The sequence below is a fragment of the Xanthomonas sp. SI genome (genome assembly GCF_014236855.1).
Lineage (GTDB): Bacteria > Pseudomonadota > Gammaproteobacteria > Xanthomonadales > Xanthomonadaceae > Xanthomonas_A.
Genome location: NZ_CP051261.1, coordinates 1,661,921 through 1,719,591, shown reverse-complemented (window position 1 = coordinate 1,719,591; position 57,671 = coordinate 1,661,921). Strand labels below are relative to the sequence as shown.

Annotated in this window: 26 protein-coding genes (2 of these 26 running past the window's edge); 8 read left to right on the top strand and 18 right to left on the bottom strand. The window is 66.5% G+C overall.

Annotated elements, in window-relative coordinates; all coding sequences use genetic code 11:
- The 7 genes from HEP75_RS07145 to HEP75_RS07110 form a co-directional block, all read right to left on the bottom strand.
- Window positions 1–20,968, bottom strand: the 5' portion of a protein-coding gene (locus tag HEP75_RS07145; RefSeq protein WP_185825941.1) for a non-ribosomal peptide synthase/polyketide synthase. It extends 1,217 nt beyond the left edge of the window; only the first 20,968 of its 22,185 coding nucleotides appear in the window; the start codon lies at window positions 20,966–20,968; the stop codon falls past the left edge of the window.
- Window positions 20,919–22,622 carry a cyclic peptide export ABC transporter gene (locus HEP75_RS07140; protein ID WP_185825940.1) on the bottom strand — a complete coding sequence of 568 codons (1,704 nt, stop codon included), beginning with the start codon at window positions 22,620–22,622 and terminating at the stop codon, window positions 20,919–20,921. Before HEP75_RS07140 ends, HEP75_RS07145 begins: the two co-directional genes overlap by 50 nt.
- Complete coding sequence (locus HEP75_RS07135; RefSeq protein WP_185825939.1) at window positions 22,619–25,078, bottom strand: penicillin acylase family protein; 2,460 nt, start codon at window positions 25,076–25,078, stop codon at window positions 22,619–22,621. Before HEP75_RS07135 ends, HEP75_RS07140 begins: the two co-directional genes overlap by 4 nt.
- Window positions 25,079–26,899: 1,821 nt before the next feature.
- The gene (locus HEP75_RS07130; protein WP_185815783.1) at window positions 26,900–27,238 is read right to left on the bottom strand and encodes a hypothetical protein; all 339 of its coding nucleotides are present in this window, start codon (window positions 27,236–27,238) and stop codon (window positions 26,900–26,902) included.
- A 315-nt stretch (window positions 27,239–27,553) separates the two neighbouring features.
- A complete protein-coding gene (locus HEP75_RS07120; RefSeq protein WP_185815782.1) occupies window positions 27,554–28,000 on the bottom strand; it encodes a hypothetical protein in 447 nt (148 codons plus the stop codon).
- A gap of 6 nt (window positions 28,001–28,006) precedes the next feature.
- Complete coding sequence (locus HEP75_RS07115; protein ID WP_185825938.1) at window positions 28,007–33,457, bottom strand: RHS repeat-associated core domain-containing protein; 5,451 nt, start codon at window positions 33,455–33,457, stop codon at window positions 28,007–28,009.
- Between the two features lie 27 nt (window positions 33,458–33,484).
- On the bottom strand, window positions 33,485–39,166 hold the full coding sequence (locus tag HEP75_RS07110) for an IPT/TIG domain-containing protein (protein ID WP_255424087.1): 5,682 nt from the start codon (window positions 39,164–39,166) through the stop codon (window positions 33,485–33,487).
- A 130-nt stretch (window positions 39,167–39,296) separates the two neighbouring features.
- On the opposite strand from HEP75_RS07110, the gene HEP75_RS07105 reads away from it, so the two are divergent.
- A complete protein-coding gene (locus HEP75_RS07105; RefSeq protein ID WP_185825936.1) occupies window positions 39,297–40,394 on the top strand; it encodes a cytochrome c peroxidase in 1,098 nt (365 codons plus the stop codon).
- A gap of 810 nt (window positions 40,395–41,204) precedes the next feature.
- Here HEP75_RS07105 and HEP75_RS07100 read toward each other — a convergent pair.
- Both HEP75_RS07100 and HEP75_RS07095 read right to left on the bottom strand, forming a co-directional pair.
- Window positions 41,205–41,480, bottom strand: a complete 276-nt coding sequence (locus tag HEP75_RS07100) for a hypothetical protein (RefSeq protein ID WP_185825935.1) — start codon at window positions 41,478–41,480, stop codon at window positions 41,205–41,207.
- A 104-nt stretch (window positions 41,481–41,584) separates the two neighbouring features.
- Window positions 41,585–42,115: a single-stranded DNA-binding protein gene (locus tag HEP75_RS07095; protein WP_185815777.1), complete on the bottom strand. Its 531-nt coding sequence runs from the start codon at window positions 42,113–42,115 to the stop codon at window positions 41,585–41,587.
- A gap of 192 nt (window positions 42,116–42,307) precedes the next feature.
- Between HEP75_RS07095 and HEP75_RS07090 the strand changes: the two genes are divergently transcribed.
- Window positions 42,308–43,306: a polyprenyl synthetase family protein gene (locus HEP75_RS07090; protein WP_185825934.1), complete on the top strand. Its 999-nt coding sequence runs from the start codon at window positions 42,308–42,310 to the stop codon at window positions 43,304–43,306.
- Between the two features lie 197 nt (window positions 43,307–43,503).
- Here the strand turns inward: HEP75_RS07090 and HEP75_RS07085 are convergent, their stop codons facing one another.
- From HEP75_RS07085 to HEP75_RS07065, 5 genes are all read right to left on the bottom strand, one after another.
- A complete protein-coding gene (locus tag HEP75_RS07085; RefSeq protein WP_185825933.1) occupies window positions 43,504–44,298 on the bottom strand; it encodes a dienelactone hydrolase family protein in 795 nt (264 codons plus the stop codon).
- Between the two features lie 214 nt (window positions 44,299–44,512).
- Window positions 44,513–45,937, bottom strand: coding sequence for a UDP-N-acetylmuramoyl-L-alanine--D-glutamate ligase (murD, locus tag HEP75_RS07080; protein WP_185825932.1), 1,425 nt, complete (start codon window positions 45,935–45,937; stop codon window positions 44,513–44,515).
- Entirely contained in the window at window positions 45,918–47,273 is a 1,356-nt protein-coding gene (gene murL, locus HEP75_RS07075) for a UDP-N-acetyl-alpha-D-muramoyl-L-alanyl-L-glutamate epimerase (RefSeq protein ID WP_185815773.1), read from the bottom strand. Before murL ends, murD begins: the two co-directional genes overlap by 20 nt.
- Complete coding sequence (locus HEP75_RS07070; protein ID WP_185815772.1) at window positions 47,270–47,728, bottom strand: hypothetical protein; 459 nt, start codon at window positions 47,726–47,728, stop codon at window positions 47,270–47,272. Before HEP75_RS07070 ends, murL begins: the two co-directional genes overlap by 4 nt.
- A complete protein-coding gene (locus HEP75_RS07065) occupies window positions 47,712–50,321 on the bottom strand; it encodes a bifunctional aspartate kinase/diaminopimelate decarboxylase (protein ID WP_185815771.1) in 2,610 nt (869 codons plus the stop codon). Before HEP75_RS07065 ends, HEP75_RS07070 begins: the two co-directional genes overlap by 17 nt.
- A 175-nt stretch (window positions 50,322–50,496) precedes the next feature.
- Here HEP75_RS07065 and HEP75_RS07060 point away from each other — a divergent pair, with 175 nt between their 5' ends.
- Entirely contained in the window at window positions 50,497–51,375 is an 879-nt protein-coding gene (locus HEP75_RS07060; RefSeq protein ID WP_185825931.1) for a PhzF family phenazine biosynthesis protein, read from the top strand.
- A gap of 126 nt (window positions 51,376–51,501) precedes the next feature.
- Here the strand turns inward: HEP75_RS07060 and HEP75_RS07055 are convergent, their stop codons facing one another.
- Both HEP75_RS07055 and HEP75_RS07050 read right to left on the bottom strand, forming a co-directional pair.
- Complete coding sequence (locus tag HEP75_RS07055; protein WP_185825930.1) at window positions 51,502–52,122, bottom strand: glycine zipper 2TM domain-containing protein; 621 nt, start codon at window positions 52,120–52,122, stop codon at window positions 51,502–51,504.
- A 249-nt stretch (window positions 52,123–52,371) separates the two neighbouring features.
- On the bottom strand, window positions 52,372–52,803 hold the full coding sequence (locus HEP75_RS07050; protein ID WP_185815768.1) for an OsmC family protein: 432 nt from the start codon (window positions 52,801–52,803) through the stop codon (window positions 52,372–52,374).
- Window positions 52,804–53,331: 528 nt separating this feature from the next.
- Between HEP75_RS07050 and HEP75_RS07045 the strand changes: the two genes are divergently transcribed.
- From HEP75_RS07045 to HEP75_RS07025, 5 genes are all read left to right on the top strand, one after another.
- A complete protein-coding gene (locus HEP75_RS07045; RefSeq protein ID WP_145708001.1) occupies window positions 53,332–53,730 on the top strand; it encodes an HU family DNA-binding protein in 399 nt (132 codons plus the stop codon).
- Between the two features lie 152 nt (window positions 53,731–53,882).
- On the top strand, window positions 53,883–54,581 hold the full coding sequence (locus HEP75_RS07040) for a tellurite resistance TerB family protein (RefSeq protein ID WP_185825929.1): 699 nt from the start codon (window positions 53,883–53,885) through the stop codon (window positions 54,579–54,581).
- A gap of 4 nt (window positions 54,582–54,585) precedes the next feature.
- Window positions 54,586–55,149, top strand: coding sequence for a M23 family metallopeptidase (locus HEP75_RS07035; protein WP_185825928.1), 564 nt, complete (start codon window positions 54,586–54,588; stop codon window positions 55,147–55,149).
- Window positions 55,150–55,433: 284 nt separating this feature from the next.
- Window positions 55,434–55,733, top strand: coding sequence for a DUF3861 family protein (locus HEP75_RS07030; protein ID WP_185815765.1), 300 nt, complete (start codon window positions 55,434–55,436; stop codon window positions 55,731–55,733).
- Between the two features lie 196 nt (window positions 55,734–55,929).
- A complete protein-coding gene (locus tag HEP75_RS07025; RefSeq protein ID WP_255423777.1) occupies window positions 55,930–56,448 on the top strand; it encodes a DUF1439 domain-containing protein in 519 nt (172 codons plus the stop codon).
- 369 nt (window positions 56,449–56,817) lie between these two features.
- On the opposite strand, the gene HEP75_RS07020 is transcribed toward HEP75_RS07025, so the two are convergent.
- Together HEP75_RS07020 and HEP75_RS07015 are read right to left on the bottom strand one after the other, a co-directional pair.
- Entirely contained in the window at window positions 56,818–57,363 is a 546-nt protein-coding gene (locus tag HEP75_RS07020; protein ID WP_185825927.1) for a type 1 glutamine amidotransferase domain-containing protein, read from the bottom strand.
- A 91-nt stretch (window positions 57,364–57,454) separates the two neighbouring features.
- Window positions 57,455–57,671: the final stretch of an SET domain-containing protein-lysine N-methyltransferase gene (locus HEP75_RS07015; protein ID WP_145701832.1), read on the bottom strand. Its footprint extends 251 nt past the window's final position; the window shows 217 of its 468 coding nt (coding positions 252–468); its start codon lies beyond the right edge, outside the window — the gene reads right to left on this strand; its stop codon occupies window positions 57,455–57,457.

Genomic DNA, 57,671 nt, shown 5'->3' with positions numbered 1-57,671 from the left:
TCAGGTCGAACGCCGGCGAGGTCGCCACCAGCGCACCGGCCAGATGCTCGGCGTAGTAGTTCCCTCGCGCGAAGGCGCAGTAGTCGGTCAGCCCGCGCTGCAGCACCTCCACGCCCTTGGGCACCCCGGTCGAACCGGAGGTGTACAGCACGTACGCGCTGTGCGTGGCCTCCAGCGCCACCGCCGGTGCCGCGTCCGGGTACGCCGACAGCCACGAGGCCTCCGCGGCCCCGTCCATGGCCAGGACCTGGACCGACGTGCCGGCCAACGCCGCCCCCGTTCCCAGCACCAGCGCCACCTCGGCATCCTCCAGGATCGCCTGCACCCGCGCCGGCGCCTGCTGCGCATCCACCGGCACATACGCCGCACCGCTCTTCATCACGCCCAGCAGCGCCACCAGCAGCGGCAACGACCGTTCCAGCGCCACCCCCACCCGCGCGCCCAGCCCCACGCCCTGCTCGGCCAGCGCCTGCGCCAGCCGGTTGGACGCCCGGTCCAGCTCGCGATAGGTCAACTGCGCCGCCCCGCAGCGTACCGCCACCGCCTCCGGTGTCGCCTGTGCCTGCGCCTGCAGTTGCCGGATCAACGGCTGTTCGCGGCCGCGCTCGCTGTGCGGGCCACGGCCCTGCGCCAGCAACTGCGCCTGCGCCGCTGCGTCCTGCCAGCAAAGGGCGGCCAACGGCGCGTCCGGCTGCACGACGATCTGCGCCAGCAATTGCGCATACGCCTGCGCCAGCCGGTCGATGCTCGCCGCCTCGAACAGGCGCGTCGCATAGCCCCAGACCAACCGCAGTCCCTCCCCCGTCTCCTGCACCGCCAGCTGCAGGTCGAACTTCGCCTGCTCATACCCCTCGCCCAGCGAGGACACTTCCAGCCCCGGCAGCGTCAAGGCCACCTGCTCGGTGTTGCGCATCGACAGCAACACCTGGAACAACGGCGCATGGCTCAGGCTGCGCACCGGCTTGAGCTCGTCCACCAGCATCTCGAACGGGATCTCCTGGTGCGTGTACGCCTCCAGCACCCGCTCCCGCGTCGTCTCCAGCAGCCCCTCGAACGTCTCCTCCCCGCTCAGCTGCGTGCGCAGCACCAGCGTGTTCACGAAGAACCCGATCAGCGGCTCCACGTCCGGGTGCACCCGCCCGGCGATCGGCGTGCCGATGACGATGTCCCGTTCCCCGCTCCAGCGGGCCAGCAACCATGCCAGCGCCGCCTCCAGCACCATGAACAGGCTCGCATCGTGCCGCTGCGCCAGCGCCTGCAGGCCCGCCAGCGTCGCCGCTGCGATCCCCTGCTCGATCCGCCCGCCGGCAAAGTCCTGCCGCGCCGGGCGCGGCCGGTCCAGCGGCAGCCCGTGCACCGCCGGCAGGCCCTGCAACCGCTCCCGCCAGTACCCCAGCGCCGCCTCCAGCGACGCCCCCTGCAACCGCTCCCGCTGCCACGCCGCATAGTCCGCGTACTGCACCGGCAGCGGCGCCAGCGCCGCCGCCTCCCCGCGCAGCGCACCCGCATACAGCGCCACGAACTCGCGCACCAGCACTCCCATCGACCAGCCGTCGCTGGCAATGTGGTGCAGCGTGAACAGCACCGCGTGCTCCTCGGCCTCCAGCCGCAGCACCCGGCACCGCAGCATCGGCTCGTGCGCCAGGTCGAACCCCTGACCCGCCTCCCGCTGCACCCAGGCCTGCACCGCCGCGTCCTGCGCCTCCGCCGGCAACGCGCTCAGGTCCTCGTGCGCCAACGGCACCTGCGCCTGCGCCTGCGCCTGGATCACCTGCCACGGCGTGCCGTCCACCTCCCGGTACACCGTGCGCAGCACCTCGTGCCGCGCCAGCAACCCCGCCAGCGCCTGGCCCAGCGCCGCCACCGACAGCCCGCCGCGCAGCCGCAGCGCCACCGGCATGTTGTACTGCGTGCTGCCGCCCTCCAGACGGTCGATGAACCACAGCCGCTGCTGCGCGAACGACAACGGCAGTGCATCCACGCGCGGCACCTTCGGGATCGGCGCATAGTCGCTGCGCGCCTGACGCTCCACGTACTGCGCCAAGCCCCGCAGCGTCGGCTGCTCGAACAGCGCCCGCACCGGCACCTGCTTGCCCAGCGCTCGCCCGATCTCGCTCACGATCCGCGTGGCCAGCAGCGAGTGACCGCCCAGTGCGAAGAAGTTGGCGGTGACGCCGATGTCCGCGTGCCCGAGGATGCCGCTCCAGATCTGCGCCAGCGCCCGTTCGGTCTCGGTCGACGGCGCTTCCTCCTCCTCCCCGCGCGCGTGCACCGGCTCCGGCAGCGCGCCCTTGTCCACCTTCCCGTTCACCGTCAGCGGCAGCGCCTCCAGCACCACGTACGCCGACGGCTGCATGTAGCCCGGCAGGGACGACGCCAGCGCCGCCTGCAGCTCGTCGATCCACGCCTCCGCCGCCTCTCCAGCGGCCGGCGTCACGTACGCCACCAGCCGCGCCTGCACCCCCTCCCCGCGCACCACCACCACCGCCTCGCGTACCGAACCCTCGGCATGCAGCCGGCTCTCGATCTCCCCCAGCTCGATCCGGAACCCGCGCAGCTTCACCTGGTCGTCCAGCCGTCCCAGGAACTCCAGCTGCCCGTCGTTGCGCCAGCGCACCCGGTCCCCGCTGCGGTACCAACGCTCGCCGTCCAACTGCACAAAGCGTTCGGCGGTGAGCTCGGGGTGGCGGTGATAGCCGCGGCCCACTCCCACTCCGCCGATATACAGCTCGCCGGGTACCCCGATCGGCTGCTGCGCACCGGCAGGCGACAGCACGCGGCACTCGACATTGACCAGATTGCGGCCGATCGTCGGCGCCTCGCCCAGGACTGCGCTCCAGGTCGCGTCCACGCAGCATTCCGTCGGGCCGTAGACGTTGATCGCCTTGCGCCCCGTACGCGATTGCCAGGCGACCAGTTCGCGCCACAGCCCGGAAGAAATCGCTTCGCCGCCGATCACCAGGTTCGGCAGGCAATCCTCCAGCCCCGCCGCCAGCCAGGACTCCAGCAACGACGGCGTGCAATCCATCAGGACCACCGGCTGCGATCGCAAGAGCGCGCGCAGCATCGCCGGATCGGTCTTCACGGCTTCCGGCACGATCAGCACGGAACCGCCCCACGCCAGCTGCATCAGCCCCTTGATCGAGCCATCGAAGGCATGCGAGCCGACCAAGGCCCAACAGCCGTGGAGAACGCCGTCGGCGATACCATCGGGTCCGAGATTCAGCGCCAGGTTCGACAGCGACCTGTGTTCGATCAGCACCCCCTTGGGGCGACCTGTGCTGCCCGAGGTATAGATCGCATAGGCCAGATCCGCCGTCGACTCGCCCGGAACCTCGGGAGCGGTCCGCGGCCAGCGCGAGATTTCCTGCGCATCCAGCATCCGCGCCGGCACGCCGAGCGCCGATAGACGCTCCGCCGTTGCCGCGTGCCCGAGCACGAACGGTGTTGCGCTGTCTCCAAGCACATACTGCAGATGCGCATCGGGATAGGCCGGATCCAGCGGCAGCCACGCCGCGCCGGCCTTCAGCACGCCGAGGATCGCCAGCGGCAGATCGATGCTTCGCTCCAGGCACAGGGCGACCAAGGCGCCGCGATCCACTCCGAGGTTACGGAGATCGTGCGCCAGCCGGCTGGAAGCCTCGTCCAGCTCGCGATACGTCAGGTGAGCCGGGCCACAGCGCACGGCGATCGCATCGGGCGTGGCTGTCGCCTGCCGCGCGAACAACCGATGGAACCCCGCATCGGGGAGAGGTCGCTGGTTCGCATTCCACTCCGCCAACATCGCGCGCTCGCTCTCTTCGATCAGCGGCAGCGTGGCCAACGGCGCGTCCGGCTGCACGACGATCTGCGCCAGCAATTGCGCATACGCCTGCGCCAGCCGGTCGATGCTCGCCGCCTCGAACAGGCGCGTCGCATAGCCCCAGACCAACCGCAGTCCCTCCCCCGTCTCCTGCACCGCCAGCTGCAGGTCGAACTTCGCCTGCTCATACCCCTCGCCCAGCGAGGACACTTCCAGCCCCGGCAGCGTCAAGGCCACCTGCTCGGTGTTGCGCATCGACAGCAACACCTGGAACAACGGCGCATGGCTCAGGCTGCGCACCGGCTTGAGCTCGTCCACCAGCATCTCGAACGGGATCTCCTGGTGCGTGTACGCCTCCAGCACCCGCTCCCGCGTCGTCTCCAGCAGCCCCTCGAACGTCTCCTCCCCGCTCAGCTGCGTGCGCAGCACCAGCGTGTTCACGAAGAACCCGATCAGCGGCTCCACGTCCGGGTGCACCCGCCCGGCGATCGGCGTGCCGATGACGATGTCCCGTTCCCCGCTCCAGCGGGCCAGCAACCATGCCAGCGCCGCCTCCAGCACCATGAACAGGCTCGCATCGTGCCGCTGCGCCAGCGCCTGCAGGCCCGCCAGCGTCGCCGCTGCGATCCCCTGCTCGATCCGCCCGCCGGCAAAGTCCTGCCGCGCCGGGCGCGGCCGGTCCAGCGGCAGCCCGTGCACCGCCGGCAGGCCCTGCAACCGCTCCCGCCAGTACCCCAGCGCCGCCTCCAGCGACGCCCCCTGCAACCGCTCCCGCTGCCACGCCGCATAGTCCGCGTACTGCACCGGCAGCGGCGCCAGCGCCGCCGCCTCCCCGCGCAGCGCACCCGCATACAGCGCCACGAACTCGCGCACCAGCACTCCCATCGACCAGCCGTCGCTGGCAATGTGGTGCAGCGTGAACAGCACCGCGTGCTCCTCGGCCTCCAGCCGCAGCACCCGGCACCGCAGCATCGGCTCGTGCGCCAGGTCGAACCCCTGACCCGCCTCCCGCTGCACCCAGGCCTGCACCGCCGCGTCCTGCGCCTCCGCCGGCAACGCGCTCAGGTCCTCGTGCGCCAACGGCACCTGCGCCTGCGCCTGCGCCTGGATCACCTGCCACGGCGTGCCGTCCACCTCCCGGTACACCGTGCGCAGCACCTCGTGCCGCGCCAGCAACCCCGCCAGCGCCTGGCCCAGCGCCGCCACCGACAGCCCGCCGCGCAGCCGCAGCGCCACCGGCATGTTGTACTGCGTGCTGCCGCCCTCCAGACGGTCGATGAACCACAGCCGCTGCTGCGCGAACGACAACGGCAGTGCATCCACGCGCGGCACCTTCGGGATCGGCGCATAGTCGCTGCGCGCCTGACGCTCCACGTACTGCGCCAAGCCCCGCAGCGTCGGCTGCTCGAACAGCGCCCGCACCGGCACCTGCTTGCCCAGCGCTCGCCCGATCTCGCTCACGATCCGCGTGGCCAGCAGCGAGTGACCGCCCAGTGCGAAGAAGTTGGCGGTGACGCCGATGTCCGCGTGCCCGAGGATGCCGCTCCAGATCTGCGCCAGCGCCCGTTCGGTCTCGGTCGACGGCGCTTCCTCCTCCTCCCCGCGCGCGTGCACCGGCTCCGGCAGCGCGCCCTTGTCCACCTTCCCGTTCACCGTCAGCGGCAGCGCCTCCAGCACCACGTACGCCGACGGCTGCATGTAGCCCGGCAGGGACGACGCCAGCGCCGCCTGCAGCTCGTCGATCCACGCCTCCGCCGCCTCTCCAGCGGCCGGCGTCACGTACGCCACCAGCCGCGCCTGCACCCCCTCCCCGCGCACCACCACCACCGCCTCGCGTACCGAACCCTCGGCATGCAGCCGGCTCTCGATCTCCCCCAGCTCGATCCGGAACCCGCGCAGCTTCACCTGGTCGTCCAGACGCCCCAGGAACTCCAGCTGCCCGTCGTTGCGCCAGCGCACCCGGTCCCCGCTGCGGTACAACCGCTCCCCCGCCACGAACGGACTGGCCACGAACCGCTCGGCCGTCAACGCCTCCCGCTTCACATAGCCCTTCGCCACCCCCCACCCACCGATGTACAGCTCCCCCGCCACCCCCGCCGGCTGCAGCCCCATCCGCGCGTCCAGCACGTACAGCGTCGTGTTCTCCATCGCCCGGCCGATCGGCAGCATCCCGCTGCACGGCGCCTGGCCGTCTACCGCATACCAGCTGCTCCCCACCACCGCCTCGGTCGGACCGTAGTGGTTGTACACCTGCGCCTGCGGGTACTTCGCCCGCAGCGCCTGCGCCAACTCCGCCGCGAACGCCTCCCCGCCCACCACGAACACATGCGCCCCCGGCCGCGGCTGCGCATCCGACAACGCCAGCAGCCCCTGCACGTGCGAGGGCGTCAGGCGCAGCAACCACCCCGGCGCCGACGCCGCTTCCAACGCCGCCGCCAGGCCCGCCATGGCGTCCGCCTCCGCCAGCAGCGTCACGCACCCGCCCGCCAGCAACGGCACGTACAAGCTCGGCACCGTCAGGTCGAACGCCGGCGAGGTCGCCACCAGCGCACCGGCCAGATGCTCGGCGTAGTAGTTCCCTCGCGCGAAGGCGCAGTAGTCGGTCAGCCCGCGCTGCAGCACCTCCACGCCCTTGGGCACCCCGGTCGAACCGGAGGTGTACAGCACGTACGCGCTGTGCGTGGCCTCCAGCGCCACCGCCGGTGCCGCGTCCGGGTACGCCGACAGCCACGAGGCCTCCGCGGCCCCGTCCATGGCCAGGACCTGGACCGACGTGCCGGCCAACGCCGCCCCCGTTCCCAGCACCAGCGCCACCTCGGCATCCTCCAGGATCGCCTGCACCCGCGCCGGCGCCTGCTGCGCATCCACCGGCACATACGCCGCACCGCTCTTCATCACGCCCAGCAGCGCCACCAGCAGCGGCAACGACCGTTCCAGCGCCACCCCCACCCGCGCGCCCAGCCCCACCCCCTGCTCGGCCAAGGCCTGCGCCAGCCGGTTGGACGCCCGGTCCAGCTCGCGATAGGTCATCTGCGCCGCTCCGCAGCGCACCGCCACCGCCTCCGGTGTCGCCTGTGCCTGCGCCTGCAGTTGCCGGATCAACGGCTGTTCGCGGCCGCGCTCGCTGTGCGGGCCACGGCCCTGCGTCAGCAACTGCTCGCGCAAGCTTTCATCCTGCAGCGGAAGCTGGTTGAACGGCTTGCCCGGTTCGCGCAACGCAGCCGCAAGCAGGCATTCATAGCCATGCGCCATGCGTTCGAGCGTCTCGCGATCGAACAGCGCTGTTTGGTAGCTCCAGTACAGCTGCAACCCGTCGTCGGTATCGACTGCATTGAGGTCGAAGTCGAAACGGATGCTGCCGGAGAGGCCATCGATCACGTCGACCTGCGCATCGGGAAGCGCCAGCGCTTCGGACTCCCCGTGTTGCAGCATGAATTTGATCTGGCAAAGCGGATTGTAGGCCAGGCTGCGCTCTGGCTTGATTTCATCGACGATCAATTCGAACGGGATATCGTGCGCATAGGCGTCGAGCGCGGTGCGGCGCGTACGCGCGAGCAGCGTCTGGAAGTCGGGGTCGCCAGACAGGTCGTTGCGCAGAACCACGGTGTTGATGAAGAAGCCGATCAGCGGTTCGAGTTCCTGGTGGGCGCGCCCGGAGATCGGCGTGCCGATTGCGACGTCGTGCTCGCCGCTCCAACGAGCGATCAGCGCCGCCAATGCCGCTTCCAGCACCATGAAGAGTGTGGCGTCATGCGCGGCAGCGAAGTCCTTGCACATTTGCAGCAACACGGGCGACAGCAGCCGATCCACCGAGTCCGACGCGTAGGCCTGCCGCGCCGGGCGCGGCCGGTCCAGCGGCAGCCCGTGCACCGCCGGCAGGCCCTGCAACCGCTCCCGCCAGTACCCCAGCGCCGCCTCCAGCGACGCCCCCTGCAACCGCTCCCGCTGCCACGCCGCATAGTCCGCGTACTGCACCGGCAGCGGCGCCAGCGCCGCCGCCTCCCCGCGCAGCGCACCCGCATACAGCGCCACGAACTCGCGCACCAGCACTCCCATCGACCAGCCGTCGCTGGCAATGTGGTGCAGCGTGAACAGCACCGCGTGCTCCTCGGCCTCCAGCCGCAGCACCCGGCACCGCAGCATCGGCTCGTGCGCCAGGTCGAACCCCTGACCCGCCTCCCGCTGCACCCAGGCCTGCACCGCCGCGTCCTGCGCCTCCGCCGGCAACGCGCTCAGGTCCTCGTGCGCCAACGGCACCTGCGCCTGCGCCTGCGCCTGGATCACCTGCCACGGCGTGCCGTCCACCTCCCGGTACACCGTGCGCAGCACCTCGTGCCGCGCCAGCAACCCCGCCAGCGCCTGGCCCAGCGCCGCCACCGACAGCCCGCCGCGCAGCCGCAGCGCCACCGGCATGTTGTACTGCGTGCTGCCGCCCTCCAGACGGTCGATGAACCACAGCCGCTGCTGCGCGAACGACAACGGCAGTGCATCCACGCGCGGCACCTTCGGGATCGGCGCATAGCCGCTGCGCGCCTGACGCTCCACGTACTGCGCCAAGCCCCGCAGCGTCGGCTGCTCGAACAGCGCCCGCACCGGCACCTGCTTGCCCAGCGCTCGCCCGATCTCGCTCACGATCCGCGTGGCCAGCAGCGAGTGACCGCCCAGTGCGAAGAAGTTGGCGGTGACGCCGATGTCCGCGTGCCCGAGGATGCCGCTCCAGATCTGCGCCAGCGCCCGTTCGGTCTCGGTCGACGGCGCTTCCTCCTCCTCCCCGCGTGCGTGCACCGGTTCCGGCAGCGCGCCCTTGTCCACCTTCCCGTTCACCGTCAGCGGCAGCGCCTCCAGCACCACGTACGCCGACGGCTGCATGTAGCCCGGCAGGGACGCCGCCAGCGCCGCCTGCAGCTCGTCGATCCACGCCTCCGCCGCCTCTCCAGCGGCCGGCGTCACGTACGCCACCAGCCGCGCCTGCACCCCCTCCCCGCGCACCACCACCACCGCCTCGCGTACCGAACCCTCGGCATGCAGCCGGCTCTCGATCTCCCCCAGCTCGATCCGGAACCCGCGCAGCTTCACCTGGTCGTCCAGCCGTCCCAGGAACTCCAGCTGCCCGTCGTTGCGCCAGCGCACCCGGTCCCCGCTGCGGTACCAACGCTCGCCGTCCAACTGCACGAAGTGTTCGGCGGTGAGCGCCTCTTGCCGCAAATAGCCGAGCGCCAGGCTGGCGCCCCCCAGATACAGCTCGCCGGCCACGCCGACTGGCACCCGTTCGCGCGCCGTTCCCAGCACCCGGCAGCGCACGTGCGGCAACGGCCGCCCGATCGGTACCGCTGCGCTGGCCGCATCGAAAGTCGTCAGATCCACTGCCGTGGCGGTCACCGTCGCTTCGGTAGGGCCATAGGTGTTCAATAGCCGCAGGGCAAGCGGCATGGCCGCATTCCAGCGCAGCACCTTCGCCGCCTGCGCCGCCTCGCCGCCGATCACGCAAAGGCGCACGCCCGCGGCCATCTCCGCCACTGCAGGGGGCAGCGTTTCCACCAGGACATGCCAGAACGCGGTCGGCAGGTTCAGCACGCTGATGCGGTGGCGCACGACCCAGGACCAGAAGCGCTCGCCGTCGGTGATCGTCTCCTCGTCGCGCAGCACCAGGGTCGCGCCGTGGCACAGAGCCATGAAGCATTCTTCGATGTACGCATCGAAACCGAACGAGGCGAACTGCAGCAACCTGTCCGCAGGTCCGATATTGCACTGTGCCTGCAATCCGTCGAGGTACGCGGCGAGCGCCCCATGGCCGACGACCACGCCCTTGGGACGGCCGCTGGAGCCGGAAGTGAAGATCACGTAGGCCGGCGTCACACCGCTGACGACGAGCGGCGGCGCATGCGCCGGCGCCGCCTCCAGTTCAGCCGCAATCCCCGGCGCATCCAGTAGCGCCATTTCCACACCGCCCAAGTCGAGTTCCGCCGCCAGATCGGACGTGCTCAGCACTACGCCAATGCAAGCGTCCTCGACCGCATCGCGCAGGCGTACCTGTGGATGTGCAGGATCCAGCGGCACATAGGCCGCACCCGCCTTGAGGACCGCCAGCGCCGCCAGCGGCTGGCGCCAGCTACGCGCCAAACACACGCCAACGCAGGCGCCCTCGCCAATACCACGCGCCCGCAGCCACTGCGCCAGGCGGTTGGCCTGGGTCTCCAGCGTGGCGTAGTCGAGCACCACCTCGCCATCGACCAACGCTGGATGCGCACCGGCGCGCATGGCCTGCGCGGCGATGCGCTCGTGCGCCCAGTCGCCGCCGCCGGCGCGCCCTCGGCCTTCCCAGGACTGCAGCACGGACAAATCCGTGTCGTCCAGCAACGGCAATACCGACAGCGCGCACAGTTCGTCCTCGGCCATGGCGCGCGCCAGGCGGCGCCACATGACCACAATACGTTCGATCGTCCGCCGGTCGAACAACGCGGTCGCATATTCCAGTGCGCCGACGATGCGGCCGTCGACCTCTCCAAGCGCCGCACTGAGATCGAACATGGCCTCCCCGTCCACATCCTCGGCCAACGCCTCGACCTGCAGCCCAGGCAATGACAGATCGACGGCACTGCTGTCCTCCCAGGCGAAGAAGGCCTGGAACAAGGGACTGTGGGCCGGGCTGCGCGTGGGGGCGACCAGGTCGACCACGCGATCGAACGGCAGATCCTGATGCGCCTGGGCCTCGAGCAGGCGGGTGCGCACCTGCTCGATCCAGGCCGCCACCGTCGGCGTGCAGGACAGGTCGAAACGCAGCGCCATCGAGTTGACGAACAGTCCGATCAGGCCGTGGACGTCCTCGTGCCCGCGATTCGCGCTGGCGATGCCGACCACCAGGTCCTGCTGTCCGCTCAGGCGCGCCAGCAATGCCGTCCAGCTGGCCAGCACGACTGTGAACAAGGTAGTGCCGCGACGCATGCCCAGCACCTTCAGCGCGGACGTCAACTCCGTATCGAAGACGAACGGCAGGGTTTGGCCGGCGAAGGACTGCTGCATCGGGCGCGGCCTGTCGGTGGGCAGCTCCAGCAGGCCGGGCGCGCCGGCGAGCGCGCGACGCCAATACTCCGCGTTTACGCGCTGTTGCGGTCCTTCGCGTTGTGCGCGTTGCCAAGCGGCGTAATCGACATACTGGATCGGCAACGGCGGCAAGAGGTCGGCGCCACCCGCGCGCAACGCGGTGTACTGCGTCGCGATCTCGTCGATCAGCAGGCCCACGGACCAACCGTCGAAGACGATGTGATGCACCGTTACCCGCAGTGCATAGCGCGTGTCCGCCTCCCGTACCAGGCAGGCGCGCAACAGCGGGCCATGGGCCAGGTCGAAGGCCTTCTGGGCCGAGACGGCGAGGTGCGCGGTGGCGTCGCCCGTATCACGGGCGTCGAGATACTCCCAGTCGAACGCTGCGGATCCGGCCGCGGTCACTACCTGCGCGGGCGTACCGTCGACATCGACGAACACGGTACGCAAGGCATCGTGCCGCGCGACCACGCGCTCCAGTGCCATGCGCAACGCAGCACGATCCAGCTCGCCGCGCAAGCGCAGCCCCAAGGGAACGTGGTAGGCCGTCGATTCCGGCTCGAGCTGCGCCAGGAACCAGAGCCGTTCCTGCGCCGAAGACAACGGCAGCCTACCGGCGCGGTCGACCTTGGCGATCGGCATGGCGTCCGTCGCCACCTTGGCATCGACCCAGGCGGCAAGCGCGTGCAACTCCGGGAGCTCGAACAGCATGCGTACCGGCGTCTTCACCCCCGTGCGCCGCCCGATCTCGGCCGCCACGCGCGTGGCCAGCAGGGAATGGCCGCCGAGCACGAAGAAGTTGTCGCTGCGTCCGACGCGTTCGCGCCCGAGCAGGCGCTGCCAGATCTCGGCCAGCGCCTGTTCGGTCCGAGTGGCCGGCGCAATGTGGAGGCCGCCATCGGCACCTGTAAGCTGCGGCAGTGCGCGTACGTCGACCTTGCCGTTGGCGGTCAGCGGGAAGCGCTCGAGCGCGACGATGCCTTGCGGCAGCATGTAGTCCGGCATGCGAGCAGCGAGATGTGCGTGCAGCGTCGTCGCCGCGTCCACGCCCGACAGCGAGGCATCGAATACGACATACGCCGCCAACGTGCGTCCGCTCGCGCCCTGCTGCGCCACGACGATGGCATCGCGCACCCCTGGATGTTCGCCGATGCAGGCTTCGATCTCGCCCAGTTCGACGCGGAAGCCGCGGATCTTCACCTGCCGGTCCGTACGCCCGATGAATTCCACCGTGCCGTCGTTGCGCCAGCGCACCCGGTCGCCGCTGCGATACATGCGGCTGCGGTCTCCGAGGAAAGGATCGGGCAGGAAACGTTCGGCGGTCAGTTCAGGAAGATTGAGATAGCAGGCAGCCACGCCGTCGCCGCCGATGTACAGTTCGCCTACCACGCCCACCGGCACCGGTTCGCGCCGCGCATCGAGCACGTAGATACGGGTATTGCGGATCGGCAGGCCGATAGGGATACGCTGTCCGGGCGAGGCCGAGACGACGGGATAGGTCAATGCGAACGTCGTGGTCTCGGTCGGGCCATAGCCGTTGAACAGGCGCACCTGCGGATGCGAAGCCAAAAAGCGCGCCACGATCGCCGAGTCCAGCGCGTCGCCGCCGATCATCAACACGCGCAGCCGTCCCAATGCGGCACCGATCTCTTCGGCATAGTGGTTGAACAGGCCTACCGTCATCCACAGCACGGTCACCGCTTCGCGCTCCAACAACGCGGCCAGCCGCAGCGGCTCCAGCAGCGTGTCTTGATCGACGATCACGAGGCGGCCGCCATTGCATAGCGGCATCCACACCTCCAGGGTGCTGGCATCGAAGGCCGGATTCGCGGCAAACGCCACGCGGTCCGAAGCGCTGAAATCGCCGTAGCCGCCGTCGACCACCAGGCGACGGACGCCCCGGTGCGTCACGGCCACGCCTTTGGGCCTGCCGGTGGACCCGGAGGTGTACATCACGTAGGCGACCGCATCCACGCCCTCGCCCGGCATGGCCTGCGACGCATGCGCCAACGGGCGCAGTTCGAGTTCGTCGGCCTCGCCGGTCGGCACGAGCAACACCCTGGCCGCGCTGTCATCGAGCATGAAGTCGCGCCGCGCCTGCGGGACGTTCGGATCCAGCGGGACATAGATCGCACCGCAGCGTAGCGCTGCGATCTGCGCCGCTACCAGCAGCGCCGAGCGCGGCGCTTCGATCGCCACCCGATCGCCCGCCACGATTCCATGCGCGCGCAAGCGCCGGGCCAACGAGCGCGAGTGCGCGGCAAGTTCGGCGTAGCGCCAGTTGCGCTCGCCTTCGACGATGGCGATCGCGTCCGGCATCGATGCGGCGATACGGTCGAAACGTTGCTCGAGTTTCTCGTCGTCGGCGTAAGGCAGAATCCGGCCCGACCAATCGCGCAACAGGCACAGGCGTTGGGCATCGTCCAACAGCGGCAGCTCGGCCAACTCCAGCGCATCGCCATCCGCCATCGCGCGCAACAAGGTTCGCCAGCACGCCACGAAACGCTGTACGGTCTCGCGGTCGAACAAGGCCATGGCGTATTCCAGGACGCCTTCGACACCGCCCCCGGCGGTTTCGTGCAATGCCAGCGAGAGATCGAACTTGGCTTCGACCACCTCGCCGCTCGCCATCGGCTCCACCCGCATCCCCGGCAAGCTCAGGTCGGCGACATCGCCATCCTGCCAGGCGAAGAACGCTTGGAACACGGGGCTGTGGGTCAGGTTGCGCGTGGGCGCCACGCGCTGGACCACACGGTCGAATGGCAACGCCTGCTGCGACTGCGCCTCCAGTACACGTGTCTGGGTCTGGTCGATCCATTGCGCGACGGTGAGAGTGCTCAAGGCATCGAGGCGCAACGCCAGGGAATTGACGAAAAATCCGATCAGGCCTTGGACCTCCTCACGTTCGCGGTTGGCGCTGGCGATGCCGAGCACCAAGTCCTCCTGCCCACTCAGGCGTGCCATCAGCGTGGCCCATCCAGCCAGCAAGGTGGTGAACAAGGTCGCGCCGCGGCGCCTGCCCAGCGCCCTCAATGCCGCCGTCAGCCCTGCGTCCAGGACGATGGGGACGCGGTCGCCGGCCAGCACCTGTCGCGCCGGCCGCGGGCGGTCGGTCGGCAACTCGAGCAAGCGCGGAGCGCCCTCCAGCGTGCGCGTCCAGTAGTCAGCGCAAGCATCGTGCGCCGCGTCCGCTTGCGCTCTCTGCCAGACCGCATAGTCGGCGTACTGGATCGACAACGGTGGCAACGGCGCCGTGCGTCCCTCGCGCAGCGCCGTATAGCAAGCCGCCACCTCATCCATCAGCACAGCCATCGACCAGCCGTCGAACACGATATGGTGAACGCTTACCAGCAGCACGTGGCGGTCCTCCGCTTCGCGCGCCAGGCATACGCGCAGCAGCGCATCGCCTCCGAGATCGAACGGTGTGCAGGCCTGCGTCCGCATTGCCGCTTCGAGCGCCGCGCCGTCGGCGCCGGCGATCTCGGTCCAGGACAAGGCCGAGTCCGCGTCGTCGCGGATCGCCTGCATCGGAATGCCGTCGACATCGACGAACACCGTTCGCAGCGCCTCGTGCCGCGCCACCACCGCCGCGAACGCCGCCCGCAACGCATCGCCGCACATTGCCCCATGCAGGCGCAGCGCGGTGGACATGTGATAGGCCGTCGAGTCGGGCGCCAGCTGCGCCAGGAACCACAGTTGTTCTTGCGCCGAAGACAGCGGCAGCAAACCGCCGCGTTCGACCGGGACGATGGCGACCGCCTCGGTCGTCGCCATTGCATCCAGGCAGGCCGCCAGGCGGCGTACACTGGGATGCTCGAATAACGTGCGCACGCCCACCAGCTTGCGCAGCGCCCGGCTGAGCTGGCCGACGACACGCATCGCCAGCAATGAATGCCCGCCAAGCTCGAAAAAATCGTCGTCCGCGCTGATCGGCCCGCCGCCGAGCAGCTCGCTCCACACCTGCGCGACGACCCGCTCGGTGTCGGTTGACGGCGCGACAAAGTCCGCCTGTCCGACGGCCGGCTCCGGCAATGCGCGCGCATCGACCTTGCCGCTGGGCGTCAACGGGAACGCATCGATCGGCACGATCTGCCATGGCACCATGTAGCCGGGCAAGCTCAGGCCAAGGCGATGCCGCAGCTCGGCGGCGAACGAGGCGATGTCGGCGACCGGAGCGGTGGGAACCACCCAAGCCGCCAGGCGAGGCTCGCCGCCGCAGTCGAGCACCTGCACGAACGCGGACGCGACGCCGGCCTGGGCTTCGAGACGAAGGCGGATTTCGCCGAGCTCGATCCGGAACCCGCGCAGCTTCACCTGGTCGTCCAGCCGCCCCAGGAACTCCAGCTGCCCGTCGTTGCGCCAGCGCACCCGGTCCCCGCTGCGGTACCAACGCTCGCCGTCCAACTGCACGAAGCGTTCGGCGGTGAGCGCCTCTTGCCGCAAGTAGCCGAGCGCCAGGCTGGCGCCCCCCAGATACAGCTCGCCGGCCACGCCGACCGGTACCCGTTCGCGCGCCGTTCCCAGCACCCGGCAGCGCACGTGCGGCAACGGCCGCCCGATCGGCACCGCTGCGCTGGCCGCATCGAAGTCCGCCAGGTCCGCCACCGTGGCGGTCACCGTCGCCTCGGTAGGGCCATATCCATTCAGGAGCCGCAGCGTGGGCGGCATGAGCGCGTTCCAGCGAAGGATCTTGCCCGGCTGCGCCGCCTCGCCGCCGATCATGCACAGGCGCACGTCCGCGGCCATGCGCGCGACCTCGGGCGACAGCGTCTCCACCAACGTGTGCCAGAACGCGGTCGGCAGGTTCAGCACGCTGATGCGGTGGCGCATCACCCAGGAGCAGAAGCGCTCGCCGTCGGCGAGCGTCTCCTCGTCGCGCAGCACCAGGGTCGCGCCATGGCACAAGGCCATGAAGCACTCTTCGACATAGACGTCGAAACCGAACGAGGCGAACTGCAGCAACCTGTCCGCGGGCCCGACGTTGCACTGTGTCTGCAATCCGTCCAGATACGCGGCGAGCGCCCCATGGCCGACGACCACGCCCTTGGGACGGCCGCTGGAGCCGGAGGTGAAGATCACGTAGGCCGGCGTCGCAGCGGTGACGACGAGCGGCGGCGCTTGCGCCGGCATCGCCTCCAGTTCAGCCGCGATCCCCGGCGCATCGAGCAGTGCCATTTCCACGGCGCCGAGGTCGAGTTCCGCCGCCAGATCGGACGTGCTCAGCACCACCGCGATGCCGGCATCCACGACCGCATCGCGCAGGCGTGCCTGCGGAGTCACCGGATCCAGCGGCACATAGGCCGCCCCCGCCTTCAGGACCGCCAGCGCCGCCAGCGGCTGGCGCCAGCCGCGCGCCAGGCACACGCCGATGCAGGCGCCCTCGCCAATACCGCGCGCCCGCAGCCACTGGGCTAGGCGGTTGGCCTGGGCGTCCAGCGTGGCGTAGTCGAGCGCGACACCGCCATCGACCAGCGCGGGATGCGTGCCGGCACGCATGGCCTGCGCGGCGATGCGCTCGTGCGCCCAACTGTCGGCGGCGGCGCAGCCGGTTCCTTCCCAGGCATCGAGCACGGCGGCATCGCCGACGCCAAGCAGCGGCAACGCGCCGATCCGCTGCTGCGGACTCGCCACGGCGGCCTCCAGCAACCGATGAAAAGCGCAGGCCAATCGCTCCACGCTGGCCGCATCGAACAAATCGGCCCGGTAATGCCAACGGACCGCATAGCTGTCTCCGTCACGTTCGACCGCGACATCCAGATCGACGTTCAACGGGATCAGCTGTGCGTCGCCCCCGTACCGCAGTACGTCCACACCGGAGAGTTCGAGCGCCGGAAGCGGCTCGGCGCCGAACGACAGCATGATCTGGTACAGCGGCGCGGCTCCGGGAACCCGAGCCGGCGCCAGCGCGTGAACCAAGTGATCGAACGGCAACAGCTGGTGCGCGAACGCGGACAGTACCTCCTCTCTGCTGCGCACCAGCAATTCGGTGAAGGTGGGGTCGCCGGAGACGTCGCTGCGCAGCGCCAAGGTGTTGACGAAGAAGCCGATCAGCGGCGCGACCTCGGGCCGGTCGCGACCGGCGACGGGCACGCCGACCATCAGGTCGGTCTCTCCGCTCCATCGCCACAGCAACGCCGCCAGCGCCGCGCGCAGCGCCATAAACACGGTGGCATCGTGCGCCTGCGCCAGTCCACGCAACGCTGCCGCGGCGGATGGTGCGATAGGAGTGACGAAATGATGGCCGAACGCGTCGGGCTGCGGCGCCCGCAGCCGATCCAGCGGCAGCGCATGCAATGGCGGCGCGCCATGCAAGGCTCCGCTCCAGAAATCCAGCGACGCCGCCAGCGCCTCATCGGTGAGCGTGCGCCGTTGCCAGACGGCATAGTCGGCGTACTGCACGCTCGGAGCGAGCAAGGCCGTGCGCGGATCTTCGCAGCGCATTGCCGCCGCATATGCAGCTCCAAGTTCGCGCACCAGGATCTCGATCGACCAGCCATCGGCGGCGATGTGATGGAGGGTCAGCAACAGCGTGTGGTCGCGTGGCGCGAACGCCACCAATACCACGCGCAGCGGCAGGTCCGCGGCCAGATCGAAGGGGGTTGACGCCTCGGTTCGCCAGTACGCGAGGGACGTAGCGTGGCGTGCGTGTTCCGGGGTGGTGGAAGCATCGACGATACGCGGCACGATGGCCCGCGGCAGGATCGTCTGGACGGGCTCGCCGTCATGCTCGGCGTAGACCGTGCGCAGTACCGCATGATGCTGGGCGACGGCCTGCAGGGCCGCGGCCAGCGCGCCCCGGTCCAGCTCGCCCAGTAAGCGCATGGCCGCCGGAATGTTGTAATGCGCGCCGGCTCCCTCGATGCGATCGGTCAGCCACAGGCGCCGCTGCTGGAACGACAGCGGCAGCGGCGTCCCGGCAGGCGCGGGCACAATCGCCGCGGATGCCGCTGCGGCGTGCTCCAGGTGAAGCGCCTGCTGGCGAATGCTGCGGTGCTCGAACACGTCGCGCAGCGCGCAACTGCGGCCGAACTCCTCGCTGAGCGCCACCGCCAGACGCGCAGCCAGCAACGAATGACCGCCGAGCGCGAAGAAATCGCGATCGACATCCGCGCGCGGGATTCCCAGTACTTCGCACCACAACCTTTCGATGCGCCGCTCGGTTTCGGTGTCGGGCGTATTTTCCACGTCGGCGTCGACGGCGGGAGGCATGGGGAGCGCCCTCCGGTCGACCTTGCCGCTGGTATTCAGGGGCATCCGTTCCAGCCTCACCCAAGCCGTCGGGATCATGTACTCGGGCAGATCGCGCCGCAGGGTCGTACGCAGCGCCGCAAACAGCGCCGCATCGTCCAAGGCGTTGTCCGCCGCAGCGACGATCCAGGCGACTAGGCGCTTGCCCGCGCCCTCGCCCACCGCACCGACGAACGCGGACGCCAGCTGCTCGCAGCGATGCAAGGCGGACTCGACCTCGCCCGGCTCGATACGAAACCCGCGGATCTTGACCTGTGCGTCGACACGCCCAAGAAATTCGAGCGCGCCGTCGGCGTTGCGACGGACGCGGTCGCCGCTGCGATACCAGCGTTGCCCGGCCAATGCGCCGCGGCCCTCGCCAAAGCGCGCGGCGGTGAGGTCCGCACGCCCGAGGTAGCCCCGCGCCAGGCCCGGACCGGCGATCCACAGCTCGCCCGGCGCGCCGATCGCCGCGAGCCGACCGGCGCGATCGACCACCTGCAACGCATAGCCCGGCAGTGCCGAACCGATCGTCACCTGTGTCCCCGGGGTCAATTCCGCCTGGCTGACCACCACCGTCGCTTCTGTCGGGCCGTAGGCGTTGAACAGCCGGCACTTGCGCGTCCAAGCATCCGCCAGCCGTGCATCGCACACGTCGCCGCCAATGATCAACGAACGCAGCGCATAGCCGGGCGCGGTGTCCAGATGGGCCAACGCGGCAGGCGGGATCAAGGCATGGGTGATGCCGTGTTGCAGAAGGTAGCGGCCCAGGCCTTCGCCGGAACTGCGCGCGTCCTCCGGACAGATGTACAACGTCGCCCCTGCGGCGAACGCGCGCGCCCAGTCCCAGGTCGCGGCGTCGAAAGCGATCGACGAGAACTGCAGCACGCGATCATCCGCGCCGAGGCCGTACACGTCGCGCAGGGACTGGGTCAGGTGCGCCAGGCTGGCGTGCTCCAGCATGACGCCTTTGGGTGTTCCACTCGAACCGGAGGTGTAGATGACATAGGCCAGATGTCCGGGGTCCAGACCGATTGCGTCGGGATCCAGCCCCTCGTCCGCCTCCTGCATCGCGTCGTCGACCCACGCATCCAGGGCCAGCAATGGGCTGGCGCAGATACCCCCGATCCGTTCGCGTAGCGCCGTACTGGTCAGGCACAGCACCGGCATCGCGTCCGCCAGTATTGCGGCGATGCGCGCATCCGGCTGCGACGGATCAATCGGCAGGTAGGCGCCGCCCGCCTTGAGAATGCCCAGCACGCCGAGCATCAAGGTCCAGTCGCGTTCGCCGCAAAGCGCGACACGGTCGTCCGGGCGCACGCCATAGTCGCGCAACGTGCGCGCCAGGCGATTGGCACGACGCTCGAGTTCGCCGTAGGACACGCTGCGCTGGTCGTCGACCACTGCGACCGCTTCGGGCCGGCGCAATGCATAGTCCTGGAAGAGTTGGTGCGCATAGGCGAAGCCGGCGACGCTCGCGGGTGGGCCGAGTGCCAGACCCGCGCAGCGCGTCGCCTCGCCTTCGGTCATCGCCACGATGTCGTCCAGGGCGATCCCGGGCGTCTCGAGCAGCTGCCGCAGCACCGCGTGGAACCGCGCCGCGAACATGCGCGCCTCCACCGCGTCCAGGTACGCTAGGTTGTGGTCGAAATGGAACTCGACCGGTTGCGAATGGCCGTACTCCCATACCGTGAGCGCCAACGGCGCCTGGCTATAGCCATGGCTGAGGTAGTAGATCTCCGCGGTTCGTCCGGCGACCTCGAAGCGGCTGTCGAGCTTGAGGTAGTTGAAACTGGCGTCGAACAGGCTACGACCGCTGCCGGCGATGCCCAGGTCGCGGCCGAGGTGGCCGATCGGATAGCGCTGGCGCCGGTAGTCGCTGCGCTGCCGCTCCGCGAGCGTCTGCAACAGCGCGGCGAAAGTGGTGTCGTTCGGCAGGTGCAACGCTAGGGGAAGCATCCCGGTGAACACGCCGATGGCTCGCTTCTGCGCGTGGCCGCGACGATTGTGCACCGGCAGGCCGATGACCGCCTCCTCGCTGTCGGCCAGGCGTGATACGCACAACGCGAACGCGCCGAGCAGCAATTGCGGCAACCCAACCCGATAATGCGCGGCCAGATCCGCCAGCCGCGCGTAGTCCGCAAGCGGCACAACCGTGGTCTCGCGTCCGCTCGGCGTCGCGCGTTCGACGGCAAAACGCCGGCGATGGTATGGCGGCAGCAACGGATCGGGTACCGCACCGATGCGTGCCGCCCAATAGTCCCGGTCCGCAACGTAGCGTGCGCCGGCCACATACTCCTGGTCATCGTTCGCCACTTCGCGCCATTGCAGCGACGGCGCCTGGCTCTCGCCGCGGTAGTGGCCCGCCAGGCAATGAGCCAGATTGGCGTAGCCCCAACCGTCGATCATCAAGTGGTGCGCGATCACGCAGTACCAGTGCTGCCGCGAAGAAACCCGCAACACGCAGGCGAGGTAGAGCTCGCTGTCGTGCAAATCGAACGCGTGCTGGAAGCGCTCCTGCATCCACGCCCGCGCCTCGGCCTCAGGATCGGCGAACGCGGAAAAATCGAACTCCGGCAGTTCCGCGTTTCGCTGCGCCGAGACGTACTGCACCACGCCGTCGCGGCCAGCGCGCATGCGCAGGCCGAACGCCTCGTTGTCGAGCACGAGCCTGCGGTGCGCATCGCGCAGCCGCGCCAGGTCGATTTCCTGCATCCGGATGTAGCCGCCGATGTTGTAGATCGGGTCGGCCGGGAACCGTTGCTGGTCCAGATAGATATCCGACTGCGCGAGCGTCAGCGGAAATTCGGCGAATGCGGCTCTCATCATGAGACTGTCCTGTCTTTCCTTATGGCGCGGCCAGCAGCGACTCGGGCGCCACGGTGGGCGCGAGCGCATCGTCGCGCACCGCGACTCCGTCGCGCATCACGATCATCTGATCGGCCAAGTGGAAATAGCGGTCGTCGTGCGATATCGCCACGACCGCCTTGCCGCGCGCCTTGAGATCGGGAAGGATGCGGTTATAGAACACGCCCTTGAATGCAGGGTCCTGATCGGCGGCCCATTCGTCGAACAGATACATCTCGGCGTCCTCGATCATCGCCACCACCAGCGCCAGGCGGCGCTTCTGCCCATCCGACAGCGCCAGCGTGGAGAAGCGTCCATGCTCGAAGCGCACCTTGTGGTCCAGGGCGAACTCGCGCAGGTACTCTTCGACTTGCGGGCGCGCCTGCGCGGGGTCGACCCCCAGCGGGCGGTCGAACAGGAAGTAGTCGGAATAGATCGCGGCGATGCCGCAGCGAAAGCCGGAGATGTTGTCCTGGTCCACGCGCTCGCCGTCGAAGTAGATGCTGCCCCCGTCAGGCAGGTAGTGCAGCGTGACGAGCTTACTCAGGGTGGACTTTCCCGAACCGTTGCCGCCGACGATGAAAGTGATCTCGCCGCGGCGTATTTCCAGATCCAGGGGTCCGACGGCGAAACCGCTGTCGTCGGCGCGATTCGGATAGTGGTAGGTCACGCCTTCCAGGCGCAGGGTCGACCAGCCGCTGCGCTTGGGCGCGGCATGGTCGATCGACTCCTCGGGAATGCGGTCGAACAGCTCGTTGAAGCGCTTCAGCGCGATCTGCGCGGTGGTGAACTGCGGAATGAAATTGAGCAGCGCGCCTACCGGCCCGGTGACGTACAGCAGCGCCATGATCACCCCGCTCAGCTCCTGGCTGTCGATCGCATGATGGTTGACGAACACGAAGCTGACCGCGCCGATCACGAAGAAGACGATCAGTCCGCCGTAGTTCACCGCCACGCCCATGATCGAGTGCCCGGTCTTGGCCGTTTCGCGAACCCGCGTCTCGTTATGGGCCAACACCCGATCAAAGTAATCCACGCGCTTGTCGCGGTTGAGCTTGAGTTCCTTGGCGCCGTGGACCAAGCCGCGTATCGCCTCGTGCAGGTCGTCGAGATTGCGCCGCGCACGCACCAGGTAGCGGCGCCCGATCATCATCGGCACCTGATAGGTCACCACGCCGAAACCGATACAGCCCAGCACGAACCAGAACACACCCGCATTCAGGTACAGCAGGAAGCCGAGCATGCCGACCAGGGTGACGCCATTGGTCAGCAGTTCCGGCAGCAGGCGCGCGCCGGCGATGATCACGGGGACATCGGCGGTGATCGACGCGATCAGCCGCGGCATGCCGACGCGCTCGAGATCGGCGATCGGCGCGCTGGAAATGCGGCGGTACATGCGGGTGCGCAGATCGGTGGTGACGTCCATCGAGATGCGCGTGAGGATGACCTGCGAGGCGGTGCGCGCGACCAGGATCAGCAGGCAGACCAGCACGAACAGCACGGCATAGCGGTAATTGGATACCTGCCAGACGAAGAACACCGCGATGTCAGGATCGACTTTGGCGAACCGGTCCTTGCCCGGGTCGATGGCACTGAGCACCAACGGGATGATCAGCGCGTAGCTGACGCCAGCCAGCGCGCCGAGCACGATGGACAGGAATACCCGGTTCGGCGCGCGCCTGGCGAAGGTGCCCAACAGTTTCATCGTGGATCCTGGACGTGGCCGGGGGAGGCCGGCGTCAGGCGCAGCGCCTGGCCGGCGGAGGCGGACGGCCAGGCGCGCAGCACCCCGTCGCGGAAGGGCTCGACCATGTCGTCGTAGTGGGCACTGACGACATTTCCCGACTGGCCCGTCGAGTTTATGTACAGGTGCGCGCCGCCCTTCCCGCCCAACGCCATGACCTGACGGAAACCGGCGCCGAAATCCTGAGTGAAGCGTCCTGCGCGATCGTAGCGATAGGACGCCACGTTGACCGTATCCGGCGAACCGCCGCTGGCGATGCTGCGCTCGAAGACGCTGCGCAGCACGTTGATGCTACTGAAAGGCGTGTGCTTGTAGACCGTGGCGTGTAACTTGCCCCACGCCCAATCGTCCATGGATGAATCGCCGGTCATCTTCAGAAGCTCCCAAAGGGCGTCGTTGAGCGAGCTGTCGAGCACCTCGTCGCAGGTATCGGGTTCCGGTGTATCGAGGTTCTGGCACCAGCTGTCCGGCCCGTCCACCAGCATCGCGCCCAGGGTGTCCAGGTCGACGTCGCCCGCCACGCTCTTGACGTAGCGGTTCTGGGTTTCCCGGTTCCAGCTGCCGCCCAGCTCGTCGGCCATCAACTCGCGGCGGAGGGTTTGCACCCACGCATTGAAGATGCTGGCCGCGCGGCTGTCGCGCGACATGTCGCCGTTCCACGTCCGCAGGAGCGCGAATGCCCTGCGTTGCTGGTCGTTGGAAGGCTGCAGGCGCAGCATGCGCGCCAGCAGGCGCCGCGCCGGCTCGCTTACCGTGTCGGTCTGGATGCGGCCCATGGCCTGTGGCGTCAACGCGCCGCCTTTGTCCTTCAGGGCCAGAAGCAGGTGCTCGATCCTGCGCGCGCGGTCCGGCGGCGCCCATTCGCCATTGATTGGATAGGGGTAATCGGAGTCGAAGAATTTTTCGTTCGCCGACACCAGCACGCCACTGGGCGGGTTATAGCGGCTCGGCATCGCCTCCGGGGCGATGTAGCCACGCCATGCATGGCCTCCGTCCCAGCCGGAGACGGGCACGTCGCCGCCACCGGCCGTGCGGATCGGAATGCGTCCGGCGGTGAGCATCCCGATGTTGCCGGTATCGTCGGCATAGAGCAGGTTCAGCGCCGGCGCGACCAACGGTGCCAGCGCGTGGCGGAAGCCGCTCCAGTCCTCTGCGTAATTGAGCCGATAGAACGCTTCGTAGGAGGTATCGTCCGTGTCCAGCGCGGTCCACCGCATCGACACCGGCGCATCGAACACCTTGAACAGATCGCTCACCACCGGGCCGTGACGCGTGCTGCGGACCTGGATGCGCAGCGGCCGCAGCTTGGGGCTGAGCAAGGCGGGAAAATCCTGGCGGACGGCGATCAGCTCGGTCGTGCTCTTGAAGCCTTCCCACCCGTTCTCGGTACGATAGCGGTTCGCGTCGTCAGGATCGGCCTCCTCGAAGTACAGGTCCTGCACGTCCGCCATGGAATTGGTGCCGCCCCAGGCGATGTGCTGGTTGCGGCCGAAGATCACCACCGGCAAGCCGACGATGGTCGCACCGCGCGCATCGATGCGGTCGCCCTTGATCGCCGCCATGTACCAGAGCGAGGGTATCTGCAGGCCCAGGTGCGGATCGTTCGCCAGCATCGCCGCACCGTTGCCGGTGAGGTGACCGGACACGGCCCAGGCATTGCTGCCTACGTAGCGTCCGCCGAGGCCGAAATCGCGCTCCAGTTTCTCTTGGAAATCCGCCATGCGTTGCAGCGACATGCCGACCGAGGCGGCCGCGAGCGGCGCCGGTATAGGTGGTTCCGCGTGGAGATTCGGGTACAACGCGGCGAACTTGTGCGGGTCGAGCATCTGCCGCGCCAGCATGTGCTCGACTTCCTGGCGATAGTTGCCGCCAAGATTGAGCGCGAACACCTTGATCCAGGCCAGCGAGTCGTACACCGACCAGGGCTCGGGCTTGATCGCCATCGCAGAGAACTCCAGCGGCAAGCTCGGATGTCCCGCGAGCCAGGCGTTGACCCCGTCCGCATAGGCCTGCAGCGAATCGCGCGCCTGCGGACTCAACGCCTTCCACGCCTCGCGCGCCGAGCTTTGCAGCCCCAACGTCCGGAACCAGATGTCTTGATCGATGCTGTCCTTGCCGAAGACTTCGCTCAAGCGGCCGCTGGCGATGCGTCGTTGCAGCTCGAGCTGCCACATGCGGTCCTGCGCATGCGCATAGCCGAGGGCGAAAAAAGCGTCGCGGTCGTTGCTTGCGACGATGCTCGGAACACCCGCGGAGTCGCGATGGATCTCCACGGGCGCGCGCAGTCCGGTGACGGCAAGCGTACCGTCCTGCTGCGGCAGGCTGGAACTGAGGTGCGAGATTCCCCAGGCGGCCAGCGCCAGCAATGGAACAACGATGAACAACACGAATCGCAACGTTAACGGGTATTGCTTCAACACGATTTTCCCCAGCCTTTCCCTAGCTGAACCGCAGCAATCGGCATCGTTTGGCGCATTCGGTTCACGGACCAGCCACGTCCAGCGCCGGCCCGGCTCGCCCCTCAAAAGGCGGAAACGGATGTGCGTATGGCCTGTACGTTCGCTGTGAACCGATTGACGTGCGACGGTGGCGAGCGCGAACGGATCGCACTGCGCCGATGCCGGCGCTTCCTGCAGCGAAGCAAGCGGTCGGCATGGAAAACGTTCCCCGTAAACGTCTTCCCCGCCAGACGATGATAACCCCACGAACGTACAGCGTGCGTTCACAAATAATGTGGTTCTCATCACATTTTTCAGATGTGCACCTGACGTAGATGAGGCGTTAACACGCATCTGGCAACCAAGGATGGACGTAACGGCCTGTGCTGTGGGCTGTTGACCACTCGAAGCAGCGTTGGGTCAGGCCCTTCGTGCGTCCGCTGGCGGCGCACCTGCCCCGACTGGATTTCCTGGTCGAGATCGAGTGCGATTCCGAACTGAGCAAAAATCGCACATGACTTCCAGGTCGCTTGGCCGATGCTTTCCTGACTGAGCCGGAACTGGCCGATGACAAACTAATGCGTCAGTTCGAGAGTGCCTCGGACGAAGGCGAAGGCCGTGTGGCGGGGAGTCTACGAGCACGTGCTGCGCCTCGCGCATCGCGATCGTGACACCCGCTCGTCGTGGAGCCGGCCTACCCATGCGTTCGTCGTGGCGATTCGACGGCTGGCGGCGCTGGCCGCGACCTCGGTCAACAGCGAGGTCACGCAATAGGTCCTGAGCGCGTTTTGACATCCGAGTGCCGCGCTCGCCGACGAGCCTGAAGGAGAGATGCCGTTACGGCATCAGCGGACCTCCACCCTACCCCGATAACGTCCTCTAATCTTGCGAGCACAGCCACGCCGACGTTAGAGTCTTCCAGCCCCCGATGCACTGCCCGCCTGAGCGTGGTTCACAGGCTGGGACAATCGTGTTCATGCTCGGAAGTTCGCTCGTGGCTACGGGCATGAGCATGCTCGTGCTCCTGTGAGTGCCCCAACAGCCCTCAGGAAAACGTTAACAATTAAAAAAGGCCCTTGGCAAACGCGCCAAGAGCCTTTGTTTACATCTACGCAAAGGTATCCTCTAGAACGGTTGTGTGTATCAACAGTGTAAACAAGCATGGAAAAGCATTGACAGGCAACGGCTTGGCCTTTACCGGGATCCAACAAGTGTAAACAACCTTGCGTACCAACCAAAGTTGTTTACATTTTTTGTTGGGCTGCTAGCCACTTGGTAGTGCTCCTACAAGCATACGTTTCCCGCCAACGACCTATCTCGCCCGCTTCAGCATTCTTGCCGTGCCTGGATACGAGGCATCACGACCCTTTCAGCCACCCGCGGAAGGCGCGTTCGCGAGGGCCATCCAGCCAAACCAGGAGGTAGCACGGCAATAGACACGCGGACTCGCCAGAGCGCCGCCGACCACGCCAGCGTCAGCCGAAGTGGCAGCACCACTTCCGTTTGGGGCGGACTCCCCCAACCATCTGATTTTATTTCTCTCATGGAGATATAGCAAATTACGAGTTTATTCATCTCATGTCGCTCGGATAGCAACTGCTCAACATCACGACCAGCAGCAAGATTGGCTCCTACGTCCAGATGAGTTAGGTGGCGCATTTATCGTCCAGGAGGCGACTGCCGATTTCTTAAACCTTGTATTTGCTAATAGAGTCCAGCATCAGCAGCCCGCATCTCTGTCGTTGCGCTTGATTTCCCTAGTTCAAATGAGCGGCAACATGCCTCCGTACGTTCTTTTCCTCACTGAAGTAATTCGTGCAGAGCAATGTCAGGTGGATTCAACAAAGTCTTCTTCTGACCGACATAGTAGAGCTCGAAGACCCCTTTCTCATCATCGATAACACGCGCACGGTCAAGTACCGCAAAAAATCCGAAGATCGCTGAGTGCGCTGCATCGTGGATGACTGCGCGCACCAATTCGGCCTCTGCATCAGACAAGCTGTTGAACCATTCGGAGCGCGCCGCCACATCAGGAGCAACCTTGCGTCCGGGCGGATGCTTGAGAAGGGAAATCGTGTCATCTACGGCAGACTCAAGCACGTACGTCTCAATTGCTGATACGAAATCGTCAGCTTTCACGACCTACCTCATATTCAGATTTTATAAACCTCCTTCACTGCAATTTCGCCACTAACCTTATTGGCACCCGAGATAAACCAACGGCCACAAAATCCTTAGTCCGAGATTATACATCTAAATTATTCAATCCCCAGTGGATCCTGACTTGATTAAGACACAATTCGTTGGCTCCACCAGAGTATCCTGGATCGCTTGATTGAACTGGATCATCCTCCCATTGACATACTGGACAAATCTCATATTGCCCGGGCTCTTCAATCGTTAGATTTCCGCAGCATGGACACGGCATCAAGGAAAGGCCGATCTCAATTGCGTTCATTGCTCAACCTCTTCGCCCGACGCATAACGCCAAGGTCCCGACGTCTGGCCGTCATAGCGCTCTTCAATTCCCTCGAGCCATTTCTCTAGATCGTTGAGAAACCGAGCATGATCAAAGTCCTTGAACTTACGTTTGTTCAACTGTTCTGACAGCTGCTGAAGAAGCTCACAGGAAACGTAGTGCATTTTCTCCTTCATCGAAAGCGGGACGATGGTTGGCAGATCCAACATGACGTCGGTATAAAACTCCGCGCTTTTAGAAAAAAACCGAACTCTTCGTTTAAATTTTATGGACGGATCGCGGCACATGAAAAGTAGAGACACTGTGGCCACCTCACTGCCGTAAGATCGATGGGTAAAATCATCAGCATTGCGCGCGTAGTGACTTTTGATCCTATCAATCCGCGCCTCCCAGTCGTAGTCGGCCGTAAAATCTAGCTTCATCTCAACCTACCTTCTAACCTTATTTCCTGGCGGGAGTTGGCCATTCTGAAAATGGAAGTTATCGATCTTCATTTGCTCAAGCATTAGCGCCTGGGACCTAGTCCCGTCAAACTCCTTCACCATATCGACACCACCGGTTCCAATGCCTTGCAGATATTGCTTAGGATACCTTTTATTTGGATTCTGAGTCGTACCAAATTTCCACACTTCACCTTCGGATAGCCAGACTTGCGAAGTTGGGCTCTTACTTCCCCTGGTCATAACAGGATACCAGCCATCTGCTTTTGCTCGAAGCGCATATTGATAGACCTTCTTTGAGCCCGAGCCGTAACCGCCCCCTGGTGCGAAAAGGCCCACACCGAATCCAACAGCAGCGATCACCTTGGCTTCGGTGGTTTCGCAGGGATCGAGCAGCGTTCTCCCTGTGTCATATGCGTCGTACAGGGAAATTGCGACTTCAATTCCGCCCCAAATCAGTGGAACCAATACAAACCAAGCAATATGCCCCGAAGGATCGTTGTAGCTGATCGGGTTGCCCAGTGCGTAGGCGTAGAAGTTCGCATCGCCGGAGGCGAAGCCGTAGGAGTCCTCGCTGATGAAGCGGCCCATTTCCGGGCTGTAGTAGCGCGCCCGATAGTAGTAGAGCCCGCTTTCGTCCTCCTCTCTGCCGGTATAGCGATACGGGTTGGTGGAGCCACTTGGTGCGTTCTGCAATTGCCCGTAGGGGGTGTAGTCGTAGCGCTCGAGAAGATCGCCGGACGCGTTGGTCAGCCCGCGCGTGCTGCCCAGATGGTCGGTCAGGTAGTAGGTTCGACCGCCCGCGCCGTTGCGAGCAAAACGTTGATCGACGCCGAGTCCGGTCAGGATCGGATTGGCGTTGTTGCCGACCGCTTCCTGCACCGCGTTCTGCCCGTCGTACAGGTACTGGGTGGCAACGCCTCCTTCGGTCCGTGCGACTCGCCGGCCGAGCGGGTCATAGCCGAATGCAGCGATGGTGCTGGTCCCTTCACGGATCTCCACCAACTGGTTGCGGACGTTCCAGACATAGCTGCGCACCCCATCGCCGATGAGGTTGCCGTTGTCGTCGTAGGTCAGCGTGCGACCGTTGTGCGTCAGCTGACGATTGGCGTCGTCGAAGCTGCTTGTGCTCGTTGTTGCCGCGGGCAAGACCTGGCTGGCAAAGCTGCCGCTCTGGCTGACGACCTGTCCGTTGCGGTCATAGTCGAAGCTCAAGGTACCGATCGCCGGCTTGCTGGGCTTCTGCCAGGCCAGGCTGGTCAGCTGGTTGCCTTCATCGTAGCCGTGTACGGCCTCGACGCCATTGGGCAGCGTCAAGGTCCCCAGACGGTCGACATCGTCGTAGTCGAACTGGACCCTCTCCATCCCTTGGTCCAGCTGCCGCAGGCGGTCGCCATCGTCATAGGTATAGATGACTTGGGCCTGCGCACCTGCACGCATTTCCTTGCGACGGCCGACACCGTCGTAGGCGTACCCGACGGTTCCCTGCGGGCCGGATTCGGCAATGACCGCATCGAAGTCGTCGTAGTCCCAGCTCAGTGTGCCTACCGCGCCAGTGTCCGTAAGCGCACGCAGGCGATTGCCGGCGTCATATGTATAGGTGGCCTTGGTGCCATCCTGGAAGGTGGTGGTCTTCGGTCGTCCCAACACGTCGTATGTGTTGACGACAGCGCGCTGCAGCCTGTCGATGTGGCTGGTGACGCGATCAGCCAGGTCGTACGTCCACTGCTCGCCCTTTCCAGTCGCATCGGTACGGGTCAAAGGACGGTCGCGGCTATCGTAGGTGTAGGTGATCCCATTGCCGTTGGGCAGCAACACAGCGGCGACATTGCCGTTGGCATCGAAGCCGTACTCCAATGCCATGCCATGCGCATCGACCAGCTTCTTGACCCGCCCCATCACGTCGTACTCGCGGCGGACGACGTTGCCCTGCGGGTCTTCTGTTGCGACCACGCGTCCCAGGGAATCGATGCGATAGTTGGTGCGACGCCCCAGGGTATCGGTAACCCCGACCAAGTCGAATCCGTCGTAGTGGAGCTGTAGTGTCCGTTGCAGTGGATCGGTGGCGCTGATCATCTGGCCAGCGGCGTTGCAGCGATAGAGCGCGGTGCGATTGAGCGTATCGGTCACCGAACTCAGGCAGCGGTTCTGGTAGCCCAGCCGCGTGACCCTGTTCAGCGGGTCGGTGATGGACGTCAGGTCGCCATCGGCGTTGTACGTCATGCTGAGGGTCCGGGCCTTCGCTGTGCCCGCCATCGCTATGATCTGTGTGGTCTGGCCGTCCGCGTTGTAGCTGTACTCGGTCTTTCGTCCCAGCGGGTCGGTGCTGCGAATCAGCTGGCCGTTGCTGTTGCGCTCGTAGGTGAAGGTCTGCGCTTCCGCAGTCCCATACGCCAGTGTCTCCGAGACCGGGTAAGGGGTGCCATCGGCGAATACAATCCTGCGCTTGCTGCCATCAACCTCGGTAACCAGCGTGCCGGTCACCCCGTTGTCGACGTGGGCGTAGTCGATGCTGATCTCGCCGCCATCGGCCTGGGTCTGCTTGATCACCCGCCCGGTCGAAACGCCATTGACCGTCTCGAAGCGGTTGAGCAGCAGGCGATGCCCGCGCTGATTCGTGATCGACTCGATGCGGTGCTGAGCCATGGCTCCGTTCTGAACACGCGTCTGGAACGTGTACTGGCGGAACGTCGCATCCGGATACGTTGCCTTCGAGAGCAGGCCGTTGCTGTCGTAGCTGTACGACCACTCGCGGCCAGTATGGTCGCGCAGTGTCTTGATGCGATTGCTGCCGTCGTAGGCGATGGCGACGGAGCGGCCGCTGGGCGAGATGATCTCCGATATCAGGCCTGCGTTGTAGAGCAGCGACGTGCGGTTGCCGTGACGATCCTCGATCCAGCGCACGCGGATGTCGTTCCAACTGGAGAACTGCATCCGGGAACCGTCACGCAGGGTGAGCAGGAACGCTCGCCCCCAGGGCTGGGTCGGATCCGAGTCGTAGACGGTCTTGATCAACGCGCCGGCGAAGCGGGTATTGGAGCCGGCCTGCCGCCACTCGCCCTGGTTGCCGGTGCCGGAAATCCTGTCGAACCGCAACGATGAGCCATTGGGCTGCACCAGTTCCAGGACGTCGTAGTTGGCGGTACTGGGGCGATTGAGGGTGTAGCCCCAATTCCACGACATGCCAATGCCGAAGACGCCGCGCTTGAGATCGTTGGGCCGATAATTGCGCCCCACGGTAATGGGCACGATATCGTCGATGGAGAGGTCGGTCTCGGCGTGGGTGAACTCGCCGGTCTTCAGGTCGACCGGATCGCCGGCGACGGCAGCATCGCCGCTGCAGCCGCATTGCCCGGAGTTGTCCGCGGCCAGGTTGGGCTCGCTTGCGCCATTTCCCCCAGGAACGCTGTACATGCCGCCCATGGTTTCGTGCAGGGCGACGCCCTGTTCCGGCACGAAATGGCGTCCGTCCTTGGAAACCGTGCCGCGCCCGTACACCCGCCAGCCATCGGTTGGATCGTAAATCCAGAAGTCGGCTTCGGTTCCCTTCCTGTAATTGTCGTAGTTCGGGTAGTAGACACGGATGCCATTGCGCGCGTCGGGATCCAGCCCGCGCACCTGAGATGCACCGGGCTCGACCGTGAACGCCATGGGATGGTTTTCCATCACCGGGAATGGCGCCCTGTTGACCGGCGTCGGCACGATCGCGATCTCGTTGACCAGTCGCCCCTTGCGGTCATGAATGACCGTGCCTTTGGGTATGTGCAGCTCCAGCCCCGGGATGTCCGGATGGCCGATGACCAGGTCCTGCTTCAGCGGGGAGGCGATGCGCACCTTGTCCCGAGCGCTGATCTTGGGCAGGTGCATCAGGTACGGCAATTCGTTGAGGCGACCGGGCTTGATGTCCACGCCGACCACGAACTGCCCATACTGGTCAGCGCCGACATTGGCGGTGCTGCCGTCGACGTACAGCTCCTGATGGCCCTGGGGCAAGTCGAACAGGGCGAACCAGCCGTCGGCATTGGTTCGGGTCGTGATGCTGCCGATGCTGACCTCGACATTGGCGACCGGCATCTGGTCCACGCGGACCACGCGGCCGCGCAGCGCGGTCAGTTTGTAGCGCGCGGCCATGATGGCCGAGTATCCGGCCAACTCGACGCGCTTCTCATCGCTGTAGATGCGCCACCGACTATCGGTGTTGTCACGGCCGGGGTACCAGATGCCATTGTCGACAAAGCCGTGCGCGCGACAGGGCTGAGCGGCGCTTCCCGTCTGATCGCAGCCACTCCGATGACGCGCATCCCCGGTGGTGACTCGCTCACTCTCCGGCTCTGTTGCAGTATCTGCGGTCTCGGTGGCGCTTCCAGCGGCGTCAAGGGCGGCGGTGCTGAAGTCGATCGCCACCAGCGGCTGTGGCTTTCCTTCCCGGGTACGCACACCGTCAACCATGAGGGTGTAGTGGGAGGCGGGGAACAGCGACCGTTTCGGCGAGACGAACAGCAGCCGGCCGCCTTCGGCCGGCATGACCTCGATGGGGGTAGTGCCGCCGGGGCCGATCAAGGTGACCGACGACGTGGAAAAATCGGCCACGTTGACGGGTTGCGCGAAGCGTACCGACAAACGCTGGGACGGCAGCACGTCCTTGGCTCCCTGGGCCGGGATCGAGCCAGCCAGTCCGGCTGGAAGATGGTCTTGCTGCGACAGTGCATTGGAGAATCGCCCGCCGTTCTGGCTGTAGACCAGATCTGTTTCCTGACGTGTTCCGTGGCGATCGACGCCACCGGCAATGCGCACCTGCCCGTCACTCTGCAGCAGCGCCGTATGACCACGGCGCGCGATGCTGGTCTCGTCGGCAAGCGCCAACGCGCGGTTCCTGCGTTCATCCCAAAGCTCGGCAGGCATGCCTGCCGACGCGGTGTCGCCGCCGGCGAACAGTACACTACCGTCCGTCAGCACCGTTGCGGTGTGGCCTGCACGCGGAGACAGCGTCAGGTCGTTGGCAACTGAAAGCGCGTCCAGCGTAGGGTCATACCAGAGCCCATCGCGTCGCAAGGTACCGTGACCGTCGGTACCGCCCCAGATCAACACACGACCACTCGGCAGTAGCGTCAAGCTGGGGTTGATGCGAACTTCCGGCAGATCCAGCGCTTTGTCCGACGGAGTTGCACCCGCACCCTCTTTTCGAAGCTGCGTGCCGGCGGCGTTCAGTTGCAGCCAGCGACCATCCTTCAGCTGCACGCGTTGCGCTAGTGCCGCCAACGGCTGCATAACGTCGCCCAGGGCGCTTTCCGCCGCGCTGGCCTGAGCAGCGGGCAGCAAACCCACTTCCAGATGCCACAGCGAGCCGACCATCGACAGCGCTCCCAGCAGCATCCCCACCACGAAGACCTTGGAGCGCATGCGGCTGACTGCCTGTACCTTGTAGATTCCATTCTTCATAGTCGTTGATCTCTTCGCTGACGGCGCTTAGGGCGAGGTCGAGACGGAAACATTGGCACTGGCTGACCGGCCAAGATCCGGGTCGACCAGAATCCAGTACGTTCCCGTCTCTGGCAATGTCACGTTTAAGTTGCCTGCAGTGGTTGGGCCGGCGGTGCTTATCGCGTAACCACGACGCCTGTCACTAGGCTTGAACACGCTGTAGACGACACGGCCACCAGCAGGCTGTGTGACTTGCGCGGCGACCTGCAGGGTGACTTTCTCGCCTTGGGTGCCGGTAAAGGTCAGCAGACCATCCTGACCACGGCGCGAAAGCGGCAGGGGCGCCACGACACCGCGCTGGAGGGCGACCCCAGCATTGGAGGACAACGTTGCAGTGAACTGCATGGTTTGTCCGGTCGTGGTGGGTTGCACCAAGATGCTGTAATCGCCAGCAACCGTGTTATAGAAATCGATGTCGCAGCCGCCGTCACTGACATAGCAGTAAGACGTGTCGGCGATGCCGGTACCAGTGGGCGAATAGGCGTACACCCGTACATAGCTGCCTTCACTCAGGCTTAGGCCACTGATGGCAAAGCCCAGGTGAGCACCGGCTGTCGCCGGGAAGCGGAAGTGTGCCGATTGACCCGCTTGGGTCGAGGCAAACTGAGTTGGCGATCCATCCTGCACAAGCGGATTCGCATTCCCGGTGGACAACGTCACCCGTGCGTTGGTGGTTGCGCCATTGTCGGGGTCCGCCCACAGCCAGTAGGTCCCCGACTCTGTAAGGATCAGATTGGTCGATCCCCCTGTTATGGGCGTGATGACATCGAGTTCGTAGGAGCGTCGCCGCTCACTAGGCTTGTAGACGCGGTAACGGACCATCTTCCCTGCAGGAACAGTAGATTGGCCGGCGACAAGAAGCGCCACCGACTCTCCCGCGTTGCCAGCAAAGGTCATGACCGCATCTTTTCCACGACGATCCAATTGCAGGTTCAACGGTGTGTCGCGTGCCAGTGCAGGGCCAGCGCTGCTGCTCAACCCCGCTTTGAACTGCATGGTCTGACCGGGTTCCGCGGCGGACACGATGATGCTGTATGTCCCGGCTACAGGATTGTAGATATCGATGTCGCAGCCGCCATCGGCCACATAGCAATAGGATGTATCGGCGATGCCGTTGCCATTTGGAGCATACGCATCTATGCGCACATAGTTGTTCGTACTTACGGTCAGATCGCTGACAGCGAATCCGAGGTGTTGGCCCGCTGTCGCGTTGAAGCGGAAGTGGGCTGATTGCCCTGGGTGTGTGGATGCGAACTGGACCACTGCACCATCGCGCTCCATGCCGCTGACCGTACCTGTGGACAGCGTTACGTGCGAGCGGCTGGTGGCGCCTTTGATCGGATCTGCCAAGATCCAATAGGTCCCCGTCTCCGGCAGTACCATGTTCACCGATCCGCCGGTCTGGGCGTTGAAGGAGTGAATGTAGTAGCTAGGCCGACGATCGCTTGGCTTGAAGACCCGATAGGTCACCTGGCGATCTCCAGGTACGGTCGTCTGGCCAGCGACCAGGAAAGCGAGATTCTCGCCCTGGGTTCCGTTGAACGTCATCAGACCATCCTGGCCGCGGCGCGTCAGATCAAGCACTGCCGGAACATCGCGCTCCAGGGTGACACCCGCGCTGGACGAGAGCGTTGCATTGAACTGCATCGCTTGATCGCCGTGTTCGGGCACGACCATGACGCTGTAGGTGCCCGTGACGGGGTTGTAGATGTCGATGTCGCAGCCACCGTCGGCGACGTAGCAATACGAGTCGTCCTGAATGTTGTTGCCGTTCGGCGCATAGGCGTAGATGCGCACCAGCGTTCCACTGCTCACGACCAGGTCGCTCAGACCGAAACCGAGGTGCTGGCCGGCTGTTGCATTGAAGCGGAAGTACGCGGTCTGGCCGGGCAAGATGGTCTCCACTCCCGCCGCGCCGCCGTTCTGGACCAGCCCGCTGGTGGTTCCCGTGGAGAGCGTGATCTGGGCACTTGCGGTGGCACCGTTGTCTGGATCTGCCCATATCCAATAGGTTCCGGTCTCAGGCAGCGACATGTTCAGCGCCCCGCCATTGAGAGGAGTGATGTCGGCAAACTGGTAGCTCGGCCGGCGCTCGCTCGGTTTGTAGATCCGATAGCGCACTGTGTTGCCAGCAGGAGCGCTCGCTTGGCCCGCAATCTGCAAGCCAACGGTTTCGCCCTGGCTGCCATTGAAGGTCAGCATTCCATCCTGGCCCCGCCGAGACAGCTGCAGCATTGTCGGGGTGTCAGCGGCTAGCGCGACAGGAGCGCTACTGGACAGCGTGGCGGTGAACTGCATGCGCTGTCCGGCGACCGATGGCACGACCACCACGCTATAGCTGCCGGCGACGGGATTGTAGATATCCACATCACAGCCGCCGCGCTCCACATAGCAGTACGAATCATCCTCGATACTGTTGCCGTTGGGCCCATAGGCGTAGATGCGCACATACGTTCCATCGGAGACGCCCAGGTCGCTGACCGCAAAGCCCATGTGCTGCCCGGCGATTGCGTTAAAGCTATAGTGCGCCGTCTGCGCTGGCTGGTCAGCGATGAATGCCGCCGACGCACCATCCAGCACCAATCCGCTGGTGCTGCCTGTGGACAGAGTGATCCTCGCCGCTGCGGCTGCGCCAAACTGAGGATCGGCGTACACCCAGTACTCGCCATTCTCCGGTAAACGAATGTTGAGGGCACCACCGGTCTCCGGCGCAATGCTGGCGATGTGATAGCTGCTGCGGCGTTCGCTGGGCTTGTAGACCCGGTAGGCCACCGTCCTGCCCGCAGGCAGGCTCGACTGGCCGGCAATCTGCAGCGCCACCGTTTCGCCGGCGACCCCACTGAAGGTCATCAGCGCGTCCTGGCCACGCCGGTCCAAGCTTAGATTGAAGGGGACATCGCGGGATAGCGTCGAGCGCAACGCGGATGACAGGGTTGCCCTGAACTTCATCGTTTGCGTGCTGCTCACCGGCCGCATCACGATGCTGTAGGTGCCGCTGACCGGGTTGTAGAGCTGGACGTCGCAGCCGCCGTTGCTCACGTAGCAGTACGTTTCGTTTCCAACGCTGGCGCCGCTCGGCGTATAGGCGTAGATACGCACGTACGTGCCACTGTTCACGCTCAAGTGACTGATGCCGAACCCGAGATGTTTGCCGGCTACCGCGTTGATGGCGAAGGACACGTCCTTGCCTGCGGCGCTCTCGTACTCGCCGATGCTGCCATCCAGTTCCATTTGACCTAGCACGCCTGCTTCCAGAGTCAGCGTCGCAGCCGCGGTCGCACCGTTCTCGGGGTCGACGAAGATCTGATAGGTTCCGGCAACGCTGGTGTCGATCAGCAGCGTCTTGTCGCCTGCGGCGTAGCCAGAGGTGACGGTCACACCATCTGGGCGGAGTGCGCGGAAGTACACGCCGGCACCAGACGGTTGCGTGGTCTGGGCGGTAATCTTGAGCGCGATGACTTCATTTGCCGCGGCGGTGAATGCCAGGCGCGCGTTTTGTCCATGGCGCGGCAAGCTCAGGGAAGTCGGAGTTGCTCGGACCATGTTCACCGCGAGGTCACGGGAGACCGTGGCGTCGAACTGCATGGTCTGCGCCGGATCCAGCGGCACCACCTCCACGCCATGCACGCCGTCCTCCAGCGAGGACAGGTTGAGATCGCAGCCGGCATTCGCTGCATGGCAAGTGGTGTTGGCCAGCAACGTGCCGTTGGGCCGGTATACGTTCACAGCCGCGCCACTGCCGTTGGCAATCGTCAGATTGCTGATGCCCAGGCCGAGGGAGTCGCCGGACGACGCAGTGATCTGGAAGTACGCCGCCTCACCCGCGCGTGCCGCCACATGTGTCGACGTGGCGCCGCCGATGACAGGGCTTCCCTCGCTGCCGCGCAGCAGCACCTCCGTGGCAAGTGTTTCACCGTATCCGGCGTCGACGAAGACGTCATAGGTGCCGGTGACAGGGAGTGCCAGGTTCAGCACCAGTCCGCTTGAGGCTGCGACAGACTTCCAGAGCGTTCCGTCTGGGCGGTTGACGCGGTAATAGACGCTGCGGCCGGCAGGTAGGGTGGCTTGTCCTGCAATCAGCAGGCCGAGCACTTCGCCTGCGGCTCCAGTGAAGCTCAGCCTAGCGTTCTGGCCTGCGCGCGGAAGGGAAAGGGCTAGTGGCGTACCGCGCGCCAGGGTGCGTTGCGCATCGGTTGACAGAGCCGCCTGGAACGCAAGAAGGCGGGTTCCAGAGGCTGCGGGCGTGACGAGAACCGCGTGTCTACCCGTATTCAATGCGGAAAGATTGAGACTGCATCCATTGTTCGCTTGCGCGCACTGCTGGAATCCTGCTTGGCCTCCGTCTGGCCCTTGCACGGTCACCGTAGCCGAACCCCATGCGGGAGGCCCTGTTTTTTCCGCAAGTCCCAAGCCAAGTGGCATACCTTTGCGTGCATCGAAGACCAGCCTGCGACTCTGCCCTGCGATGCTTGTGCTTACATCCTGAACGGTGCCGTCGATTTCCAGAACGGCGGACCGCTCGAGTTGCAACTTCCACGTCAGCGGGCCTGCCTTGGGGGTCAACACCAGCAGATGAGTCCCGGCTGACTTCAGCGCGGGCATATGGAAGCTCGGCGCGTTGGCTGAGACCGTCCCCGTGGCGAGGCGTTTGTTCCCGATGCCATACAGGGCATAGTTCAGCTCGCTGGTCAGCTCGGAGAACTGCGCACTGATGTAGTCACCGCCTTGCGCCTCGAACAGGATCGCTACGCTTTTCCCCGCAGAGTCCGTCGAAAGATCGTTGAGCTGCCCGTCGACGGCCAAGCGTTTCGCCGTACCAATAATGGCCACGTCATCAATTCCCGCAGGCACGACAAGCACGTCGTCTGCGCTGATAGCGCTGCCGTAGGGTGTAGTGACCCTAATCCGGCCACTACTCGCACCACCAGGAACTTCGGCCTGCAGTGTTGAGTTACTGGCCTGGCTAAGGAGAAGCGGCGCAAGGCCAAGGCGAGCGCTGGTCTGCCCAGCAAGCGGCAGCAGCGACTGTCCGCTGATGGTGAGGGCAGCCCCGACCGAGGTGATATGCGGGCTGACGGCGGTAATGAGGGGCGCGCGGGGTTGGGCTTCGACAACGAACGGGACATCGCTGCTGGCGGATTGATTGCCTACGGTGACAGTCAGCACTCCAGTTGTGGCGGCTGCTGGAACGATGGTGGTCAAGCTGCCTGTGCTAGCGGTGACCACTTCGGCAACCACGCCATTGAAGCGAACGACGTTCTGCGCCGGCGTTGCGCTGAAGCCCAGCCCTCTCAGCGTGACCCTGTCACCGGCGCCGCCCTGGCGCGGCGCGAAATCGAAGATGGCGAGCGCACCCGATGGCAGGCGCTGGACGCGGGTAATGTTCCCCAGGGCATCATAGTGATAGCGCGCTGTATCGCCCGCTTCATTGGTGACCGCGATCAGCCGCCCGTTGGCGTCATAGACATAGGCAGCAGCCAATGCCGATTCGCTCCCCACGAGCAGGGCGATGAACCCAGCAATGCGCAACCCGATGCGACGCGCAATGCTGAAATCAATGATGGAAATGCCGAGAAGCGCATAGAGCCAACCGGCACGTCGTACGACGCGGTGTTGCGGAACGTCCATATCCTTTGGCCCCATCTGCTTTTGCGCACTGTTGAGCATCAGCACGTAGGCCAGATTGCCTGGCCCAGCATGCCTTCCGTTGGCAGTTCTTTAGCTTCAATATTTTTTGCATAATGCGATCTTGTGTGTCAAGCAATGACATCAACAGCGATGGAGCGCGTGGCGGAAAATGAAGTTCAGATTATTTTTTGCTACCGCAGTCACAATTTTTTCCGCAACTGGATTGGCCGGATGCGAGCGAGCCGCACGGCTTCCAGGCGCGCAGGGTGACGCGGCCACGGTTGCACTAGGGCGCGAACTTTTCTTTGATCGAAGCTTGAGTGCTGATGGTGCGGTCAGCTGTGCGGACTGCCACGTCCCCGCCAAATCATTCACCGACGGCCGCGAGGTCTCGGTAGGCGTGCACGGCCGGGTAAGCACGCGAAACGCGCCTGATCTGGCCGATGCCACTGTCTACTCAACGCTGTTCTGGGATGGCCGGGAGCGCCATCTCAAGGTAGTAGCGCTGCAGGCGTTCACCAATTCGCAGGAGATGGGGCTGGCGGACGTGCGTATGCTGTTGGCGCGGATCAACGCGCAGCCACGCTATGCCAAATATGCTGATGGAAATCAGCTAGACCAATCGGCCGTCGCAGAAGGTCTGACGCAGTACCTGCGCGCCCTGCCACGTCAGCCGACGCGTTACGACAGAAGCATTGGAGAGCCGTCACTGCTAGACGCAGATGAGCGTGCTGGTCTCGCACTCTTCACTGGCAAGGCGGCCTGTACGGAGTGTCACCTACTTGCTGGCAGCCCAGCTACCTTTACCGATCAGAAGTTCCATCATGCCGGCGTCGGTTTTGAGCAGATTGCTGGCGATGTCGCTGCACTACTAGGCCGGTTGGAACAGGCCAGGCGCATCAATCAGCCGCTGGGTACCCTGGTGCTCTCCGAGCGGGAGATCGCCGAATTGGGTCGCTTCGTGGTGACGCGCAGGCCGGCCGACCTGGGCGCGTTCCGCACCCCCAGCTTGCGCAATGTCGCGCTTACCGCGCCATACATGCACGATGGAAGTGTGGCCACGCTGGAGAAGGCGGTAGAGCGTGAAATCTACTACCGCAGCCTTGGGCGCGGCCGGGCCGTGAACCTGACGGTGACCGAACAGAGGCAGCTGACAGCGTTCCTGCGCGCGATTTCTACGGAGGATCAACCTGCAGGCGCTGACGCAGAGATGTCGATGTCACGCGTCCCCAACAAAGAGCTGCCTAGACTTACTTCAAGCAAGTAACGTCCTGGTTCCCATTCCCGACGGCCCTTGGGGGTCAGAGTCAATGTAGCTCGCTTGTCGGCGACGGCACCGGACCCAGTGGAAGCTACTTGGCCAGTTGCCAAGTTGATGAATCGCGCTTTGATCGGATCGGCATCTGCCGGCGAAGCGGAATTCAACGCGACCTCAATGGTCAGCGCGTCCAGCACAGTGATCGGCTGCGTAAGAACTCCATCCCGCGCCTTGTTGCTGCCAACTGTCAGCGACTGCAGCGAGATGGAAGCAACTCCCGGCTGTAAGTGCGGCTTGTCGACGTGATCGCAGGCAACTGCTGCAACCAGTACGAGAAACATTGCGGGGAGAGTCCGTGTCTTCATCAAGAGCTATGCCTTTCCATGACTGAGCTGGCTTAAGTATGGCACTGCACGCGGTGGTGTGCGAGGGCGCGGAACTATGCAAGGACATGCTCATCGCCGCCCGGTTTTCATCCCGGCGCCCCCTCGCCCTTCGTCGCCTCTCGGTGTCGGTAGGTGTCGGCTACGAAGTCGATGAGCGCGACCGCCGATGCGACCGCTAGCCGGGCGTGGCGCGACTATGCTCCAGAACCATCTTCACCGAAAGTTCCCGGCTGGTCCCCATGCGACGGAAGGTGACGGGCAGTGGCTGAAGGCTACCGATGCGCCTCCTCTGCCGCCGTCCTTACTAGGGAAAGCCACGCCCGCTCCCAAGACCTGCAAAAATCGCATCAGTCCAAGCCGGTTATGCAGTCGTTGCGTCTTGGTCGGGCGTCTGCATCCCCTGCCTGGCAACCAAGAATGGCATCCACAGTTGCTAGGGGAACGGTATCCTGTAGTGCCGGCAAGCCACCGCCACCAGTACCCAAGGGCCATGATGTACGGACGAGAGCGCATCCATCCGGACGATCGCCCCTGACTCCATCTTGCGCTGCTCCCCTGCAATCACGCCGATGTCGGCAGGGAACTTGATGGGCGCCTCCGTAGTGCCGCTCTCATACTGCGCGGCTTGTCGGTACAGCAACGCCTCGGTGTGGTCGTCCGCGTACCAGACCTGCAGGCACATACCCTTGAAGGCACGATCCTGGGCCACCTGCAGTGACTGATAGACCTGATCGTGACCGAAACGTTAACAATTAAAAAAGGCCCTTGGCAAACGCGCCAAGAGCCTTTGTTTACATCTATGCAAAGGTATTCTCAGAACGGGATATCGTCGTCCGCGAAATCGTCCATCGGCGCGGACTGCTGCGGCGCCGGCTGCTGGCGGCGCGGCGCGTAGTCCTGGCCACCGCCGCCCTGCCCGCCGCCGCCCTGGTTCGGGCGTTCCTGGCGCGGTGCGGCCGCACGCTGCGGGCGATCGCCGCCCATGCCGGCACCACCACCGCCGCCGCCTTCGCGACCGCCCAGCATCTGCATCTCGTCGGCGACGATGTCGGTGGAATACTTCTCCACGCCGTCCTGGCCGGTGTACTTGTCGTAGCGGATCGAGCCTTCGACGTAGACCGAGCTGCCCTTGCGCAGGTACTCGCCGGCGATCTCGCCGAGCTTGCCGAAGAACACCACGCGGTGCCATTCGGTGCGCTCCTGCTGGTTGCCGTCCTTGTCCTTGCGCACGCTGGTGGTGGCCAGGCTGATGCGGGTGATCGCCATGCCGGCCTGGGTGTACTTGGTGTCGGGGTCGTTGCCGAGGTTGCCGACGAGGATGACTTTATTGATGCCGCGGGCCATGGAATTCTTCCGTTCTGGGTGGTGAACCCGCTCGGGCGCGGGCAAGTCGGATAGGGTCGCCCGCTCGGAAACGGGCACAGACAGTGAATTATACCGGGCTGGCGGCGGATATCAGCCTTCCCCTGGTTCAGGCGTCAGGCGAGCCCTCGCCGGGGTGGCCTATAATCCCTGCATTCCCCCTAGTCCGACCGCATGAGCCTCGCCGAAGACCTCCGCCCCGCCCTGGGGCTGCCTCAGATCCAGGCGCTGGCCGCGCCCGACATGAGCGCCGCCGATGCCCTGATCCGCCGCCGTCTGGCCTCGGACGTGGTGCTGATCAACCAGATCGCCGAGCACATCGTCTCCGCAGGCGGCAAGCGCCTGCGGCCGATGCTGGTGATGCTGGCCGGGCGCGCCTGCGCCGGCGGCGGGCCGGTGCACCACCAGCTGGCGGTGATCGTCGAGTTCATCCATACCTCGACCCTGCTGCACGACGACGTGGTCGACGAATCGGACCTGCGCCGCGGCCGCAGCACCGCCAACGCGCTGTGGGGCAACGCGCCCAGCGTGCTGGTCGGCGATTTCCTGTACTCGCGCAGCTTCCAGCTGATGGTCGAGCTGGACAGCATGCAGGTGATGCGGCTGCTCGCCGACACCACCAATCGCATCGCCGAGGGCGAGGTGCTGCAGCTGTTGCACGTGCACAACCCGGATACCGACGAGGCCGCCTATCTGCGCGTGATCGAGCGCAAGACCGCGGTGCTGTTCGCCGCCGGCACCCGGCTCGGGGCGATGGCCTCGGGCGCTTCCGAAGAGGTGCAGCAGCGCCTGTACGACTACGGCATGCACCTGGGCTATGCGTTCCAGATCGCCGACGACGTGCTCGACTACACCGCCGATGCCGCCGACCTGGGCAAGAACCTGGGCGACGACCTGGCCGAAGGCAAGGCCACCCTGCCGCTGATCCACGCGATGGCCCACGCCGACGAGGCCACCCGCCAGCGCCTGCGCCATATCGTCGAACAAGGCGATGCCGACGCCATGCCGGAAGTGCTGGCGGCGATCCAGGCCAGCGGCGGACTCGACTACAGCCGCCGCCGCGCCGCCGAATACGCGGCCGCCGCCGAACGCGCGCTGGACGGCCTGCCTGAGAGCGAGGCAGTGGCCGCGCTGCGCGGATTGGCGCGTTACGCGGTCGAACGTAGGCATTGATCCGGCGCGCTGTGCGCGCCGGACGGGATTGGGGATTTGCAGAAGCCGCGATGCGGCTTCTGCAAATCCCCATGGTTCCGAAACGCGTGCTCCGCAGTCGAACTTAAGCGCTGATCCGACGCGCGCGCGTGCCCTGACAGGGTTGGGATTCGTAAAGCGCAGACCTGCCGCTTTTGCGAATCCCCAATCCCGAATCCCTAATCCCATCGCTCATCAAAGAAATCGTGCAGCATGCGAAAGGCACGCTTCGCCGCGCGCGGGTTGTATTGGCATCCCGGCGGGCTGTTGGCATCGGCCTCGGCGAAGCAATGCACCGCGCCGCTGAAGTTGACGAACTGCCAATCGGCGCCGGCGCCGTTCATTTCCTGCTCGAAGGCGGCGATGTCGTCGCGGCTCACGCTCTTGTCGTCGGCGCCGTTGAGCACCAGCAGCGGCGTCTTCGCGCTGCCCGCGGCGGCCGGTGACGGCGTGCTCAGGCCGCCGTGCAGGCTGACCACGCCCGCCAGCGGCGCGCCGGCGCGGACCAGTTCCAGCACCGTGGTGCCGCCGAAGCAGAAGCCAACCGCGCCGATCCGTGCAGCGTCGAGCGGCGCCTTGCCGGCCTGCGCCTTCAGCACCTCGACCGCCTTCAATGCACGCGCGCGCAGCGTCGCCGGATCCTTCTTCAGCGCACCGGCGAACTGCCCGGCCTCGGCATCGTTGGCCGGGCGCTTGCCCTTGCCGTAGACGTCGGCCAGCAGCACCACGTAATCGTCGCCGGCGAGCTGCTTGGCTTTTTCGATCGCCGAGGCGTTGACCCCGCGCCAGTTCGGCACCATCACCAGGCCCGGGCGCTTGTCGTGGTCGGCATCGTCGTAGACCAGCACGCCGCTGAAACTGTCCTTGCCGACCTTCCATTCCACCGGCTTGGCCTGCATCGCGGCCAGCGCCGGCAACGGCAGCGCCAAGGCCAGGCCCAGCAGGCCGATCCAGCGTATCGAACGAATGCGCATCGCGTCTCTCCCATTGGGACCAGCCGGCAGTCTAGAACGTTTTCTTTCGGCGATTTGCACACCTGTGGGTGCGACGTCAGTCGCGACGGGCTTTACCGATAATGCCTGTCGCGACTGACGTCGCTCCCACAGACAGCGTCATCTCGATCGAAATGCTCCAGGCACGACGCTTGGTCAGCGGCGCGCATGCCGGTTCGATGCAGGAGCAAACAGCTCAGGCGATGCCCAGCCCGGGAATCGCGCTGATCGCGTCAGGATCGAACCCGGCCAGTTCGGCGAAATGGCGGCCGCGCGCCACGTAGTCGCGGTAGGCGCCGAAGCTGGGCGCGCCCGGCGACAGCAGCACTACACCGCCGCCCTCGCCCAGCGCCGCGCGCGCCAATGCAACCGCCGCCGGCAGGTCCGCGGCGGCGTGCAGGCCGAAGCCGCCGGCGGCAGCCAGCGGCGCCAGCAGCGCGTGAATGCGCGGACCGTTGCTGCCCATGGTGACGATCTCCAGCGGCGCACCCTGGCGCATCGCCGTGGCGAAGTCCTGCCAGTCCAGGCCGCGGTCGTGGCCGCCGACCAGCAGCGCGATGCGGCGCCCGCGAAAGCATTCCAGCGCCGCCAGCGTGGCGTGCGGCGTGGTGCTGATCGAGTCGTTGACGTAGGCCACGCCGTCGCGCTCGCCCAGGGTCTGCAGCCGGTTCGGCAACGGACGGAACTGCGCCGCGGCCGGCGCCAGCGCCGCCGCGTCCAGACCCAGGGCCTCAATCGCGGCCAGCACCGCGCACAGGTTGCCGCGGTTGTGCCGGCCCGGCAGCGGCACGTGCGCGCTGTCGAACACCGCCACCTCGCCGCGATGCACGACATCGCCGCGCATATGCCAGCCATCTTCGCGGTTGAACCAACGCACCTCGCTGTCGGGCAGCGCCAGCGCCGCCAGCTGCGGATCGGCGGCATTGAGCAGGGCGATGCGCGGCCGCGCCTGGGTCACCAGCGCCAGCTTGTCTTCGACATAGCGTGCCTGGCTGCCGTGCCAGTCCAGATGTTCCGGGAACAGGTTCAGCACCAGCGCCAGCTGCGGCCGCGCACCGCTGCGCGCCACGTCGCCGGTCTGGTAGCTGGACAGTTCGATCGCCCAGTACTGCGGCGGCTGCGGCGGCGCCAGCACTTCCAGCAGCGGCAGGCCGATGTTGCCGACCAGGCCGGTGCGGTGGCCGCCGGCGCGCAGCAGGTGCGCCAGCAGCGCGGTACTGGTGCTCTTGCCCTTGGTGCCGGTGATGCAGACGCTGCCCGGCACCACGCCGTCGGCGTCGGCGCGTTCGGCGAACCACAGCGCGGTACCGCCGATGAAGCGCGTGCCTTGCGCCGCGGCGGCTTGCGCCTCGGGCCGATACGGGCTGATCCCGGGCGACTTGATCACCACGTCGAATGCCGCCAGCCGCTCGGCGCTGGCCTCGGTCTCCACACGCAGCGCAGGATCGCCGAGCGCGACGAGTGCCGGCACTTCGTCGGCCGAACAGAACACCGTCAGCGGCTGCGAATCCCCAATTCCGAATCTCGATTCCCTGCCGCGCACAGCGGCATAAGCCGCCCGACCCTCGCGGCCCCAGCCCCACAGCGCGACGCGCAACCCCTCAAGCTGCGAAATTCGCACGCACGCGTTCCCACAACTCGGCCGGAATGCGGTGCTGCGTGTCCAGCGCCAGCAGCGGTTCCACGCGCAGGTCGCCGGCCTCCAGCTGCGGCTGGATCTCGCGGATGAAACGCGCCACCAGCGCGTCTTCCTTCCATTCCGCGCGCGCCGCCAGGGTGGCCATCGCCGCGCGCGATTCGCGGCCTTCGCCGACGCATTCGAACGGCTTGTGGTCCTGGAATTCCAGCAGCGCGTCGAAGCCCGGCGCCTGCGCCGCGTCGTCGAGCAGATTGCGGCCGAAGATCCGCACCAACCGCGTCTTCGGCATGAACGGCGCCAGCGCCAGGAACACGAAATGGCACTTCGGGCACACCCCGCACCAACGGTGCGCCGGGCGCTCGCCGAGGATGTGGAAGTTGCGGTTGCAGCTGGAGAAATGCGCGTCGTAGTGGTCGTTCTTGGCGAACTGCCGCGCCACTGCCAATTCCGACAGCGGGCGCAGCAGCGAGTAGTAGTGCAGGTCCGCGGCCACGTAGCGCTGCACCTGCGCGCCGAACGCCTGCTCGAACGCCCAGCCCTTGGACCACTGGTGGTTGACCTCGCCGGTGCCGGCGATCTGGCTGCCGTAGCTGGCCGAGTGCTCGTTGGAAAACACCACCTGGCCCGCGTCCTGCAGCAGCGCGGCGAACACCAGGATCGCCGAGTTCACCGCGGTCACCGGGATATGCCCGTTCCACGCGCCCTGCCGGTTCAGTTCGAACAGCTCCGGCGCCAGCGCGCGGCCGATGTTCAAGGTCGGCAGCGCGGTGCGCTCGGCGCAGGCGCGGATCAGCTGCGAGCCGCCGATCCAGGCTACGGTCTGCTCCACGCCGGCGGCACGCAGCGCCTCGATGCTGACCAGCGAATCCTTGCCGCCGCCGATCGCGACCAGCGCGTGCGCGCGCAAGCCCAGCGCCGCAGCGTCCTGCTCGTTGCCCGCGGTCGCCGGAAACCGAATCCGCTCGCGCAGGTCCAGGCCGTTGCGGTAGGCGAATTCGCCCAGCCCGTGCAGGTACACGCTGTCCAGCAGCGCGGCGGTCTCGGCGTCGATCGCGTAGTCGTCGATGGCGATCTGCGGCGGCACCGCGGCCTTGTAGTAGCTGACCCCGGCGATCAGATGCAGCAGGCGCAGCGCGCGCTGCAGCGCCTGCGCGCGCGCAGCGTCCAGCACGAACGGCGCGCCGGGCACGGTGATCGTCTCCACCAGTTCCGGGCCCTGGTCGAAGGCATAGACCAGGCGCGCGACGCCGCTATCGGCGTCGAACGTACAGCGCACGAAGCGGAAGGTGGTGATCTGCTGTTTGTCGAAAGCGGTCATGGACTACCTGCAAGAACGCGCGTGCGACGCAAGTAGCGTCGGCACAGGAAAAATTCGATCATGGAAAACGGCAACGCCGCCCATAGCCATGGCAGGCAACCGAGCAGGAACGCCAGCGGAAACAGCTCCCAGTTCGAGCTCCTCTGCGTGGCATCGGCGGACGTCACGAACACCACCACGAGATACAACGTCAGCGCCGGCACATAACTGCACGCGCCCAGCAGCAGCGTGCGCAATGCCATCGCGCCCGCACGGCCGGCAGGCCAGCGGCGTTGCCAGCGCCATGCCAACCACGCACCGGCGCCTGCCGCGATCAGCGCAGGCGCCAGCCATTTGATGCTGTCGGCCCACTGCAACGGCAGGCTCGTGCCCGCCCGATCGGCCGCGGTGGCCAACATGATCGCCGCGCCGCCGGCGACGGCGCTGAGCGCAATGAACTCAGCCTGCGGGCGCATCGATCACGTCCTCCCGCGGCAGCTCGCGCTGGTTATAGGTACTGGCCATCGCGTAGCCGTAGGCGCCGGCGTCGGCGATCAGCATCACGTCGTCGGCCGCGGTGGCGGCGGGCAGGCGGCGGCGCTTGCCGAAGACGTCGCTGGATTCGCAGATCGGCCCGACCACGTCGAACACCGCATCGGCCTCGCGGTCCAGGCGGCTCAGGTTGGCCACGTCGTGCCAGGCGTCGTACAGCGCCGGGCGCACCAGCGCGTTCATGCCCGCATCCAGGCCGACGCGGCGGATGCCGTCCTTCTCGATCACCTGGGTGGCCCGGGTCAGCAGCACGCCGCATTCGGCGACCAGGTAGCGGCCCGGTTCGATCGCCAGGCGGAACGCCGGGTGCACCGCTTTGACCTCGGCCAGGCCCTGCGCCCAGGCGTCGAGATCGAACGGCTCGTCGTCAGCGCTGTACGCGATCGGCAGGCCGCCGCCGATGTCGATGACTTCCACGCTGCCGATGCGGCGCGCGAAACCGGCCAGTTCGTCGCACATGCGCCGCCAGTGCTGCGCGGTTTCCACGCCGCTGCCCAGGTGCGCATGCACGCCGACGATGCGGATCTCCAGGGTGCGCGCGACTTCGACGAATTCGTCCACCCGCGTCGCCGACAGACCGAACTTGGAGGCCTTGCCGCCGGTGTTGACCTTCTCGTGGTGGCCGTCGCCATGGCCCAGGTCGATGCGCAGCCACAGGTTGCGGCCGCGGAACAGCTCCGGCCAGCGCTGCAGCAGTTCGACGTTGTCCACGGTGACGGTCACGCCCAGCGCGAACGCGGCTTCGTACTCGGCCTTCGGCGCGAAGCTGGGAGTGAACAGCACGCGCCGCGGCGACAACTCCGGCAAGGTGTCGAACACCCGGCGCAGTTCGCCGTGCGACACGCATTCCAGGCCGAAGTCCTCGGCGACCAGCGCCTCGAGCAGCGCCGGATGCGAATTGGCCTTGATCGCGTAATAGCGCTGGTCGATCGGGGCGATCGCCTTGAGCGCGCGGGCGCGCTCGCGCAGGGTCGGCAGATGGTAGACATAGCGCGGCGTGCCGGCCTCGGCCAGGCGCAGCAGGTGCTCGCGCTCGGCGTGCCACCACGGCGTCGGCCGCGCACGCACGCTGCCGGTGATCTCGCGCCAGCGCAGGCCGAACACCTCGGTTTCTTCCACCGGCATCGCGCCGCTGTCGATCAGCTCGGCGTGCAGGATCGGCAACAGGCCCTCGGCGTCGGCCTCGTCGATGACGAAGGTCAGGTTCAGATCGTTGGACGACTGCGAGATCATGTGCACGCGCTCCTTGCCGAACGTGGCCCACACGTCCGAAAGCTTGTGCAGCAGCGAGCGCATGCCGCGTCCGACCAGGGTGATCGCCGCGCACGGCACGATGATCTTGACCCGGCAGATCTCCGCCAGGTCGGCCGACAGCGCCGCCAGCACGTCGGTGTTGACCAGGTTCTCGCTCGGGTCCAGCGACACGGTGACGTTGGTCTCGGCCGAACCAATCAGGTCCACCGACAGCCCGTGCTTGGCGAAGCGCGCGAACACGTCGGCCAGGAAGCCGACCTGCTGCCACATGCCGATGCCTTCCATCGACACCAGCACGATGCCGTTGCGGCGACTGATCGCCTTGACCCCGGGCACGGTGCGCGCGTTGCCGTCGATGCTGGTGCCGGGCAACTCGGGGCGCTCGGTGTCCAGGATCGCCATCGGCACGCCGCCGTCGCGGCACGGCTTGATCGAGCGCGGATGCAGCACCTTGGCGCCGGTGGTGGCGATTTCCTGCGCCTCGTAATAGTCCAGCCGGGTCAGCAGGCGCGCGTCCGGCACTTCGCGCGGATTGGCGCTGAACATGCCCGGCACGTCGGTCCAGATCTCCACCCGGCTGGCGCCGAGCAGCGCGCCGAAGTACGCCGCCGAGGTGTCCGAGCCGCCACGGCCGAGGATCGCGGTGCCGCCGTCCTGGTGCCGCGAAATGAAGCCCTGGGTGATCAGCATTCGCGCCGGCTGGGCGACGAAGCGTTCGCGCCAGGCGCTGTCGGACTGCCACTGGCACGACACCGACAGGCGCTTGGACCACTCGCTCTGGTTCGGCTGCGGCGGCAGCGCGTCCAGCCACTGGCGCGCATCCATCCAGCCGAAATCCAGGCCGCTGGCGCGCAGGTAGGCCGCGCCCAGCGTGGACGACAGCAACTCGCCCTGGCCCAGCACCTCGGCCTGCCAGTCCAGCGTGCGGCTCGCCGCGCGCGGGTCGTCGAGCAATCCGCGCAGCGCCGCCAGGCGCTCGCCGAGCACGCTGTCCACATCCAGTTCCAGTTCGCCCAGGAAGTCGCGGTGGCGCTGCTCCAGCGCGGCCACGCGCTGCGCGCTGTCGGCGCTGCCGTCGGCGATCGCGGTCAGTTCGTTGGTGACCCCCGACAGCGCCGACACCACCACCAGCACCCGCGCCCCGGTCTCGTCGGCGCGTTTTTTCGCCAGCGTCCCGATCGTGTCCCAGCGATGACGACGCGACACCGAGGTGCCGCCGAACTTGAGGACGATCCAACGATCGACAGGGGGGGAAGAGGACATTTCGTGTGTGGGGTCTGGTGGAGGGAAAGAGGCCCGGAACGCCGGGCGGAACCTGCGATTCTATGCCAAGCGCAGCGCTCCTGGCGCTTGCCGGCCAAGCCCGCATGCGCCGGCCCAGCATCGTGTTTACGTTTCGATTGCTAAGCTGCGCGCCCCCACCTTCAAGCGCCCCGCCATGACCACGCGCCGTTTCCTGCAACTGGATGTGTTCTCCCCGCGCCCCGGCGCCGGCAATCCGCTGGCGGTGGTGCTGGATGCGCAAGGCCTGGACGCGGCGGCGATGCAGGCGATCGCGCGCTGGACGCGGCTGCCGGAGACCACCTTCGTGTTTCCGGCGACACAACCGGACGCCAGCTACGGCATCCGCATGTTCAGTCCGCAGAAGGAAGTGCCGTTCGCCGGCCATCCCAGCGTCGGCACCGCGCATGCGGTGCTGGAGGCAGGCATCGCCACGCCTAAGGACGGCGTACTGGTCCAGGAAGGCATCGCCGGACTGCTGCCGTTGCGCGTGGACGTGGACGGCGGCGTGCGCAGCATCGCCATCCGCACCCCGCGCGCGCAGGTCGCGGAGATCGCCGACGCCGCCGATCCACGCCTGGCCGCGGCGCTGGCCGGCTGGACGCTGGGTGCGCAACCGCCGGTGCGCATGGATGGCGGCCGCTGCTGGTGGCTGGTCGAAATCGCCGACGAGGCCGCGTTGCGCAGCCTGGCGCCGGAGTGGGAGGCGATCGCCGCCTTGGCCGAAAGCACCGCCAGCATGGGCGTGTTCGCCTACGCGCGGGCCGACCACCAGGCGTATCAGCTGGCGGTGCGCGCGTTCGTCGGCAATGGCCGCCGGTTCGAGGATGCCGCATCCGGCGCCGCCAATGCCGTGCTCGCCGCGTGGCTGGACCACCGCGACGCCCTGCCCGGCCGCGACGGCCGCTACGTGGTCAGCCAGGGCCGCGAGGTCGGCCACGACGCCTTGCTGACCCTGAGCGTGGACAGCACCGGCGAGGTCTGGTCGGGCGGCCAGGTACAGACGGTGATCGACGGACGCATCGACTGGCACTGAGTGTCAGACCAATAGCCACTGGCTGCAGCGGCCTGAACGGGCGGCCTGAAGAATCGTCGTCGGCCGCCAGCGTCGCTGCGCTGGCGGCCGACGCCCTTGGACGCCTCATCGATTCGTCCGCATCGCTCAGTCGGGCAGCACGTCCACGCGCACCCGGATGCGGTCGCCCGGACGCTCCGCGCTGCGCGTGTGGTAATAGCGGCCGCCGTATTCGTAGGTCACGTCGTAGCCGTCCACCCGGTCGTAGCTTTCGCTGCGGTAGGCCACCGGTTCGCACACGCTGACCGAGCCGGTCTGCACCGTGGTGCGGGCATTGCTGTCGTAGATCGAGCGCCCGGCCAGGCCGCCGACCATGGTGCCGACCGCGGTGCCGACAAAGCGCCCGTTGCCGCCGCCGACGCGGCTGCCCAGCAGCGCACCGGCGATGCCGCCGACCACCGTTGCCGCACTGCGCCCGCCGTCGCTGCCGCGGTAGCCGTTACTGTAGTAGCCGTCGTTGCGGTAGCCGTTTTCGACATAGCCATCCGAGGCCGGGCGCTCGTAGCAACGCTCGGTGGTTTCGCGCGGGCCGCGCACCGGCACGATGATCGGATCGGCACGGACCACACGGGCGTAATCGTAGGTGCCGCTATTCGCGTAGCCGCGCTCGCGATAGCCATCGTAGCGGCCGTAGTCCTGCGCAGCGGCGGAGCCGACCACGCCCACGGCGAGCGCGGCGGTCAGAAGACGGGTCGAGAGCTTGTTCATGTCGAAGATTCCAGGCGCGTGGATCGCGCAACCGCATGCTCGGTCCGCACCGGTGAAACAAGACTGAATTGGGACCGGTCGGCGGCGCCTGTTTAGCGCGGCGACAGCTGTTGCGGCAGCAGGGCTCGCGCGTATCACGACTGAAATCGTTCCCATGCAACGGCAAACGGCCAGACCACGCGAGCCGGTAGCCGGCGTGGCCTGACCGTCTATTGGGGAAAAGGCCTGGCGGCGCGCCAGGCCCGACGCTCAACCCAGCTCCGCTTCCAGGCTGATCGGCACGGCGCTCAGCGCCTTGGACACCGGACAGTTCTGCTTGGCGTCGTCGGCCAGCGCACGGAACTGCGCCGCCTCGATGTTCGGCACCACGGCCTTGACCTTGAGCCGGATCTGCGACAACTGCGGACCGCCTTCCATCGACAGATCGACCTCGGCGCGCGTGTCCAGCGAGGTCGGCGGGAAGCCCGCCTCGCTGAGCTTGGCCGACAGCGCCATGGTGAAGCAGCCGGCATGCGCGGCGGCGATCAGCTCTTCCGGGTTGGTGCCCTTCTCGTCGCCGAAGCGGCTGCTGAACGCATAGCGGGTGTTCTCCAGCAGACCGCTCTGCGGCGTGCTCAGCTGGCCCTTGCCGCTCTTCAGATCGCCTTCCCAATGCGCGGTGGCGTGACGCGAAATGCCCATGCGGTACTCCCGTGGTGAATGAGGCAGGCACGATAGAGCAGCGCGCGTTATGGCCTTGTGCGGCGCAATGCACGTCGTGGGCGGCGCGCATCCGGGCAGCGCTGGCGGCATTCTCGCGGCGCAAGCCTGCGCCTCCACGGCAGCCCGCCGCGCCGCCTCCGAAGCGCACGCGCTCGGCCGCGCGCATCGGAAACAGACGGCGACGCGGCGAGTGAGATCGCTGTCCGACGGACCGGTCCGGGCAGCCGCCTGCGCACTTGATTCCCTTACTGCCGATGGCCGCGGCGTGGCGGCGGCGATGCCCGATCGCGACTCGGCATGAACGCTTCAACGCGGCGCCGAGCGGCAGCGCGCCGCCGTTTTCCCGGTCCAAATCCGCCCTTGCGGCGCAAAAAAACCCGGTGCGGGGCTTTTTCCGCGTCTTTTTGCGGTTTGCCTATTGGCGCGGCGTAGCACATGCCCTACATTTCGCCATGCCGACGGGGTCGGCGCGACCCAACCACCTATCGTTTACGGAATCAGGACATCATGGCAAAGACCGCGAAAAAGGCTGCCCCGAAAAAGGCAGCGAAGAAAGTAGCCACCAAGACCGCCGCCAAGCCGGCCGCTCCCAAGCCGATCAAGGAAGCGCTGAGCAAGTCCGCGCTGGTCGCCCACATCGTCGAAGCCAGCGGCGTCGTCGCCAAGGACGTGCGCGCGGTGATGGCCTCGCTCGAGCACGCCGTGGCCGGCTCGGTCAGCAAGAAGGGCGCCGGTTCGTTCACCCTGCCGGGCCTGCTCAAGATCACCGCCGTCAGCGTGCCGGCCAAGCCGAAGCGCAAGGGCATCAACCCGTTCACCAAGGAAGAGCAGTGGTTCGCCGCCAAGCCGGCCACCACCAAGCTGAAGGTGCGCCCGCTGAAGAAGCTCAAGGACGCCGCGCTCTGAGCAGCGTCGCCTGAACCAGGCAAGTACACCTGACGAGACGGCCTGCGCCGTCTCGTTTTTTTTTGCGCGCTCGCCGCCGCCCGCGGCAGGATTGACAGGCCGCTAAGGCGATGCCCGCTATACCTGTGGCTCCACTCGACAGGAATGCGTGCATGAAGCTACAGGGCTTTCTCGACCAACTGCTGCAATCGGCGCAGGGCGCCGCCGGCCAGGCCATGGCCAAGACCGGCACGTCCGCCTCCGCGGGATCCTCCGCCAAGAGCGGCGGCCTCGGCGGCATGCTCAACGCCGACTTCGGCAAGGGCGCCCTGAGCGGCGGCGCGCTCGGCCTGCTGCTGGGCAAGAACCGCACCACGCGCAAGCTGGCCACCTACGGCGGCCTGGCCGCGCTCGGGGTGATGGCCTATCGCGCCTACGGCGACTACAAGCGCCAGCAACTCGGTGCCGCCGCGCCGGAGGAACCGCAGACCCTGGATCGGTTGCCGCCGCTGGAAGTGGAACAGCACAGCCAGGCGATCCTGCGCGCGCTGGTCGCCGCGGCCAAGGCCGACGGCCACATCGACACCCGCGAACGCGAACTGATCGAAGGTGAGTTCACCCGCCTCAACGGCGACGAGGACGTGCAGCGCTGGCTGCATGCCGAGCTGGAGAAGCCGCTGGATCCGGCCGAGGTGGCGCAGGCCGCGACCACGCCGGAGATCGCCTCGGAGATGTACCTGGCCAGCCTGCTCGCCGCCGACGAGCAGAGCTTCATGGAACGCAGCTATCTGGACGAACTGGCACGCCAGCTCGGCATCGACGACGCGCTGAAGCAGCAGTTGCAGAAGCAGGCCGGCACGCAGATTGGCTGAAGCGATGCCGACGGCAGCGCCCTCGCCTGCGCGGACGCTGCGCCGCTGGCTGCTGCGCTTGGCGGCGCTGGCCTGCACGGCGATCGCGTTGGCCTGGGCCTGGCAGCAACCGTGGGCGCTGCGCGCGCGGGCCGGCTGGGAACTGGCGCGGCAGCCGCCGCCGACCGCGCTGCGCATGCCGGTGCAGGGCGTGGACCCGCGCCGCGTCGCCGCCACCTTCGGCGCGCCGCGCGGCCGCGATCGCCAGCACGCCGGCGTGGACATCTTCGCCAAGCGCGGCACGCCGGTGCTGTCGGCCACGCGTGGCATCGTCGTCGCCGTCGCCGAGCGCGGCCTCGGCGGCCGCCAGGTGTGGGTGATGGGTCCGGCCCGGCAACGCCATTACTACGCGCATCTGCAGGACTGGGCGCCGAACCTGCAGGTCGGCGACCTGGTCGAGGCCGGCGATCCGCTCGGCACGGTCGGCGACAGCGGCAACGCGCGCGGCACGCCACCGCATCTGCACTACGGCGTCTATGCCGAGGGCGGCGCCTACGATCCGCTGCCGCTGCTGCGCGCGGCGCGCTGAACGGTCGCGACGGGGCGCAGCATTGCGCCCAAGCAATCCGCGCCGGGTCTGGCGACCGCTTGCCGATAGGCATGGCGACGCGCTTCACCAGACGATCCGATCCATGCCGCGTAGTGCTGATCGGCAGCCGCCAAGGCCCAAACCGCGCGGCCGCCGCCTTCGGCACAACTGGTGGTATCCAATGCTTGATGGCGCGCGCTAGAACAGAGCGTCGCGGCCATCCCTCTCGTGATAGCGGCGCACGGCGCCTATCTTGGATCGACCGACCCGCCGTGCGCACGCCCATGACCGCCTCCCAACGCTACCGCATCACCGTCACGCCGATCGAGGCCGACGGGCTGCAATGCCAAGGCCGCTGCACCATCGAATTCGAGGCCCGCTGCCGGCAGGACTGGATGCGCCTGCTCGAAGCGGCGCAGCGCCATCCCGGCCTGCATGGCGACGAGCGCGCCGCACTGACCATCGGCACCCAGCTGCTGCGCGGACTCGGCGAGCGCAGCGACAGCGAGGCGCAGGCCTTGCTGGCACCGCTGCGTCCGGCGCTGGATGCGATCCTGGCGCGGCTGGCGCCGACCGCCGCATGAGACGATCCAGCCCGTGCGTCCCCACGGGTCGAACCGTTCCACTTCCCTGTTCCGCTAATCGCGCATTCACCGGCTGCGGTTATGTTGAACCCCTGATTCCGCCAAGGCACCACCTCCCATGAAGCTCCGCCTGCTGACCTTGCGCGCCGCCGCGCTGTTGACCCTCGTTGCCGCTACACACCTGCAGGCCGAGCCGATGATCCAGGGCAAACAGGTCAGCGTCGGCGCCGCCGATGTGCAGCAGTACCTGGACGGCAGCTTCCCGCAGACGCACAAGGCGCTCGGCGGCCTGGTGAAGATGACCATCCGCGACCCCAAGCTGTCGCTGCCGCCGGGCGACCGGCTGAAGATGCAGTTCGACCTGAGCATGGCCACCGGCGGCGGCGCGCCGACCCCGCTGGGCACGGTGCTGCTGACCAGCGGGCTGCGCTACGAGCAGCAGACCCAGGGCTTCCACCTGCAATCGCCGACCATCGACGACTTCCGCCCGGCCGCCAACGGCGGCAAGCTCGACGCCAACACCCGCGAACTGCTCAACGTGTGGCTGAACGACTACGCGCGCAAAGAGCCGATCTACAAGCTGGATCCGGCGCTGGCCGGGGTGATGGGCAATGTGCAGATCGAATCGGCGGCGGTGGAGAACGGCAAGCTGGTGGTGCACTTCAACCAGGACATCGGCAAGTTGGTGCCGGCCGGTGCGCTGTCGGGGCAGTGATGCTGGGCTGCTGCAGGTGATGCGATGACGCTGCGCGCCTCGGATCGGCGCGAGGAAAGAATTGCGCCCTGTTTCGGTGCGAGTCGCGCAAGGCGTCTTAGCCGCGACGATGGACAGGGCGTTGTGCCGGAACCTAACCGGTAGTGGGACAGCGTCAGGCGCCGGATGCCGCCCGTCGCGGCTGAAGCCGCTCCTACAGGAACTGCGGCCGGCCCACTGGGTGCACTGTAGGAGCGGCTTCAGCCGCGATACTTTTCCCGATTCGCTCGATCCGACTGTTGCATTTCCCGGTCGGGGCTCAAGCCCCTCCTACAGAAAAACGGCGGCCCACAGGCCGCCGTTTCTCGTTGCGCACGCTAAGCGCCGAACTCAGCCCAGTGCCTTGGCCACCGCCGCGGCGAACGCGGGAATGTCGTCCGGCTTGCGGCTGGTGATCAGGTTGCCGTCCACCACCACTTCCGCGTCCTGCCAACGCCCGCCGGCATTGCTCAGGTCGGTTTTCACCGATGGCCACGAGGTCACCTGCTTGTCGCGTACCAGGCCGCTTTCGGCCAACAGCCAGGGGCCGTGGCAGATCGCCGCGACCGGCTTGCCGGCGCTGGCGAACGACTGGATCAGACGGATCGCGGAGGCTTCGGTGCGCAGGTTGTCCGGATTGATCACCCCGCCCGGCAGCACCAGCGCGTCGTAGTCGCCGGCATCGGCCTGGGCCAGGCGCTTGTCGACCGGGACGTCGTCGCCCCAGTCCTTCTTATTCCAGCCGCGGATGCTGGACGCGTCGCCGGGCGCGATCACGTCGACCTGCGCGCCCCACGATTCCAGCAGGCGCTTGGGCTCCTGCAACTCGGACTGTTCGAAGCCGTCGGTGGCCAGGACCGCGACGCGCTTGCCGGACAGGGAAGATGCTGTGCTCATGGGAAACTCCTCTACAGGGGGAGAATCACCCTAGGAGCGCCGCGGTTGCAGCGTCGTGAGCCGCGCGTCTAGGCCACGTGCAGGCGCGCGCTCAGCGCTTGGGCTGCAGCATGGTGCCGGTGCAGTTCTTGGATCCGCAGCGGCATTCCCAGATCTTCTTCAGCCGCGGCGTATGCCGTTCGCCCAGGGTAATGCCGTAGTTGTAGGTCAGCTCCTCGCCCGGCTTGATCGCGCGCAGCGTCTCGATCACCACCTTGTCCAGGCGCCGGTCGTCGCCCTCGGCCTCGATGATCACCGCCTCGCAGTTC

Bases quoted from the DNA above. Each gene is read 5' to 3' on its own strand.
- HEP75_RS07140 (WP_185825940.1), bottom strand. From the start codon at position 22,622: ATGAAACTGTTGGGCACCTTCGCCAGGCGCGCGCCGAACCGGGTATTC.
- HEP75_RS07120 (WP_185815782.1), bottom strand. From the start codon at position 28,000: ATGAAGCTAGATTTTACGGCCGACTACGACTGGGAGGCGCGGATTGAT.
- HEP75_RS07115 (WP_185825938.1), bottom strand. From the start codon at position 33,457: ATGAAGAATGGAATCTACAAGGTACAGGCAGTCAGCCGCATGCGCTCC.
- HEP75_RS07110 (WP_255424087.1), bottom strand. From the start codon at position 39,166: ATGCTCAACAGTGCGCAAAAGCAGATGGGGCCAAAGGATATGGACGTT.
- HEP75_RS07105 (WP_185825936.1), top strand. From the start codon at position 39,297: ATGAAGTTCAGATTATTTTTTGCTACCGCAGTCACAATTTTTTCCGCA.
- HEP75_RS07095 (WP_185815777.1), bottom strand. From the start codon at position 42,115: ATGGCCCGCGGCATCAATAAAGTCATCCTCGTCGGCAACCTCGGCAAC.
- HEP75_RS07090 (WP_185825934.1), top strand. From the start codon at position 42,308: ATGAGCCTCGCCGAAGACCTCCGCCCCGCCCTGGGGCTGCCTCAGATC.
- HEP75_RS07085 (WP_185825933.1), bottom strand. From the start codon at position 44,298: ATGCGCATTCGTTCGATACGCTGGATCGGCCTGCTGGGCCTGGCCTTG.
- murL (WP_185815773.1), bottom strand. From the start codon at position 47,273: ATGACCGCTTTCGACAAACAGCAGATCACCACCTTCCGCTTCGTGCGC.
- HEP75_RS07070 (WP_185815772.1), bottom strand. From the start codon at position 47,728: ATGCGCCCGCAGGCTGAGTTCATTGCGCTCAGCGCCGTCGCCGGCGGC.
- HEP75_RS07065 (WP_185815771.1), bottom strand. From the start codon at position 50,321: ATGTCCTCTTCCCCCCCTGTCGATCGTTGGATCGTCCTCAAGTTCGGC.
- HEP75_RS07060 (WP_185825931.1), top strand. From the start codon at position 50,497: ATGACCACGCGCCGTTTCCTGCAACTGGATGTGTTCTCCCCGCGCCCC.
- HEP75_RS07055 (WP_185825930.1), bottom strand. From the start codon at position 52,122: ATGAACAAGCTCTCGACCCGTCTTCTGACCGCCGCGCTCGCCGTGGGC.
- HEP75_RS07050 (WP_185815768.1), bottom strand. From the start codon at position 52,803: ATGGGCATTTCGCGTCACGCCACCGCGCATTGGGAAGGCGATCTGAAG.
- HEP75_RS07045 (WP_145708001.1), top strand. From the start codon at position 53,332: ATGGCAAAGACCGCGAAAAAGGCTGCCCCGAAAAAGGCAGCGAAGAAA.
- HEP75_RS07040 (WP_185825929.1), top strand. From the start codon at position 53,883: ATGAAGCTACAGGGCTTTCTCGACCAACTGCTGCAATCGGCGCAGGGC.
- HEP75_RS07035 (WP_185825928.1), top strand. From the start codon at position 54,586: ATGCCGACGGCAGCGCCCTCGCCTGCGCGGACGCTGCGCCGCTGGCTG.
- HEP75_RS07030 (WP_185815765.1), top strand. From the start codon at position 55,434: ATGACCGCCTCCCAACGCTACCGCATCACCGTCACGCCGATCGAGGCC.
- HEP75_RS07025 (WP_255423777.1), top strand. From the start codon at position 55,930: ATGATCCAGGGCAAACAGGTCAGCGTCGGCGCCGCCGATGTGCAGCAG.
- HEP75_RS07020 (WP_185825927.1), bottom strand. From the start codon at position 57,363: ATGAGCACAGCATCTTCCCTGTCCGGCAAGCGCGTCGCGGTCCTGGCC.